General features: G+C 71.7%; 53 protein-coding genes and 1 pseudogene (2 of these 54 running past the window's edge). 29 read left to right on the forward strand and 25 right to left on the reverse strand.

The annotated features are described in order from the left end of the window. Positions 1-316 carry the 5' end (the start) of an acetylxylan esterase gene (locus AB0O07_RS15450; protein ID WP_365632396.1) on the reverse strand. Its footprint begins 698 nt before the window's first position, so the window shows 316 of its 1014 coding nt (coding positions 1-316); it begins with the start codon at positions 314-316; its stop codon lies off the left edge, out of view. A 127-nt stretch (positions 317-443) separates the two neighbouring features. Here AB0O07_RS15450 and AB0O07_RS15455 point away from each other — a divergent pair, with 127 nt between their 5' ends. Beyond that, complete coding sequence (locus tag AB0O07_RS15455; RefSeq protein WP_365632399.1) at positions 444-2411, forward strand: TPM domain-containing protein; 1968 nt, start codon at positions 444-446, stop codon at positions 2409-2411. A gap of 175 nt (positions 2412-2586) precedes the next feature. On the opposite strand, the gene AB0O07_RS15460 is transcribed toward AB0O07_RS15455, so the two are convergent. The 7 genes from AB0O07_RS15460 to AB0O07_RS15490 all read right to left on the reverse strand — a co-directional run bounded on the left by AB0O07_RS15460 (position 2587) and on the right by AB0O07_RS15490 (position 9292). Next, complete coding sequence (locus AB0O07_RS15460; RefSeq protein WP_365632402.1) at positions 2587-5154, reverse strand: SpoIIE family protein phosphatase; 2568 nt, start codon at positions 5152-5154, stop codon at positions 2587-2589. Positions 5155-5300: 146 nt separating this feature from the next. Continuing rightward, positions 5301-5810, reverse strand: a complete 510-nt coding sequence (locus tag AB0O07_RS15465; protein ID WP_365632405.1) for an ATP-binding protein — start codon at positions 5808-5810, stop codon at positions 5301-5303. Between the two features lie 99 nt (positions 5811-5909). After that, positions 5910-6371 (reverse strand): (deoxy)nucleoside triphosphate pyrophosphohydrolase, encoded by a 462-nt coding sequence (locus AB0O07_RS15470; RefSeq protein ID WP_365632408.1) that lies wholly within the window; start codon positions 6369-6371, stop codon positions 5910-5912. Positions 6372-6513: 142 nt separating this feature from the next. Next, positions 6514-6696 carry an SPOR domain-containing protein gene (locus tag AB0O07_RS15475; protein ID WP_365632411.1) on the reverse strand — a complete coding sequence of 61 codons (183 nt, stop codon included), beginning with the start codon at positions 6694-6696 and terminating at the stop codon, positions 6514-6516. Between the two features lie 404 nt (positions 6697-7100). Further along, positions 7101-7853 (reverse strand): GntR family transcriptional regulator, encoded by a 753-nt coding sequence (locus AB0O07_RS15480; protein ID WP_365632415.1) that lies wholly within the window; start codon positions 7851-7853, stop codon positions 7101-7103. 145 nt (positions 7854-7998) lie between these two features. After that, a complete protein-coding gene (locus tag AB0O07_RS15485) occupies positions 7999-8364 on the reverse strand; it encodes a hypothetical protein (protein WP_365632418.1) in 366 nt (121 codons plus the stop codon). A 67-nt stretch (positions 8365-8431) separates the two neighbouring features. Continuing rightward, complete coding sequence (locus AB0O07_RS15490) at positions 8432-9292, reverse strand: LysR substrate-binding domain-containing protein (RefSeq protein ID WP_365632421.1); 861 nt, start codon at positions 9290-9292, stop codon at positions 8432-8434. 136 nt (positions 9293-9428) lie between these two features. Here AB0O07_RS15490 and AB0O07_RS15495 point away from each other — a divergent pair, with 136 nt between their 5' ends. Further along, positions 9429-9830 carry a DUF5997 family protein gene (locus AB0O07_RS15495; RefSeq protein WP_365632424.1) on the forward strand — a complete coding sequence of 134 codons (402 nt, stop codon included), beginning with the start codon at positions 9429-9431 and terminating at the stop codon, positions 9828-9830. 75 nt (positions 9831-9905) lie between these two features. Here the strand turns inward: AB0O07_RS15495 and AB0O07_RS15500 are convergent, their stop codons facing one another. Then, on the reverse strand, positions 9906-11480 hold the full coding sequence (locus tag AB0O07_RS15500) for a protein kinase (protein WP_365632426.1): 1575 nt from the start codon (positions 11478-11480) through the stop codon (positions 9906-9908). A 244-nt stretch (positions 11481-11724) separates the two neighbouring features. Between AB0O07_RS15500 and AB0O07_RS15505 the strand changes: the two are divergent. Both AB0O07_RS15505 and AB0O07_RS15510 read left to right on the forward strand, forming a co-directional pair. Further along, positions 11725-12386 (forward strand): annotated as a pseudogene (locus AB0O07_RS15505) (response regulator transcription factor). Continuing rightward, a complete protein-coding gene (locus tag AB0O07_RS15510) occupies positions 12383-13801 on the forward strand; it encodes a HAMP domain-containing sensor histidine kinase (RefSeq protein WP_365632429.1) in 1419 nt (472 codons plus the stop codon). The pseudogene AB0O07_RS15505 and the gene AB0O07_RS15510 overlap by 4 nt, the downstream one beginning before the upstream one ends. Positions 13802-13827: 26 nt before the next feature. Here AB0O07_RS15510 and AB0O07_RS15515 read toward each other — a convergent pair whose 3' ends face one another. Further along, positions 13828-14652, reverse strand: coding sequence for a hypothetical protein (locus tag AB0O07_RS15515; RefSeq protein WP_365632432.1), 825 nt, complete (start codon positions 14650-14652; stop codon positions 13828-13830). Between the two features lie 360 nt (positions 14653-15012). Between AB0O07_RS15515 and AB0O07_RS15520 the strand changes: the two genes are divergently transcribed. Genes AB0O07_RS15520 through AB0O07_RS15530 form a run of 3 tightly spaced genes read left to right on the forward strand, consistent with a single transcriptional unit; the run spans position 15013 to position 16763 of the window. After that, positions 15013-15399 (forward strand): CPCC family cysteine-rich protein, encoded by a 387-nt coding sequence (locus AB0O07_RS15520; protein WP_365632435.1) that lies wholly within the window; start codon positions 15013-15015, stop codon positions 15397-15399. Further along, a complete protein-coding gene (locus AB0O07_RS15525) occupies positions 15396-16127 on the forward strand; it encodes a HEAT repeat domain-containing protein (RefSeq protein WP_365632438.1) in 732 nt (243 codons plus the stop codon). The genes AB0O07_RS15520 and AB0O07_RS15525 overlap by 4 nt, the downstream gene beginning before the upstream one ends. 3 nt (positions 16128-16130) lie before the next feature. Continuing rightward, on the forward strand, positions 16131-16763 hold the full coding sequence (locus AB0O07_RS15530) for a DUF6000 family protein (RefSeq protein ID WP_199571002.1): 633 nt from the start codon (positions 16131-16133) through the stop codon (positions 16761-16763). A 107-nt stretch (positions 16764-16870) separates the two neighbouring features. Here AB0O07_RS15530 and AB0O07_RS15535 read toward each other — a convergent pair whose 3' ends face one another. After that, positions 16871-18601 carry a hypothetical protein gene (locus AB0O07_RS15535; RefSeq protein WP_365632441.1) on the reverse strand — a complete coding sequence of 577 codons (1731 nt, stop codon included), beginning with the start codon at positions 18599-18601 and terminating at the stop codon, positions 16871-16873. A gap of 96 nt (positions 18602-18697) precedes the next feature. On the opposite strand from AB0O07_RS15535, the gene AB0O07_RS15540 reads away from it, so the two are divergent. Further along, entirely contained in the window at positions 18698-19240 is a 543-nt protein-coding gene (locus AB0O07_RS15540) for a hypothetical protein (RefSeq protein WP_365632444.1), read from the forward strand. 17 nt (positions 19241-19257) lie between these two features. Here the strand turns inward: AB0O07_RS15540 and AB0O07_RS15545 are convergent, their stop codons facing one another. From AB0O07_RS15545 to AB0O07_RS15555, 3 genes are read right to left on the reverse strand one after another with little or no spacing between them, the layout of a single operon-like run. Further along, positions 19258-19719, reverse strand: coding sequence for a hypothetical protein (locus tag AB0O07_RS15545; RefSeq protein ID WP_365632447.1), 462 nt, complete (start codon positions 19717-19719; stop codon positions 19258-19260). Continuing rightward, positions 19716-20252 carry an NUDIX domain-containing protein gene (locus AB0O07_RS15550; RefSeq protein WP_365632450.1) on the reverse strand — a complete coding sequence of 179 codons (537 nt, stop codon included), beginning with the start codon at positions 20250-20252 and terminating at the stop codon, positions 19716-19718. Before AB0O07_RS15550 ends, AB0O07_RS15545 begins: the two co-directional genes overlap by 4 nt. Position 20253: 1 nt before the next feature. After that, positions 20254-21609, reverse strand: a complete 1356-nt coding sequence (locus AB0O07_RS15555; RefSeq protein WP_365632453.1) for a tetratricopeptide repeat protein — start codon at positions 21607-21609, stop codon at positions 20254-20256. Positions 21610-21832: 223 nt separating this feature from the next. On the opposite strand from AB0O07_RS15555, the gene AB0O07_RS15560 reads away from it, so the two are divergent. The 5 genes from AB0O07_RS15560 to AB0O07_RS15580 all read left to right on the forward strand — a co-directional run bounded on the left by AB0O07_RS15560 (position 21833) and on the right by AB0O07_RS15580 (position 26398). Then, positions 21833-22582 (forward strand): hypothetical protein, encoded by a 750-nt coding sequence (locus AB0O07_RS15560; protein ID WP_365632456.1) that lies wholly within the window; start codon positions 21833-21835, stop codon positions 22580-22582. Positions 22583-22658: 76 nt separating this feature from the next. Continuing rightward, entirely contained in the window at positions 22659-23570 is a 912-nt protein-coding gene (locus tag AB0O07_RS15565; RefSeq protein WP_365632458.1) for an aminoglycoside phosphotransferase family protein, read from the forward strand. A 1-nt stretch (position 23571) separates the two neighbouring features. Further along, the gene (locus AB0O07_RS15570; RefSeq protein WP_365632461.1) at positions 23572-24264 is read left to right on the forward strand and encodes a class I SAM-dependent methyltransferase; all 693 of its coding nucleotides are present in this window, start codon (positions 23572-23574) and stop codon (positions 24262-24264) included. A gap of 36 nt (positions 24265-24300) precedes the next feature. Then, positions 24301-24846 carry an HAD domain-containing protein gene (locus tag AB0O07_RS15575; RefSeq protein ID WP_365632464.1) on the forward strand — a complete coding sequence of 182 codons (546 nt, stop codon included), beginning with the start codon at positions 24301-24303 and terminating at the stop codon, positions 24844-24846. Positions 24847-25096: 250 nt separating this feature from the next. After that, complete coding sequence (locus AB0O07_RS15580; protein ID WP_365632467.1) at positions 25097-26398, forward strand: hypothetical protein; 1302 nt, start codon at positions 25097-25099, stop codon at positions 26396-26398. Between the two features lie 134 nt (positions 26399-26532). On the opposite strand, the gene AB0O07_RS15585 is transcribed toward AB0O07_RS15580, so the two are convergent. Then, positions 26533-27921: a mobilization protein gene (locus tag AB0O07_RS15585; RefSeq protein WP_365633087.1), complete on the reverse strand. Its 1389-nt coding sequence runs from the start codon at positions 27919-27921 to the stop codon at positions 26533-26535. On the opposite strand from AB0O07_RS15585, the gene AB0O07_RS15590 reads away from it, so the two are divergent. Continuing rightward, complete coding sequence (locus AB0O07_RS15590; RefSeq protein WP_365632469.1) at positions 27920-28288, forward strand: tyrosine-type recombinase/integrase; 369 nt, start codon at positions 27920-27922, stop codon at positions 28286-28288. The two genes, AB0O07_RS15585 and AB0O07_RS15590, sit on opposite strands and share 2 nt — an antisense overlap. Positions 28289-28396: 108 nt before the next feature. Here AB0O07_RS15590 and ychF read toward each other — a convergent pair whose 3' ends face one another. Further along, a complete protein-coding gene (gene ychF, locus AB0O07_RS15595) occupies positions 28397-29485 on the reverse strand; it encodes a redox-regulated ATPase YchF (RefSeq protein WP_365632472.1) in 1089 nt (362 codons plus the stop codon). Between the two features lie 343 nt (positions 29486-29828). Here ychF and AB0O07_RS15600 point away from each other — a divergent pair, with 343 nt between their 5' ends. Then, positions 29829-30464 (forward strand): DUF6542 domain-containing protein, encoded by a 636-nt coding sequence (locus AB0O07_RS15600; RefSeq protein WP_365633090.1) that lies wholly within the window; start codon positions 29829-29831, stop codon positions 30462-30464. 22 nt (positions 30465-30486) lie between these two features. Here AB0O07_RS15600 and ppgK read toward each other — a convergent pair whose 3' ends face one another. Beyond that, on the reverse strand, positions 30487-31224 hold the full coding sequence (gene ppgK, locus AB0O07_RS15605; RefSeq protein WP_365632476.1) for a polyphosphate--glucose phosphotransferase: 738 nt from the start codon (positions 31222-31224) through the stop codon (positions 30487-30489). A gap of 89 nt (positions 31225-31313) precedes the next feature. Then, positions 31314-32342, reverse strand: coding sequence for a 4-hydroxy-3-methylbut-2-enyl diphosphate reductase (locus tag AB0O07_RS15610; RefSeq protein WP_365632479.1), 1029 nt, complete (start codon positions 32340-32342; stop codon positions 31314-31316). A 115-nt stretch (positions 32343-32457) separates the two neighbouring features. On the opposite strand from AB0O07_RS15610, the gene AB0O07_RS15615 reads away from it, so the two are divergent. The 4 genes from AB0O07_RS15615 (at position 32458) to AB0O07_RS15630 (ending at position 36506) form a co-directional block, all read left to right on the forward strand. Then, on the forward strand, positions 32458-33909 hold the full coding sequence (locus tag AB0O07_RS15615; RefSeq protein ID WP_365632481.1) for an APC family permease: 1452 nt from the start codon (positions 32458-32460) through the stop codon (positions 33907-33909). A 208-nt stretch (positions 33910-34117) separates the two neighbouring features. Then, complete coding sequence (gene xseA / locus AB0O07_RS15620; RefSeq protein WP_365632483.1) at positions 34118-35329, forward strand: exodeoxyribonuclease VII large subunit; 1212 nt, start codon at positions 34118-34120, stop codon at positions 35327-35329. 158 nt (positions 35330-35487) lie between these two features. Further along, the gene (locus AB0O07_RS15625) at positions 35488-35745 is read left to right on the forward strand and encodes an exodeoxyribonuclease VII small subunit (protein ID WP_365632486.1); all 258 of its coding nucleotides are present in this window, start codon (positions 35488-35490) and stop codon (positions 35743-35745) included. A 173-nt stretch (positions 35746-35918) separates the two neighbouring features. Further along, the gene (locus AB0O07_RS15630; RefSeq protein ID WP_365632490.1) at positions 35919-36506 is read left to right on the forward strand and encodes a malonic semialdehyde reductase; all 588 of its coding nucleotides are present in this window, start codon (positions 35919-35921) and stop codon (positions 36504-36506) included. A 107-nt stretch (positions 36507-36613) separates the two neighbouring features. Here the strand turns inward: AB0O07_RS15630 and AB0O07_RS15635 are convergent, their stop codons facing one another. Beyond that, positions 36614-37180, reverse strand: a complete 567-nt coding sequence (locus AB0O07_RS15635) for a DUF4245 domain-containing protein (RefSeq protein ID WP_365632492.1) — start codon at positions 37178-37180, stop codon at positions 36614-36616. 125 nt (positions 37181-37305) lie between these two features. On the opposite strand from AB0O07_RS15635, the gene glpX reads away from it, so the two are divergent. Then, the gene (gene glpX / locus AB0O07_RS15640; protein WP_365632495.1) at positions 37306-38337 is read left to right on the forward strand and encodes a class II fructose-bisphosphatase; all 1032 of its coding nucleotides are present in this window, start codon (positions 37306-37308) and stop codon (positions 38335-38337) included. A gap of 148 nt (positions 38338-38485) precedes the next feature. Here glpX and AB0O07_RS15645 read toward each other — a convergent pair whose 3' ends face one another. Next, on the reverse strand, positions 38486-38857 hold the full coding sequence (locus AB0O07_RS15645) for a WhiB family transcriptional regulator (protein ID WP_365632498.1): 372 nt from the start codon (positions 38855-38857) through the stop codon (positions 38486-38488). A 159-nt stretch (positions 38858-39016) separates the two neighbouring features. After that, entirely contained in the window at positions 39017-39730 is a 714-nt protein-coding gene (locus tag AB0O07_RS15650; RefSeq protein ID WP_365632501.1) for a DUF1707 domain-containing protein, read from the reverse strand. 192 nt (positions 39731-39922) lie between these two features. Here AB0O07_RS15650 and AB0O07_RS15655 point away from each other — a divergent pair, with 192 nt between their 5' ends. From AB0O07_RS15655 to AB0O07_RS15675, 5 genes are all read left to right on the forward strand, one after another. Then, positions 39923-41608, forward strand: a complete 1686-nt coding sequence (locus AB0O07_RS15655; RefSeq protein ID WP_365632504.1) for a fumarate hydratase — start codon at positions 39923-39925, stop codon at positions 41606-41608. A gap of 156 nt (positions 41609-41764) precedes the next feature. Beyond that, complete coding sequence (locus AB0O07_RS15660) at positions 41765-43162, forward strand: class II fumarate hydratase (protein ID WP_365632508.1); 1398 nt, start codon at positions 41765-41767, stop codon at positions 43160-43162. Positions 43163-43236: 74 nt separating this feature from the next. Then, positions 43237-43902 carry a DUF402 domain-containing protein gene (locus AB0O07_RS15665; RefSeq protein ID WP_365632511.1) on the forward strand — a complete coding sequence of 222 codons (666 nt, stop codon included), beginning with the start codon at positions 43237-43239 and terminating at the stop codon, positions 43900-43902. A gap of 852 nt (positions 43903-44754) precedes the next feature. Beyond that, complete coding sequence (locus AB0O07_RS15670; protein WP_365632514.1) at positions 44755-46665, forward strand: ATP-binding SpoIIE family protein phosphatase; 1911 nt, start codon at positions 44755-44757, stop codon at positions 46663-46665. 215 nt (positions 46666-46880) lie between these two features. Beyond that, entirely contained in the window at positions 46881-48344 is a 1464-nt protein-coding gene (locus AB0O07_RS15675; RefSeq protein ID WP_365632517.1) for a catalase, read from the forward strand. 134 nt (positions 48345-48478) lie between these two features. Here AB0O07_RS15675 and AB0O07_RS15680 read toward each other — a convergent pair whose 3' ends face one another. After that, entirely contained in the window at positions 48479-50722 is a 2244-nt protein-coding gene (locus AB0O07_RS15680; RefSeq protein ID WP_365632520.1) for a transglycosylase domain-containing protein, read from the reverse strand. A 285-nt stretch (positions 50723-51007) separates the two neighbouring features. On the opposite strand from AB0O07_RS15680, the gene AB0O07_RS15685 reads away from it, so the two are divergent. Further along, positions 51008-51982, forward strand: a complete 975-nt coding sequence (locus AB0O07_RS15685) for an SPFH domain-containing protein (RefSeq protein ID WP_365632523.1) — start codon at positions 51008-51010, stop codon at positions 51980-51982. Beyond that, positions 51979-52350, forward strand: a complete 372-nt coding sequence (locus AB0O07_RS15690; RefSeq protein ID WP_365632526.1) for a hypothetical protein — start codon at positions 51979-51981, stop codon at positions 52348-52350. Before AB0O07_RS15685 ends, AB0O07_RS15690 begins: the two co-directional genes overlap by 4 nt. On the opposite strand, the gene AB0O07_RS15695 is transcribed toward AB0O07_RS15690, so the two are convergent. After that, the gene (locus AB0O07_RS15695; protein ID WP_365632529.1) at positions 52290-53453 is read right to left on the reverse strand and encodes a hydrogen peroxide-inducible genes activator; all 1164 of its coding nucleotides are present in this window, start codon (positions 53451-53453) and stop codon (positions 52290-52292) included. The genes AB0O07_RS15690 and AB0O07_RS15695 overlap by 61 nt on opposite strands. A gap of 134 nt (positions 53454-53587) precedes the next feature. On the opposite strand from AB0O07_RS15695, the gene AB0O07_RS15700 reads away from it, so the two are divergent. Further along, a complete protein-coding gene (locus AB0O07_RS15700) occupies positions 53588-54142 on the forward strand; it encodes a peroxiredoxin (protein ID WP_365632532.1) in 555 nt (184 codons plus the stop codon). A 6-nt stretch (positions 54143-54148) separates the two neighbouring features. After that, on the forward strand, positions 54149-54697 hold the full coding sequence (locus tag AB0O07_RS15705) for an alkyl hydroperoxide reductase (protein ID WP_365632535.1): 549 nt from the start codon (positions 54149-54151) through the stop codon (positions 54695-54697). A gap of 75 nt (positions 54698-54772) precedes the next feature. On the opposite strand, the gene AB0O07_RS15710 is transcribed toward AB0O07_RS15705, so the two are convergent. Together AB0O07_RS15710 and AB0O07_RS15715 are read right to left on the reverse strand one after the other, a co-directional pair. After that, on the reverse strand, positions 54773-55654 hold the full coding sequence (locus AB0O07_RS15710; protein ID WP_365632538.1) for a hypothetical protein: 882 nt from the start codon (positions 55652-55654) through the stop codon (positions 54773-54775). Then, positions 55651-56842, reverse strand: the 3' portion of a protein-coding gene (locus AB0O07_RS15715; protein ID WP_365632541.1) for an AI-2E family transporter. Its footprint extends 275 nt past the window's final position; only the last 1192 of its 1467 coding nucleotides appear in the window; its start codon lies off the right edge, out of view — the gene reads right to left on this strand; it ends in the stop codon at positions 55651-55653. Before AB0O07_RS15715 ends, AB0O07_RS15710 begins: the two co-directional genes overlap by 4 nt.

A 56842-nucleotide genomic window follows, 5' to 3' on the forward strand; every position in this document is an offset into this window, starting at 1 on the left:
GGTCCTGGCGGCCCCCGTAGCCGTGCCCGACGACGAAGCCGTGCTCGGCGGGGCCGTCGGCGGGCAGCACCAGCCAGCCGCCGAGCCGCAGCCCGCCGACGGAGGTGAAGGAGACGCCGAAGATCCGCGCGCCGTCGCGCTCCTCCTCCAGCGGCCCCACGGCGGGGGCGGTCACCACCCGGCGCGCCGCCTCGTACCGCTCCGTCCAGAACGCGTCGAAGTCCGCGGGCGCGGTGGGCGCGGGGAGGGCGAGGAGCTGATCGAGGCTCCGGCCGTGGGCCGGATCGAAGGGGAAGCCATGCGAGAACACGGGCATGATCGCGACATTAGCGGACGCCCCGGCCACCGGACAGGAGCTCGGGCAGGGCGCCGACGAGCGCCCCCGGGACCCGCCCGCCCAGGTCCGGTCGCGGCCGGTACGGCACGGACATAACCTCCGAAACGTGACCCCCACCACGCCCTCCGCCCGCTCCCGCGCCCGCGCCCGCACGGCTCTCGCGGCTTGCACGGCTTGCACGGCTCTCGCGGCTCCGGCGGCACCGCTGCTGCTCCTGGCGTGCTGGGCGGCGGCGCCGGGAGCTGCCTGGGCCGCCGGGGCCGCCCTCCGGAGCGAGACCGGCCCGGGCGGGGCGGCGCGGGGCGGCGGGGCGGGCGATGCCTGGATCCTGCCGCTGCTGGTGGTGCTCGCGGCGGTCGCGGTGGCCGCGTACACCTTCGTACGACGCTCCTGCCGCGCCCGGTTCCGTACGACGCCGGGCGGCCGGCCGGCCGGTCCAAGGCGGGGAACGGCACGGACCCTCCACCTGACGGGCCCGGCCTCGCAGCCGCTCCCCGAGCTGACCGCCACGGCCGGCCGGCGGCTGACCGCGACGGACGACGCGCTCCGGACCAGCCAGGAGGAACTGGCCGTCGCCACGGCGCGGTTCGGGGCGGCGGCGACGGCGCCGTTCGCCGACGCGGTGGCGTTCGCGCGCGGGGAGCTGACGGTGGCGTTCCGGTCGCACCAGGAGCTGGACGAGGCGGAGACCCGGGACGACGCGGCGCGGCGCGGGCCGCTCGACGAGATCGTGGCCCGCTGCGCGGCGGCGGACCGGCGGCTGGACGCGGAGGCCGAGGCGTTCGACCGGCTGCGGGCGCCGGAGCGCGAGGCGCCGGAGGCGCTGGCCGCCGCCCGGGCGGCGTACCGGGCGCTGAGCGGCCGGACCGACGCGGCGCGCGCCACGCTGGCCGCGCTCCGCGAGCGGTACGCGGGGTCGGCGTCCGCACCGGTCGCCGACGGACCGGAGCAGGCGGCGGACCGGCTGCTGTTCGCCTCCGACGCCCTCGACACGGCGGCCGGTTTCGTGGAGTCGGGCGACAACGCGCGGGCCGCCGTCCATGTCCGGGCCGCCGAGGGCGCGGTGGGGCAGGCGGCGGCGCTGATCGAGTCCGTGGAGCGGCGCGCCCGGGAAGTGGACGAGGCGGCCGGCCTCCTCCCCGCCGCGCTCACCGAGGCGGAGGCGGCCCTCAAGAACGCCCACGCCCTGCTGCGCGACCCTCCGGCCGACGCACCGACGACCGCCGCCCTCCGGGACCGCGTCGGCCGGGCGGAGGCGGCGACGGCTGAGGTACGGCGCGCGGTGAACGCGGGCCCGCACGACCCGCTCGACGCCCTGCGCCGGATCGAGGAGGCGGAAGCGGCGCTGGACGGCCTGCCGGCGGGCGGGCCACGGGCCGTCGCGGATACGGAGCGGGCGGAGCGGGAAGGGGCCGGCCGGCACCAGACGGGACCGCACCAGGCCGACCCGGAGCGTACGGAACCGGAACGGACAGGCCCGGAGCGGACCGAACCGGAACAGGCAGGCCCGACGCGGACCGAACCGGAACAGGCAGGCCCGGAGCGGACGCAACCGGAACAGGCAGGCCCGACGCGGACCGAACCGGGCCGGACGCGCCCGGACGACGCAGGACCGGACCGGACACGCCCGGACCACGCAGGACCGGGCCACACCCGGCCCCGCCGGGCGCGGCTGGACCGGGCGTTGCTGACGGCGCGTTCGGCGCACGCCGCCGCCGGCACCTACGTCACCACGCACCGGGGCGCGGCGGGCAGCCAGGCCCGCACCCGGCTTTCGGAGGCGGGACGGCACCTGGAGTGGGCCCAGGGGCAGGCGGCCGGAGGTGACCCCCGGACGGCTCTGGCGGAGGCGGTACGGGCGGGCGCCCTGGCCCGGGAGGCGCAGGCTCTGGCGGAGCGGGACGTGCGCGCGTACGACAGTCATTACGGCGCGCCCGGTGCTCGCGCCATGGGGGGCGGCGTGGGCGGGGCGCTCCTGGGCGGCATCCTCGTCGACGGCGCCCCCGCCGCCTTCGGCGGCACCGGCACCCGAGCCCGGCTGAACGGAGAAACCCGGCTCCGGCGCTCCCCCTGAACCGGAAGTCCCAGGGCGCGTGGCCCCAGCGGCGGCCCTGGGCACCGTATCCGCGTACCGGTACGAGCCTCGTCGGCCCCGGTACCGGGTACGAGCCCCGCCGGCCCCGGGACCAAGCGCGCCCGGCGCGCCCGCTCCCGCGCCCCGGCCCCCGCCCCCGGCCCCCGCCCCCGTCTCAGAACATGCTCAGCAACTGCTCCACGCTCGGTTCCGGGGCCGGGCTGCCGTCCGGGAGGGGGAGTTCGAACCAGACCGTCTTGCCCCGGGGGGTGCGGCGGGAGCCCCAGGCCGCGCTCAGGAGGCCGACCAGCTGGAGGCCGCGCCCGCCCTCGTCCGTGTCGCGGGCCCTGCGGCGGCGGGGCTGGACGAGGCCGCCGTCCCAGACCTCGCAGACGAGCGTACGGTCGCGCAGGAGCCGCAGCCTGATCTCGCCCTCGCCGTACCGGAGCGCGTTGGTGACCAGCTCGCTGACGAGGAGTTCGACCGTGTCGACCAGTGGTTCGAGGTCCCAGGCGGTGAGCTGCGCGCGGGCCAGCTCGCGGGCGCGGCCCACCGAGCGGGGCTCGCGGGGCAGGTTCCAGTCGCCGACGGCCTCCGCGGGCAGCCCCTGGATCCGGGCCATCAGCAGAGCGATGTCGTCCTCGCCGTGCCGGGTGTCGAGCGTGGTGAGGACGTGGTCGCAGACGTCCTCCAGCGGGCGCGCCGCGTGCGCGAGGGCCGCGCGGAACGCGGAGAGCCCCTCGTCCAGCGGCTGGTCACGGGATTCGACCAGGCCGTCCGTGTAGAGGGCGAGCAGCGCGCCCTCCGCCACATCGACCTCGACCTGTTCGAAGGGTTCGCCGCCGACGCCGAGCGGCATGCCGGGCGGCACGTCGAGCATCAGGACCTCCTCGTCGGGCTCCACGAGGACCGGCGGCAGATGGCCGGCGTTGGCGAAGACACACCGCCGGGTGACCGGGTCGTAGACCGCGTACACGCAGGTGGCGAGGTACACCTCGGAGAGCTCCGCGTCCCGGGACTTGTGCGCGACCCGCGACGCCTGCTGCGCGCCGCTGGGCGTGCCGAGCCCCCGGGCGATCTCGTCCAGCGCGGAGAGCACCTCGGCGGGCTCCAGGTCGAGCAGGGCCAGGGTCCGTACGGCCGTGCGGAGTTCGCCCATCGCGACGGCGGCCCGCAGCCCGCGCCCCATGACATCGCCGACGACCAGCGCGGTGCGGTGGCCCGGCAGCTCGATGACGTCGAACCAGTCGCCGCCGACCTCCGTCGCCGTGTTGCCCGGCAGATAGCGGCAGGCGATGTCGAGCCCGGCGGCCTCCGGGTCGCCGGGGGGCAGCAGGCTGCGCTGGAGGATCAGCGCCCGCTCGTGCTCCCGGCGGTAGAGGCGCGCGTTGTCGATACAGACGGCGGCCCGCGCGGCGAGTTCGACGGCGAGCGCCCGGTCCTGGTCGCCGAAGGGCTCGCTGCCCTTCGTACGGGAGAACTGGGCGAGCCCGATCACCGTGTCGTGCGCGACCATCGGAACGGCGAGGGTGGAGCGTACGAGGCTGCCCGGCTCGCCCGGGATGGCCTGCACCCGGGCGGTGCGCAGCGCGCTCGCGCTCACGGAGCTGAACGGGAAGCGGTGGACCGCCCCGACGTCCGGCGCGGCATAGCCGTCGGTGCCGTCGGCGCCGTCGCCCCCCGGGACGGAGAGCGGCCCGTCGGAGACGGCGCTGGCGAAGGCGACGCGGCGGAGCCGGGCGCTGCCGCCGCCGGACTCCGCGCCGGAGGAGCCGCCGCGCCCCGGCGGGGTCTCGTCGCCGGTCAGCAGCGACTGGTAGAGGTCGACGGAGGCGAGGTCGCAGAAGCCGGGCACGGCGACCCCGAGCAGCTCGCGGGCGGTGGTCTCCAGGTCGAGGGAGTTGCCGATGCGCGCGCTCGCCTCGTTGAGCAGCGCGAGGTCGCGGCGGGCGCTGGCGGCCTCCCGGGCCGCGTTGTGGCGGCGCGTGACATCCGTACCGACCCCGGCGACGCCGATGGTGCGCCCGGAGCCGCTGTGCACCCGGTACAGGTTGACGGACCAGTGCCTGCGCTCCTGGTCCTCGGGTGCGGTGCCGACGATCTGGAGGCCGCTGACGGAGTCTCCGGTCGCCAGGACGCGCTTGAGGGCGCCGGTGAGCCGGTCGGCCTCGGGGCGCGAGAGGTAGTCGTACACCGTACGGCCCCGGTGGTCCCCGACCTCGCCGCCGAAGACCCGGGCGAACCGCTGATTGGCGCGTCGTACCCGGAGGTCGTCCCCGAACAGCAGAAACCCGAAGGGAGATTGGCCGAAAATCGCCTGCGCCGAGGCGAGGTCGGTCTCGATCCGCTGGAGCGCCCGGACGTCCACGACGAGACAGAGCGCCCCGCGTTCGCCACGCTCCGTCTCGCTCGGCATGACATAGATCTCGGCCAGCCCCTGCTGCCCGGGGCCCTCGCCGGCCTGGAACGGGACCAGCCCGGTCCACTCCTTGCCGTCGAGGATCTCCTTGACCCGGCGGTGGTAGCGCGGACGCAGCTCCGGCGGGATCAGGACCTCGACCGGATCCCGCCCCCTGACCTGGTGCGCGCCGATGCCGAAGAGTTCGGCGGCGCGCTCGCTCCACTGGTCGACCAGCCCGTCGGGGCCGATCGAGAAGGACGCCATTTTGATGTAGTCATAGATGGAGCCGGGTGGATTGCTCTGCCATACGACGTCACCCGCCGTCTCAGCTGTCTCGCTCACGCGACCGTCCCCTCCAGCTCACGCACCGGACCGGCCATGCCCGCAGTATTCAGCACTACGGCCCCGACCGGCACGCCGTTCACGATCACAGCACAATCTCGTTCTTTTTGAGCCGAGCGTGACGTGATCGTTCTCCCCTCAGACTTCTAACCAGGGAGGGACAGCTCGAACCACACGGTCTTACCTGTCTTCCCGCGCCGCGTGCCCCAGCGTCGCGCGGAACAGGCCACGAGCCGGAGCCCGCGCCCGCCTTCGTCCTCGGGGCCCGCGGTGCGCTCGGTGGGGGGATCGGGCAGCGGGTCGGAGACCTCGACGAGGAGGGTCGCGGCGGGGGGCGGCGCTTCGGGGCGTACGGCTCCGGAAGGCGCGTCTCCGGGACGTACGGCTCCGGAAGTCTCGTCTCCGGAGGGCACTGCTCCGGGGAGGGCCGTCGGGGGCAGGACGAGGCGCAGGCCGACCGGTCCGACCGTATAGCGCAGGGAGTTGGTCACCAACTCGCTGACCAGCAGGACCGCCAGGTCCCGCAGGGGCGGCGGCAGCCCCCAGGCGGCCAGGGTGTCGTACGCCGCGTGACGTGCGGTGCGTACGGTGCCGGGTGCGGCAGGGAAGGTCCACTCGGCGCGGGCGCCGTCCGCGGTGTCGATCAAGCCGACCACATCCCCATCCGAACAGGACCGACGGCACCCCCCGTCCTCCCTCACCCCGCCGTCGCGAGAGAGAGCGGCAAGAGGGGGCAGTTCGTCATATACCCGGAATTAAGGACAACTACCCTCATCGAGGGACGCGGACCTGACTGCGGACGCGGACGCGGAGGGGGAGGCGGAGGCGAGCCGCCGGGCCGCTTCCGCGACGGCGGGCCGGTCCTGGTCGAGCCAGTCGACCGTGTGGATCTCGTCGGGGCGGAGCCAGCGCAGCTCGTCGTGGTCCTCCAGCGGGAGCGGCGCGGGCCCCCCGGCGAGCAACCGGGCCGTCCACACCTGAAGCACACGGCCCGGCTTGAGCGGCCACTCGCCGGGAAGCCTCTCCACCAGGCGCGTCTCCACGCCCAGTTCTTCCCGCAGCTCACGGACGAGCGCCTGCTCCGGGGACTCCCCCGGCTCCACCTTGCCGCCGGGCAGCTCCCAGCGGCCGGCCAGCTCGGGCGGCGCGCTGCGCCGGGCCGCGAGGAGCCTGCCGCCGTCGCACACGGCGCCCGCCACCACCACACGATCACTCATGCGCCGGAGCGTAACGCGCCAACACCACCCGGGGACGGCCGACGGGGAGGGCAGGTCCGACGAGCCGGGGCCGGGCGGGAGCCGGAGCGGGCCGGCCACGGGGCGGTCCGGCCGGCGGACGGTTCCGCTACGGGGGGTACGGCTACGGGGTGGTCGTCTGGCTCGCGCGCTCGACCCAGTACACCTGGCGGTGTCCGCGCTCACCGAGGCCGTCGGCCATCTTCCGGGCCTCGTCCTCCGTGGCGTACCTGCCGACGCGGTAGCGATTGCCGTTGTCGTCCTCCCGTATCACCAGCCATGGGAGCAGGGCTCCGCTGTCGTTCATCGAGCCCCTTCCGCCGACGCCCCGCGTCTCTCCGAAGACCTACAGGAAACCGCATTCCGCATATGCCCGAGCGTACGCCTGACATTTACTCAGCGAATATCTGTTTGGCCGAAGAGGAACTCATCCGGCCAACAAAGCGCCGAAAACCGGGGGCAGGGGGCGCACTCAACCGAATGCGCCCTCTGCCCCCGATGGGCTCGCGCCACCCCCGCAGGCGGCCGGTGCCGCCCCCAACAGGGGGCTCCCGTACGGGCGTCGGGCGGATGCGTGACCGCGTATCGTCAGCGGTCAGACCTGTGGAAGCGGACCCAGGGGGCGTGGACGCCCCGCGCGAACGCCCGCGCGCGAGCGACTGTCACGCGCTCCCCGGCGCCACCGGAAGGGCGACACGGGGCGCCCGTCCGTCATTTGACCGAAAGATGGTAGGCGATCCGGTACCGGTCTGCGGGGATCACCACATCCGCCGTCTCCACCGCGCGCCCCGACGCGTAGTACGTACGTTCCAGCACCATCACCACATGGCCCGGCACCCCGCCGAGCGTGATCAGCTCGTCCGCCAGCCCCGGGCGCGCGCCGACCTCCTCCGCGACGTTGTCCACGACGATGTCGATGGCCGCCATCCGCTCCACCACCCCGCAGCCGCCGAGCGGCCCCTCCTCGGGGAGCATGACCGGCGTACGCCCCGTCACGGACAGGGGCTCCCAGGAGGTGGAGAGCATCATCGGGTCGCCGGACTCCCGGAAGACGTACCGCGTGCGCATCACCCGGTCACCGGGCTCGATGCCGAGCCGGGCGGCGATCTCCGGGGACGCCTCGCACTGCTCGCTGCGCGACTCCCACGTCCCCCGCGCGCCCGCCTCGGCCTGCTCCTGCCGGAACGGGCTCGACCCCAGCGGCGGCCGGTACCCGGAGCGCGCGATCCGGCGTGGCACGGGCCGCTCCCGTACATACGTCCCCGACCCGGAGCGGCCCTCCACCAGACCCTCGGCCATCAGCACCTTGCGGGCCTCCAGGGCGACGGTGTCGGAGACGCCGTACTCCTGGCGGATCCGGGCCTGCGAGGGGAGCCGGGTATGCGGGGGCAGCGCGCCGTTGACGATCTTCTCGCGCAGATCACTCGCCACGCGCAGATAAGCGGGCTGCTCACCGAAGGCCACGGGCCACTCCCATCAGGTTGACAGACAGCAACAGACTGGCAACCGTCGGTTGTTGGCCGCAAGCGTGGGCCAGGGTTTCACTCGATGTGATGATTTCCGTTTACGCTGCGGCTTCGCTGAGCAGGGGCAGCAGGGCCGGCGCCGCTCACCAGCGCTCCGTGAACGGGGCGGTCCGCATGTCGAGCCAGGCCAGCGCACCCCACGCGGCGAGGGCGAGCGCCCCGAGCAGAAGCGGCGCCGCCACCCACGCGCGGAGCCGGAGCGCGCCGGTGAGCTGCCCCCATCCGGCTCGGGCGAGGGCGGGCATCCCGAAGAGCAGCAGGGGCAGTTCGAGGTAGACGAGGCTGAGGTCGCGCTCCCCCTCGAACGCGCCGATCACCCCCGGCCGCGCCCCCTTCGCCCACACCATGGCCCCGAGCAGGAACCCGCCCACGACGGCCAGCCGGCCGACCCACCCCCGGGTGGCCGGCGGCGCGCCACCGTCTTCGTCACCCGTGCTCAGTCGCGTCATATGTATCGGCATCAGGGGGACAGACGTACGGAGGCCGTACGGGGGTTCCCGCCGCCTCCCGCGGAGTTCAGGAGCGCCGCCGGGGCTTCCCCCGCCGGGCACCGGCCCCGCCCTTGCCGCCGTGGCCGCCCTTGCCCCCGGCGGGCTTGCCGCCGCCTTGGCCGCCGGCCGGCTTGCGCCCCGTACCGGCGCCACCGGCGCGGGCCTTCCCGGCTGCCTTGGCGGACCCGGACTTGGCGGACCCTGACGTGGCGGACCCGGCGCTGGAGTTCGCGCCCTTGGCGTTCGCGGCCCGGGAGTTCGCGGGAGCGGGGGCCGGCCTCCCTCGCGTGCTGTTGACGGTACGGCCCCGCACGATCCCGATGAACTGCTCCACCAGATCCGTCGTCCCGTCCTCCGGCCAGGAGAGCGCCACCCGGGACGTGGGGGCGTCCAGGAGCGGCCGGTAGGTGAGGTCCCTGCGGTGGTGCAGCCGGGCCAGCGACTGGGGCACCACGAGGACGCCCACGCCCGCGGCGACCAGTTCGACGGCGTCCCCCGTCGTGGCGGGCCGCTCGATCGCGGGGCGGCCGGGGAGCCGCTCCCACTCCAGGGTGTCGTCGAGCGGGTGCAGCACCACTTCGCCGGCCAGCTCCTCGACGGAGACCTCCTCGACGGCGCTCACGACATGGTCCTTGGGCACGACCACCACGGTCGTCTCGGTGTAGAGCGGGATCGCGCTGAGCCCGGTCCGGTCCATCGGCAGCCGTACGAGCCCGGCGTCGGCGCCCCGCTCCCGCAGCATCCCGGGCGCCTCGGCGGCCGGGACCCCGGCGAGGACCAGCGGAACGCCGGGCAGCCGCTCCTGCCAGATCCGCACCCACTTGGCGGGCGTCACGCCCGGCACATACGCGAGCCTGAAGGAGGGAGAGGTGTCCGAGCCTGTCACCGGACCCAGGGTACCGGCGCCGCCGTCACCCCGTGGGCCACGGTCACCCCGGTCCGCAGGTCACACCGGTCCCCAGGTCGCCCCGGTCCGCAGGCCATGGTCACCGCGCCCTTCACCGCTCGTTACGCTTGCTGTCATGACCTCGCACAAGACCACCGTCCAGACGATGAAGCCCGCGACAGCGGCGAAGAAGCTGGGCGTGTACCTGGAGGCCACCCCCGCGGAGTTCCAGGAGGGTGCCGTCTCCCGTACCGAGCTGAACGCGCTCCAGTCCGACCCGCCCGAGTGGCTCACGGCCCTGCGCCGCACCGGCCCGCACCCCCGTCCGGTGGTCGCGGCGAAGCTGGGCGTCTCCATCGCGGGGCTCGCGCGCGGCGGCGTGACGGACCCGCTCACCACGGAGCAGATCGACGCCCTGAAGGCGGAGAACCCGGAGTGGCTGGTACGGGAGCGCGCCACGCAGGCCGAGGTCCGCAAGGAGGCCGCCCGCGTCAAGGAGAAGCACGCCGCGGCCCGTACCGCCCACGAGGAAGCCTGACCCCCCGTAGGACAGGAGCCCCCGTAAGCCCCTGCCTCTTTCTCCTGCCTCTTTCTCTTGCCTCCTGCTCCTCCCTCAGCCTTCGCTTCCCGCCGCCCAGACCTTGGCGTCGCCGGCCTTGACGACCATGTTCCCGTCGGCCTGGAGGACAAGGACCGCGCCGGGGTTGCCGTTGGTGCGTGAGGCCCAGACGGGCTTGCCCTCGCCGTTGTAGACGACCAGGTTGCCGTCCGGCTGGAAACGGGCGGTGTTCCCCTCGCCCGAGGTCTTCGTGGCCCAACGGGCCTTGCCGGTCCGGTCGTAGATCACCAGGTTGCCGTCGACCTGCATGCGCAGGCTCCGGTTCTCCGTCTCCACGGAATCCCCGGTGACCAGCTCGAACGTGGCCTCGATGACCTTGAGCGGAGCGCCCGGATCCACCACCCCCTCAGATTCCTGGGGCTCCTGCGGCTCCTGCGCCGGGCCGGACGGCTGTTCCGACGGCGACGCCGACTGCGGGGGCAGGGCCTCCCCGGAGGCGGAGGGCCCCGCGGCGGCGGCCGAGTCGCCCCCCGAGGAGCGCCAGGGCCCGTCGACGGTGGTGAACACGACGGCGCCCGCGACGGCCAGAGCCGCGACCACCGCACCGACGACAACGGCCGTCCGCCCCTGCCGGGAACGCGGCTCCGCCGGAACGGGCAGGGCGGCCTCGGACACCATGGTCGCCTGGACGGTCCCCGGCCCCGGCGCGGGGGCGGGAAGGCCGACGACGGTGAGCGCCGCCGCGTGCTCGGCCTCGGTCAGCTGCCCGACGAGCCCCGTGGGGCACTCCTCGGGCCAGCGCCCGAGCCGCCCGCCCCGCTCGGCCACCCACTCCGCCAGCCGCGCCGCCGTCGGACGCGCGGCCGGGTCCTTGGCCAGACAGGCGGCGAGCAGCGGCACCAGCTCCGCGGGTACGCCGTCGAGGTCGGGCTCCTCGTGCACCACCCGGTAGAGCAGGGCGGCGGCCGGTATCTGCTGCCCCCGGGGCGAGAAGGGCCCCTGCCCGGTCGCCGCGTACACCAGGACGGCGGCGAGCGAGAAGACATCGGCGGGCTCGGCGGCGACCCCGCCGGTGGCCTGGTCCGGCGCGAGATACCCGGGGGAGCCGACGGAGACCCCGAGGCGGGTGTGCCGGCTGTCGTCGGCGGCCCGCGCGACCCCGAAGTCGATCAGCCGCGGCCGGTCCCGCGCCAGCAGGATGTTCCCCGGCTTGATGTCCCGGTGCGCGAGACCGGCCTGGTGCACCGCCTGTACGGCGCCGGCCAGCTCGGCGGCGAGCGAGAGCAGCGCGCTCGCCGGCAGCGGCCCGTGGGCCGAGACCCAGTCGGAGAGCGAGGGCGCCGGCACATACTCGGTGGCCAGCCACTGCGGACTCTGCCCCGGGGCGCTGTAGTCCACGACGGTCACGGTCCACGGCGAACGGACCCGGTCGCTGCTCCGGATCTCGCGCGCGAACCGCTCCTCGAACCCCGGCTCGGAGCTGAGATCGTCACGGATGGTCTTCAGCGCGAGCAGCCGCCCCGACGCCGTACGGGACAGGAACACCTGCCCCATACCCCCCGCGCCGAGTCTGCCGAGTAACGGATAGCCGCCTATGGACGTCGGGTCCGAAGGCTGAAGCTTGTTCATGAAACTTTTCCCCAGGAATGTGGATCATCGCTCGTGCCAGGCACCGGCCGGGTGGCCGCGCACCGGCGAACAGGATGGTACGCGCGCGCAAGCGGCCCGGAAGCGGTCGCGGGTCGCACGGAGTGACGACCACCGCACGTCAAGGGAGTGATGTGCGCATGTTGCGACCATCACACCTTCACCGTCTACGTCGTAGTAGACAATGGGTGACGCGACCAGAGCGCCCGTGCGGAGGGAGTCGCCCGTGTCCCACAGGATTCTGCTGGTGGAAGACGACCACGCGTTGCGTGACGTGCTGCGCCGGGGGTTCGCGGAGGAGGGCTTCGTCCCGGTGCTGGCGGCGGACGGCGCGACGGCGCTGAGGCTGGCCGCCACCGGGATCGCGGCCGTGGTGCTGGACGTGGGGCTGCCCGACGCGGACGGCCGCGACGTGTGCCAGGCCATGCGCGCCCACGGGCTCGACGCGCCGGTCATCTTCCTCACGGCCCGCGGACATCTGACGACCGGCTCTCGGGCTTCGCCGCGGGCGGGGACGACTACCTGTGCAAACCCTTCCACCTGCGCGAACTCATCGCCCGCACAAACGCCCTGCTGAAGCGGGCCACGCCGGCGCGGGAGCACCACGTGGGCGACGTAGAGGTCGATCCGCTGTCGCTGAGCGCCCGCGTGCGCGGCCGGCAGGTGCCGCTCTCGCCCACCGAGTTCCGGCTGCTCGCGGTTCTGGTCGCGGCCGGCGGCACGATGGTCCGCCGCCGTGAACTCCTCCGGGCCGGCTGGCCGGACGGCGCCTGGGTCAGTGACAACACCCTCGACCAGTACATCAGCAGACTGCGGCGCAAGCTGCGCGGAGCCGGGAGCGGGCTGACCGTCCACACCCAGCGCGGTGTCGGGCACCGGCTCGCATGACCCCGGTCCGGAAGCCCGTTCCCCGGACGCTGCGAGGCCGGCTCGCGCTGGTGGCCGTCGCCACGGCCGCCCTGCTCCTGACGACCCTCACCATCGTCTTCAACGCCGCCGCGGCACAGCACGCGCGGTCCCAGGCGGACGACCGGCTGCACGCCAGACTCGCCGCCGTCGCCTCGACCGTGGAGGTCTCCGGCGACCGGGTACGCGTACGGGAGGCCCCCCACGACGACATCCTCGACGCGAATGTGTGGATCTACGACGGGCCCCGGACCGTGGAGCAGCCGGTGCTCACCCGGCACCACCGCCCGCTGGCCCGGGCGGCCCGGCGGATCGCGGACGCGAGCGCGGGCGCGGACGCGGGCACGAGCGCGGGCGCACCGGCGTGTACGACGGCCGCCGCCGCGTCGGGCGAGGACGCGGGGTGGCGGCTCTGCGCCCAGGACATCTCGCCGCCGTACCAGAAGGTCGTGGCCGTCCAGAAGGTCGTGGCCGTGGCCGCCGTCGACCTGGCGCCCTATTCGAGCTCGGCGGACACCTTGCTGGCCGGGTCCGTGGGGATCGGGGTGGTGATGCTGGGCTGCACCTATCTGCTGACCCGGCTGTCGGTCGCCCGGGCGCTGCGCCCGGTGGCCGTCATGACCGGCCGGGCGGCCGAGTGGGGCGCCGTCTCCTCCGCCACCCGTCTCGCATCGGCCGATGCCCCGCAGGAGCTGCATCACCTGGGCGTGTCCCTGGACACACTGCTGGACCGGATCCGCGGCATGGTCCGTCACGAACAGCAGCTCACCGCGGAGCTCTCGCACGAACTGCGTACGCCGCTGGCGCGCATCATGGGCGAGGTGGAGCTGTGGCGGGCCCGGCCGCGCAGCGCGGCCGAGACCCGCCGGGCCCATGCGGTGATCGCCGAGGCGGCATCGTCGATGCAGGCCATCTGCGATACCCTGCTGGACCACTCGCGGGCCACCGCGGCGGACCCGCCCGACGCACCCGGAACGTGCCGGGTCGCCGTCGTGCTGGACCGCCTGGCCGGGCGGGAGGCCCGCGCCGGGGTCCGCACCGTGGTGGACGTGGATCCCCGGTTGCGGGCCGGCGTGGCGTCGGCGGTGTTCGAACGTATCGTCAGCCCGCTGTACGTCAACGCGCTGCGCTACGCCCGCTCGACGGTGACGCTCTCCGCGCTGGCGACACCCGAGGGCGTACGGATCGCGGTGAGCGACGACGGCCCCGGCGTCCCGGAGGCATTCGTACCCCACCTGTTCCAGCCGGGCCGACGGGCCGCTCCCGGGGACGGACACGACGGGGCCGGACTGGGACTGGCACTGGTGACGCGGCTGGCCAGGTCGGTGGGCGGACGGGTCCGGCACGAGACGGCCCGCGACGGCGGCGCACGTTTCGTGGTCGAGGTGCCCGGCTGACCGCACGGTGGCGGGGCACCGGCGGATCAGACCGATGTGGCGGACGCCGCGGAGTCCTTGCGGGTCAGGGTGAGATACCCGACCAGGCCCAGGATCACGGCGAGGAAGAGCACACTGGTGACGACGGTGCCCAGCCCCAGGCCGCCGTCTCCGGTGGGCTGGGAGAGCCAGTCGCCCGCCGAGGCACCCAGCGGCCGGGTGAGGATATAGGCGATCCAGAAGCTCCACACCGCGTCGAGTCCAAGAGTGAGGTGACCGACGGCGACGGCCGCGATGACCGCGGCGAAGACCAGGATCGAGGTCAGGTACCCCAGGGCCATACGTTCGGCGACGAGGTCACCGGCGGCGGTGCCCAGGGCGAAGGTGAACAGGACCGCGAGCCAGTAGAAGGCTTCACGGCCGGTGGTGTCGACACTGTGGATGGACAGCGTCTTCTCACGTCCGTACCAGACGAGGAACACCGCCACGAGAAGCACGGCGAACACGGCCGTGCTCAACTCCAGGGGTACGCCCAGGTTGTCGGTCAGATTGTCACTGATCAAGGTACCGACGACGCTGATCAGCGCGACGGCGAGCCAGTACACACCCGGACGGTAGGCGCGGGTACGGAACTGCACGACCAGCACCAGCACCAGCAAGCCGCTCATCAGCACCGAAACACCGGTCAGCCCGAGCCCCGCCTTCCCGGCGAGCAGATCCGCCGCCGTCTCCCCCACCGTCGTACAGAGAACCTTGATGACCCAGAAGTAGACGGTGATCTCGGGGACCTTGTTCCAGCGGACCCGGTGGCCACGGCCGGAGACATGCTGAGGCACGGCGAAGGACGCCGTTCGCGAGGAATCGTGTGTCATGCCGCGACCGTGCCAGGCTCCACCTGAACACATCCTGACCGCCGGGCCAGACCCCGTTGCGCCACAGGAAACGACCAAGGGCCCACTCCCGGAGGAGTGGACCCCTTATGGCCAGCACAATGGCCCGCACATCCAAACGATCACCAACACACGGCAATGAAGCGGCTACACATTGAAGCGGAATGTCTGGACCCAGATCCTGACCTGCGGCGGATCCCCGCGCAGGGCCCTGACCTGGGATTCCTCGTTGGCATGCGTTGGTTCCCGACGACCGTTTACGGGTGTCCTGCGGACTGGCCGGGGGGCCCGAGGTTGAGAAATCCATGGCACACGGACGGGACCTGCAACGAAACTGCGCAGGTGAGCGACTCCTACCCCTGCCCGTGCTGCGGACACCGCGTGCTGAGCGCGATGCCCGGCTCGTACGAGATCTGCCCCGTCTGCTTCTGGGCGGACGACGGGGTCCAGTTCCGCTGGCCGACCATGGCCGGAGGGGCGAACAAGGTCTCGCTGATCGAGGCCCAGCGCAACTACCAGGACTTCGGCGCCTGCGACGAGCACGGCCGCCGGTTCGTCCGCCCGCCGGCCGAGGACGAGCCGCTCGACCCCGCCTGGCGCCCCATCGACCTGACACGGGACTCCTTCGAGGACTGGGCGGCCCAGGACCGTGCGCCGTGGCCCGACGACCACTCGGTGCTCTGCTGGTGGCTCCCCGCCTTCTGGCGCCGGGACCACTCCGCGTCATGACCTCCCACATCGAGACACTCGTCCAGCAGCTCGACGGCAAGGCCGACGAGTCCTACGACGCCCGCGCGGAGCTGATCTGGATCGGCGCCGACGCCATACCCGCCGTCATCAACGGTCTTCCTTCCCTCGGCGGCTGCGGTCAGCTGACCGCCATCGAGGTCTTCGAGGAGGTAGGCGATCCCCGTTGCGGCCCCGCTCTCATCGGCCTGCTGGACAGCGACAACCCGACCGTCCGCGAATGGGCGGCCATGGCCCTGGCGAGCCTGGAGATCGACAGCGCCGTCGAGCCCCTGCGCCGCGCCTACCGCGACTGCCTGGAACGGGCGACCCCGCCGGACTGGAGCGAGCCGGAAGGCATCCGCTGGGCCCTGACCGAACTCGGCGCCCGCACCCCCGTCGTCCCACCGCTCACCGCGCGCCTACGAGCCACCACTGCGGACAACGCCCCCGGCTGGCCCTCGGCCCACTTCACCGAGATCATCAACGACCTGACCGACCAAGCCCAGGTGATCCTCTACTCCCAGTTCTGGCGGGTGGACGCCGGCCGCACATACGGCGTCTCCGGCCCCGGCCTGGACTGGGAACTCGACTGGACCGCGCCCTGGGAGCACCTGGTCGAGGAGTCCCGCATGTGGTCCTTGCTGGAAGCCTCCGAAGCCCCCGCCGGCGACAACATCTTCGTCGCCCCCACCTGGATCGACCGTACCGACCTATACCCGGAGAGGTGACCGATGCCGTCCCAGCACCCCGAGAAGACCGGCCACGGCTACGTGATCGAGCGCTACGTGACGTGGAAGGACTCTGACCACCCGCGCTACCTCGAACTAAACAGCGCGCGCGTACTGCGGCCGGGGTGGCCCCACGCCAAACGCTTCGCCCGCCACCTGATCGACGACGCCGCCACCATCACCGACGCCGAACTGGAAGCCCTCCTCGCCTACGAATGGCGCTCGCGCCTCACCGCCGCCTGGCTGATCGGCGTCGACCGCCGCGAACCGTTCCGCGAACGCATCGGCAACCTGCTCCTGGCCAGCGAGGTCTGCTACTCCGGCGGCGCCTACTGCTTCGCCCTGGCTCGCTTCGGCACCCACGCAGACGCCGAAATACTCACCGCCTACCTCGACCACTACCTCCCCCGCACCGACCTCCGCTACGACCAGCCGGCTGCCCTCGGCGCCCTCCTCCGCCTCGACGCCCAACTCGGCACCCACCACGCCACCCGCTTCACCCAGCCCGACGGCCTCTGGGATCAGTGGGTCAACGCCCTGCCCCACCTCCACGACCACCCCGCTTACACCCCCGCCGAGCTTCGCCGCTGGACGGACCTCCAATGCGACTTCGCCAACGGCTGGACATGTCTTTGATTTTGAGGAGCGCTACGAGACGTGTCGAGGATTGTTGCTCTGTTGCGCCCGTTGTCCGACCTGCCTACTACCCACCTCATGCCAAGCGCGCCAGAGCGGGCCTCGCATCATGCCCAGGGCACACGCTCGGTCTCGCCAACCCACCCACCCCTCTTGGCCAGGTTGCGGTACAACCCTCGGTACCCCAAAGACTCCAGGATCAGCAGAGAAAGATAATGGCGCGTGAGTAGCCAGGTCTCCATCACAACTCCCGATACCCGGTAAACGACGTCTTGAGAACCCGTAGGGTGCACCAACCTGTTCCGAACCCACGTCACGACATCAGGCCCATCCATGTCTGCCCCGGACTCTTGCCTCCTCATGCTGACCAATCTTGTGAGAGCAGTCAGCTGTTTCGGATCGATTGACGTCGGAATCCCCGCGTCTTGCAGGACCTCGCGTAGCAGTGAATGCGCTGGGCGCACCTTGTACTGGTTCCGAGTGAGACGACCACTGAGGACGAGTCGCTCCCACATCACATGCTCAAGACCAGCGGCCCCAATCATGACCCTCTGCTCGACGAACCCCGTGTCGTTTGTGGCGGTGACCGCATAGTTGATCTGCAAACGGAGCGGCTCCGCTCTGCCAGGGTCAGCGAATGCAGGGATCAGCACGTCGAGCAGACTGGCGAGAGCCTCGGAATCGAACGGCACCCACCATCCCGAGCTGATCTTGCGAGCAGGGTCACAGAGGAGGGATCGCCACTCCTCCCACGCAACCTCGCCATGTGTATCTATTCCAACCGGGAGGAGCGGTGCCACCCATCGGCCGAGACCAAACGACAGCCCGACATGGAGGGCCCTGAGAACGTGCTCTGCCTCAGCAGCAGTGAACGTACTCCCGTCAACCCGGCTTAGCTCCATGACGTGCGTCATTACGTACGTATGAACCTTATGGAGATCCACCCAGACATCTTTATGATCGGGCCTCACATCGATGACGATCTTCCAGTCACCGATCTCGCGCAGCCAGCGCCCACCTGACCAAAGCCGCTTCCCTTCACCTGTCCTCTCAGTCAGGTGATACTGCCCTTGGAATTTCGGCAAGTTAAACCAGTGCGCAACGACTCGCTTCAACGGTACGGCAGGGTCGCCAAGTTCTGCCCCATTAGTCCATCCGTCGCGTTGCCCACGGAAGCTGACGCGTAGGGCAGCCACACCGTAGGGCCGCAGCAACTGCAGCGACACCTCGTCGCGAAGCTCCAAGGAGAAATCCGACTCACCTGTCAGGCTCCAGTCGAGGCTCAGCTTGGGCGAGCAAGTCAGCTCTACGCGACCAGCAGCGTCTTCCTCCTCAACACCACCTATTGGGCCGTCGTACAGTACGACTGATTCTCCTGGCATGTTGAAGGGGTATACCCCCGGATCGGCGACGAGGCTCCCTCCCACAGGGAATCTCTCATCTCTCCCCCCCCTTACGCATGCTTGAGCTTCTTGAGACGGATAAGGCCTCAATCCCCCTGCCTGCGGGTCGAAGCAGACAAGCCCCATCGATGCCGCAAGCTCCGCAGCGTAGGCCGAAGCCTCCTCGGCCATGCTGTAGCGCATCGGGAAGTAGATCAACGGGCCCGCCGCCTCATCGATCAATGGCCCGGTCGACCAGGGAGACGTGTCTTCCTCGTCCTCCGTGAGATCCACCCATCGCGCCAGGAGCGCGGCTACGTACTCGGCGATACGCGGTGACGGTGGAGACTCTTCGTCCGTATCGATGTAGCGGTCGTACAACTGGGTGAAGACCTCTCCCGCTATCGCATTGTCAGCGGGTTTATCGCCGTCCCAGACTGCCAGGTCGTAGCTCATGGCCGCACTGTGCCACACGCCAACGACAGCGCGCCTTCGGCGTCACGCAGCATGGCAACCAGACCCGCTGTCCGAGGGCGCTGCTACCTTCTGCCCATGACCCCATCAGACGCTCTGCTGCGCCGCCTCGAGCAAGACTCGCCGCTGGCCGCCGCGCTGGCCTGGCCAGGCGACTTCGACATAGTTCGCCGGGATCCCATCGAGGACCTTGTACTCCCATCTGGCAGGCCGCTGCTCCCGGTAGCCGGATGCGGCGCCGGCGGCACGTACTTCCTGTGCGGGGAAGCCGGGGCCGAGGAGAGGCCCGTCCTGTACGCCGACTCGGAGGGCCAGGCCACACTGATCGGCGCCGACCTCGTCGAGGCGATCACGCTCATCGCCGTACTGCCCTTCTGGCGCGACCTGGCGAAGGGCTTCGCGATCAGCGAGCTCGGTTCGGACCTTCGGGCAGACCACCCGGACTTCGACGCCGAGCGCGACCGCCTCCTGCACGCCCTCGGGCTTACCCCCATCTCCCAGGAGGAGGCTGCCGCTCGCCTGCTGGCTGTGGCTGCACGTACGGCCCCGGACTACGTGCCGCGCGTGCCGGACGACGATCACCTGCCGTACGAGCTTCTGTTCCCCAGTGGTCCTGCGTAGCGAAGCCGACGCTTACGTCAGTACCGGGCGATGACCTGTCGGAGCTCCGCGCCAAGGAGGTCTCCCAGTGCTTTGACGGGAGCTGGCGGTAGCGGTAGCTCGCATTCTGGATCCGTGATCACGAGGCTGTACCTGGCGAAACCCGCAGCCTCGACATAGTCGAGGGCGTTCAAGTCCGTCTGGGCAGAGCAACAGGGCACCGTCACGGCTAGTGAGTCGAAATAGCCGTCCGGAAGGGCCGCCGTATCCATCGCGTTGCCCCACCAGTCTTCGATGTCGGAGCCGCACACGGGGCACCGAACACCGCACCAGTTCTCCCCGGGGTCGATGAAGGCTGTGCCGGGGATGTCCCAGACGTCATAACCGCCCAACGCTTCAGGAACCAGTTGCTGTAGCTGGGCCTGTGCAGCCTCGCTCGCGGCCGACGCAGGCGAAAAGTGCGGATCCTTGGGTATGAGGTGAAGCAGCGTGATGCTCACGCTGCCGACCAGCCGTCCAGCGAGACATCCGATCCGTCATTCAGGTAGTGGTGAAGGGCGCTGGCAGTGGTATCCACAAACGCCTCGGGGATGGCGTTGGCGTCGACCCAGCGGACCTGAGAGTGCTTGCGGGGTTCGCGGTTTTCGGGTTCACCCGTCCAGTCGTGGGCGGCGAAGACGACCGTGAGGAAGCCGTTGGGGGCTTCGACGCCCCAGGCGCCGTGGATGATGTGGGCGACCTTGAGGGACTCGGGCTTCACCACGAGGCCCGTCTCCTCGTAGAGCTCGCGGACCGCGGTTTCGGTGATGGGCTCGCCCGGCTCGCTCTTGCCGACGGGGAGGTCCCACATTCCCTGGGCGAACTTGGCGTTCTCGCTGCGCTGAAGGAGGACGATGCGGTTGGTGGCCTTGTCGTGGACGATGACGGCGGCGACCAGCAGGGTCATGGATTCGAGCGCCGGCTTCAGGGCCTTCGGCTGATCGTCGGTCTGCTGGGCCACGGTGTTCCCTTCGTAGGACGGGTTGTTGGGCATGTTAGGCGAGGGCCTCGCGGGCGCGGCGGGCGAGATCGGCGGCGCCGGGGACACGGCGGCGCTGGTAGACCGCGAGGGTGGAACGGATCGAGGTGATCGCCTTGCGGGTTCGGTCGGAAGTCATGCCCTCCATGAGGACCAGGGCTTGGGTCCAGGCGGCGACGGCTTCGTCGGCGCGGGCCTGGGCGGCGAGGCTGTCGCCAAGGTCGGCGTGGGTGAGGGCGTGGACGCGCTTGTACTTCTCGGGGTCCCAGCGGGTGAGGGCGTCGCGGTGCTGTTGTTCGGTGCCGATGTGGTCGGCGAGGTCGGTCAGGGTGCGGGCGGTGTGGCTTGCCACAGTGCCGGCGGCGGGTCCGCTGACGCGGGAGTAGCTGGGCTGGGGGCCGTCGTCCCGTAGGAGTGCGTCCTCGGCGGCGAGCAGGGCGCGTGCGGCCGACGGGTTCTCGTCGGTGGCGGCGTAGGCGCGGGCATGGGTGATGTGGAGGAGGGCCTCGGTCTGGCCGTCGACGTGGCCGAGATCCGTGCGTAGGGCGCCTTCGACGAGGTCGACGCAGTGGTGGGGCTGTTTGAGGCTCAGGGCTTGGTGGGCGAGGGCGCGCATCATCCAGGCGGCGTGGCCGTGGGGGTCGGCTTCGCAGGCGAGCTTGTAGCCGACCTGGTAGTAACGCTGGGCGGCGCCTTCCTGGCCGAGGTCGTGGTGCTTCCACCCTGCGAGGTAGGCGAGTTCGGCGACGGCGCCGAAGGAGGCCCGGCGTAAGGCTTCGTTGGGGAAGCGTCCGCGCAGCATGGGGGCGGCTGTGTCGGCGAGGTACGCGGTGACGGTGGTCAGGCCGTGCCCGCCGCCGAGGCGCTCGTCAGCGGCGCTGAAGGCCGCGGTGATCTGGCGTACGACGTCCACGTCCTCCGCGCCGACCAGGGATGTGTCGGTGCGGGCGCGGAGCATGCGGGCGGTGGCTTCGTGGTCGTATCCGAGCGGCATGGCGACGCCGGCGGTGGTGAAGGCCGCGATGGCGAGGAAGCGGCGACGCTCGACGTCGGCCCGGCCCAGGTCGGTGACGGCGAGGACGGGGTCGGATTCCGCTGGCGCATCGGCATCACCTGCCTGGAGGCCAATCTCGGTCCGGGTGACCGTGCGCCCTGCTCTGCGGGACAGAGCTTCGGCCAGGTACTGACCTACCCGGCCCGACGGAGCGCGGGTGCCGTTAACCCAGTGCGAGATGGCCGACTTGTTGGTCTGGAGGATGTCACCGTTCTCAGCGGCGATGCGCCGCACGTCTCTGGCAAGGCCCTCGTAGGTGCAGCCGGCCGCGTCGATGGCATCGCGCAGACGGGAGTTGGGTTCTCTCTGCGCCGCCACGATCGCCTCCGCCCTGGAGCTGTAAACCGCGTATACCGCTTCAACTGCCTTCCACCGTACCCACTGAGCGTGACCGTGGGTTCACTTATCAGCAGCCGCCCGGAACGGTGCGCCCGTGATCCAGGCTCCCCCTTGGTCCGGGCGGCACCCCGAAGTTCCGTACGCCCACACCAGGCTCGGGCATTCCTGTGCCCGAACCCGGCCAATCAGAGACGGAGATACGGTGACCACCATCGACACCACGGCCATCACGGTCGAGCTGCCCGAGGCGTTCGACCCGCGCTGGAGCCGCCTGCCCGGCATCCAGGTCGACGGCCGCCGCATCACCATCGACCCGGCCGAGTACTTCTTCCGCTTCGAGTCGAACACCTGGCTCGTCGCCGACTGGGAGCTGGTCAAGTCCCAGCTCCTGGACGTGGACGAGACGACCGAGAGCGCGGTCGAGCAGCTCACGCTCGACTTCATCAAGCAGCACAGCGAGTCCACGTCCGACGCGTCCCGCGTCCTGGCCATCGCGTACGAGGTGTACGCGTACCTCTTCCGCGAGGAGCACCTGGCCGGCCTCGGCCTGCCGCAGATCACCGCCGACCACCTGCGAATGCTCCGCGAGGCGGCCACGCTCATGGCGCTCAACAAGGTCGAGCTGGACGGGCACATCTCCAACGTCGGCCCGTGCTGGTTCTTCCCCGCCGCCACCTCCGTCGTCTTCGACCTGGACGACGACATGGGCGGGATGCTCGACGAGGTCTACCACGGCGGCTGGTTCAACGAGCACCGACGGATCGAGTCCATCACGGCCCACGCGGCGCTCGGCGGCCGGCTCGTGCACGGCTGCCAGTCCGTGCCGGACCAGTCCGGCGGCGTGGTCGCGCCCTACGGTGCCTCGATGGCGAACTTCCGCGACGACCTCGCGGCCTTCAAGGCGGGCTGGATCGAGCAGGTCTACGCCCACCGCGTGAACCCCGCCGCGTAACCCCACCCGATCAGGCTCCGGGGCGGGCCGGTATCTCTCGCCCGCCCCGGACGCCACCATCTCCCCGGAGCCCCACGTGACCACGAACCCCAGCACCGAACTCCTCGACAACCTGCTCACAGCGACCGGCCAGACCACCGCTGTACGGGAGGAGGTACGCGTGTGGTCCATGTCCGGCGTCGAGCGCGTGACCTTCCCCGACGGCTCCACGGCTGTCTTCAAGTACGCCAAGAAGCCCTTTGACAGCGAGGACCAGGCCCTCCGCCTGGCCCACACCCTTGGCGTTCCCGTCCCCCAGGTCCACGCCTCCGCCGTCCTGGACGGCTGGCTCGGCATGCTCATGGAGGACCTCGGACCGTCCGTCCGCGAGGCCGACAATCTCGACGGCGTCGCCGCGGCCGTGATCCTGCACGGAACCCGTACGGCTCCGCCCTTGCCCGTCCTCGACCAGGCCCGGCTGCGCACGCTGCCCGCCCGGGCACTGGAGCACCTCGAACGGCTGCGCAAGGCCAACCGGTGGCAGGACGCCGACGACGTCGAGGACGCGCTCGACCAGATCGCCAAGGCCGCCGAGGCCCGCTCGGCCGGAGCGACGCTGGAACCGTTCGGCTGGGTGCACTCCGAGTTCCACCCCACCAGCCTCCACATCGGCGAGCGCGGCTGGCGGCTGCTCGACTTCGCCCGCGCCTACACCGGCCCCGGCCTGCTCGACCTCGCCAGCTGGCACGGCACCATCGAGCCCCCGCACCCCGTGCGCCTGCGCGTCTTCCTGGAGCAGTACGTCACCGCCGGCGGCACCCCCGACGCCCTCGCTCCGCGCGGCGGGCTCACCGCCGAACACTGGGCCCTGGGCTGGCACCGCATGTGGGCCGTCGAGTGGTTCATGGAGCAATCCGTCCGCTGGATCGACGACCCGGCTACCGACCCCGCCTACATCAAGGCCGTCCGCCGCCACCTCACCGACGTCCTCCACCTCCTGGAGATCTGACGTGCTCACCCAGGCATCCCCCTGGCACGCCCACGCGCTCCAGCGCACCGCCGCTGGACTCGCCGAACCCCTCTCCGTGCCTGCCCGGATGGAATGGACCACGAGACCCGGCCAAGGTCCCGGCGCCGAGATCCTCGGCCCCGACCTGCACGGCAAGCGACTCCTGGAACTCGGCTGCGGCCCCGGCCACAACGCCGCCCACCTCGCCACCCGCCATAGCGCCCGTGTCACCGGCGTCGACCTGGTCGGCCTCCAGGTCCGCCGTGCCCGCTCCCACTACGGACGGCTGAACAACCTCGCCTTCGTCACCGGCCACGCCCTGCACTACCTGCACGCCTCCGACGAGCAGTTCGACGCGGTCTACTCCGTCTTCGGCGCCGTCGGCCTCGTCGCCCCCGAGCTCCTGTTGCCGGCCATCGCGCAGCGCCTCATGCCCGGACGAGTGCTCGCCTTCTCCGTCCCCCACCCGCAGCGTGGCGGCCGAAGCCCTTCGGGCGACGACCGGCCCCGCCGCGACTTCGTCACCCTCCCCGACCGCTCCCGGCTCCCCATCGCCCGCTGGGAATTCGACACCGACCGCTGGGAGAAGCGCCTCAGCCAGGCCGGCTTCTGGCTCACCTCGGCCCAGGAGTTCCACGACCCTCGCATGGGCCACTGGCCCACCACCCTGCTGATCCGCGCCCGCAAGCTCTGACAGCCCCCGTCCGGCTTTTCCCCCCCGGAGGAACCGATGCGCCCGCCCTACCTGCTTCTCGACATCGACGGCGTCCTCATACCCTTCCCCGACGAGCACGGCTCGACCCCGTCCACGCACGCCCGCCACGACGTCGTCCCCGCCGGCCGCAGCGCCGACAACCCGGTCACCGTCTGGCTCAACCCCGACCACGGCCGCCTGCTCATGGATGTCATCCGCACCAGCCTGGTCACCCCGGTCTGGTGCACCAGCTGGCGCCAGGACGCCACCACCCTCATCGGCCCGCTCCTCGGCCTTCAAACCCTGCCGTACGTCGATCTCCCGCGTCCGGAGATCATCACCAGCCACCCCAACGGCTACCTGTGGAAGCGTGACCACGTCGACGCCTGGCTGGGCGACGCCCCCGCCGTCTGGATCGACGACGACTTCACCGGCCTCGACCATGCATGGGCGGCGGAGCGCACTGCGAAGGGAACGTCGACCCTCCTCATTCAGCCCGACCCGCACCACGGGCTGCAGCCCGCGCACCTGACCGGGCTCACGACGTGGGTCTCGCAGTTACCCATAGCCCGCGCCGCCTGACGCCCTGATGCCCTCGCTGCCACGAGCAGCGAGGGCATCAGAGTGTGGCTCGAGCGTGATCCATCTTCGGTCTGTGGCACGTATCGGCGGCGCTGGTGTCGGAGTCGGGTGGAACACTGCGGTCGTGATCAACGAGATGACTCCGGACCTTTCTGGTGCTGCCGTCGGCTCCCTGCCACCCAGAGCACAGGCAGAGCTCGCCTGCACCGCTTGGCAGGAGCTGCCGCACGTCTGTACGGGCCGGCATGGTGTGCCTGACACACCGGACGTCCTCGGCGCTGTGCTCGCCGCCGACCCGGCCCGCCGGGTACGGGCGGTAGGCGATCTGTATCGGCTGCTCCTCCATCAGGAGCAGGTGTTTCCGGCGACCGCTCCGGCAGCCTTGGTCCTGGCCTGTCTTCTCGACGATCCGCGAACCCTCTCCGAAGACCGGTGGGAGTGCAGGGCCGGTCGGCGGTCGCTTCGCGCCGAACTGCTGAACTGGCTGGCTTCGTTCGCCGACATCGCCCGCCTGGACGTCGAGGACGGCGTCGGCACGGCGCAGGAGCTGGCCGCCGCCCGTGCGGCAAGGCCAATACTCCACGACCGCATCGCGGACTTCTGCGACGACGACGATCCACTGGTTAGGGAAGCCGCGCTCGCGGCCACCGCCCTGCTCCTGGCCGACCCCGCCCTCGCCTCGTCCGTACCCCGGTACGCGCCCGCCGTTCGCGAGGTCCTGGCCTTGAGCACGGACTCGTACTACCAGTGGATCGCCCGGGAACGGCTGGCTGCCTGGGGTGAGGACGTCACCGGTCTCATCACCGCGGAGGAGGAGCGCCGCGCGGCCCTGGACCGGGCAGGCGAGTTGGCGGAGGACCCGTTCGGCGGCCAGGAGCAGGAGCAGGCGATCCGCTGGTTGGAAGGGCAACCCGAGGACACCGCGGCTCCGGAACGACTCGGCCGCCGGCGTGAGGACCGGACCGTGCCCATACCGGCCGCCCTGCACGAGCCAGCACCCGAGCCGCCCGTGGCCGCCGCTGGAAGCGAGGCGGGGTACCGCGGCCCGTGGCGGATCGCCCGGGAGGAGGAGCGCGCCGAGTGGACCTTCACGCCGCACGTAGGAGTCGGCCCCCTGCACTTCGGGATGACCTTGGAGGAGATCACCCGCGTCCTCGGCGAAGGACCGGCCGTCTCGTCCTACTCCCACCACGGCGAAGACCAGCAGCTCAACTACGCCGACTTCACTGAGAGCGGGATCAGGACCCTCTTTCACGACGGCCGCCTGGGGTGCGTCGCCGCAGACGCCCTCACCGGCCCCCAGGTAAGACTGGACGCAGCCCCGCTGACCGGCTGCGTACCTTCCCACGTGGAGGACTGGCTCATCCACCGCACAACACAGCCTGGCAGCCTGGCGTACAGCGTCGCCGGCGATCCGGTCTTCGCCGACCTCGGCCTGGCGATCCGCTCCCAGCGGGCCGGCGACGTCGTCCTGACCCGCCCCCTCTTCCTGCTCCACGACTGGCTCGACCTGTGGCACGCACTGCCCAGCGAGGAGTGGAACTGCTCGTGAAGCGTTGTTCGCCAGTCGGCCTCACCTGAGCGCGAGGCCGACCGGAGCGACATCTCGTCCACTCGAGCGATAACGGGGACGTAGACCACCGGCCGAGTGGGGAATCAACGTGAGCAGCTCAGCGCTGGCCGGGGTCAGCGGTGCTGGCTGCGTTCTTCGGGCCTCATGGCCACTGGTGTGGCCGGAGGGTGTGGCGTGGCGGACATGACCGAGGTGCCGCTGGTGGCGCTTCGTATGCGAGCCGCTTGCGTCCTCCGGTTCGGCTGAGCCGTGATGCGCCAGTTGAGGACCTCGGCGGGGTGCTCGGCGCTGTCGAGCTCCCGCTGGGTGCCCACTTCGGCCAGGAGGCGTCGGGGGTTGTGGCCGGCGGTCTCGGCGTGGGCGAGGGTGGTGGTCAGGGCGGTCCAAGTGGGGTCGGCGAGGATTCGGTCGGCGTGGGCGGGGAGGGCCGCGCGCACGTCCTGTTCGAAGCGGCGGGCGGTTGCGGCTCGTGGTGCGCGGCGGGCCAGGTCCGCCAAGACGGGGGCGGCGGTCTGCCGGTAGCCCGCCTGGAGGTGGCGGAGGGCTTCTTCGGCCGCGGCGGCCTGCTGTTCGTGGCCGCGCTGTTCGTGCCACTTGGCGGCGGCGCGGGCCAGGTGCACGGTGGCGAAGAGCAGGGCGATGGCGAATCCGCCCGGCTCGTTGGAGGCGTAGGCGAGTTCCTTGGCGGCCTTGCGCAGGGCGGTGGCGGCCTGGTGGTCGGCGCGGGTGGCGGAGCGGCGGGCGCGGTTGAATGTCACTGCCGCCGCTCGTAGTTCTGCCCGGTGTGGGCCGGTCGTGGCGCTGGCGATGTTGTACAGGGCGTCGCCGAAGGCGGCCAGGTGGCCCTGGGCGGCGGCATCGTCATCGCAGTCGAGGACGGCGCGTGCCACCTGTATGGCGGTGGTGGTGTGGCGCCATGGGGCGGCGGTGTCCGTCGCGTATCGGGGGCGGTCTGCCATCTCCTGGTCGGGGAGGCGTTCGCGTAGGCGGTTGATGGAGAGGTCGGGAGCGAGTTTCGAGCCGCCGTACCAGACGGGTTCGCCGGCCGCGTTGGTGTCGCCGGGGGCGGCGAGGCTGTAGCCGATGACGTCGCCGGTCTTGGGGCCGATGCGGGTCTTGACCTTGATGCCGAGAGACTGGAGCACGGTGAAGTAGTCGGCTTCGTTGTGTACTGCTGCGGCGACCGCGTACGCCTGTTCGCGGAGCCAGTGCCGTGCCGTGAGCGTCTGGCCCTGGCGCTCGGCCTTAGCGTGTTCGGCGCCGGTGGGGGTGCGGGGCGCGGTGAGGTCGCCGGACTTCAGGCGGCGCAGGTCGAACTCGGCTTCGATCTTGCGGCACTCTGCTTGGGCCCGCTGTCCGTCGCGGTGGGTGCGGGGACGGCGCCCGTCGGCGCGGACTGTGGTGGCCATGATGTGGATGTGGTCGTCGGCGTGGCGCACTGCGATCCACCGGCATGCCTTCTCGTCGCCTTCGGGGGCGACCCGCATGGCGGTGGATGCGATGAAGGCCCACCTGCGGGACTTCCCCGCTGATGGGCCCGAGGGCTGGATCTTCACGGCGCCGCAAGGTGGACCCGTGGTCTACACGCACTTCATGGATGGGTCCTGGCGGCCCGCCTGCGCGAAGGCCGACATAGCGAAGGGCACCGGACCCCATGCCCTCCGGCACCACTACGCCAGCCTGCTGATCAAGCACGGCGAGTCCGTGAAGACGGTCTCCGAGCGCCTCGGCCACACCAACGCGGCCATGACGCTGAACATCTACACCCACCTGTGGCCCGACTCCGAGGAGCGGACCCGGGCCGCCGTCGACAAGGCGTACGCGGACCGCCCCGCGGACGGCGAGACGGCGGACGATGAAGCGGCGTAGCCGCTCCCCCGCGCGCTGACCGAAATCAGCACGCTGCGGACTCTGTGCGGACAGCAAAGGCCGCCCGACCCGCTCCGTCGCAGGTCAGACGGCCTTTCGCCGGACATATCACACGTTGAAGCGGAACTCCACCACGTCGCCGTCCTGCATCACGTACTCCTTGCCCTCCATACGGGCCTTGCCCGCGGCGCGGGCTTCGGCCACCGAGCCGGTGTCGACCAGGTCGGTGAAGGAGATGACCTCGGCCTTGATGAAGCCCTTCTGGAAGTCGGTGTGGATCACGCCAGCCGCCTCGGGGGCCGTGGCGCCCTGTTTGATGGTCCAGGCGCGGGATTCCTTCGGGCCTGCGGTCAGGTAGGTCTGGAGGCCCAGGGTGCGGAAGCCGACGTGGGCGAGGGTGGCGAGGCCGGGTTCTTGCTGGCCTACCGACTGGAGGAGTTCGAGGGCCTCCTCGTCGTCGAGTTCCGCGAGGTCGGACTCCAGCTTGGCGTTGAGGAAGATGGCCTCGGCGGGGGCGACCAGGGCGCGCTGTTCGGCCTTGAAGGCGTCGTCCGTCAGCTCCTCCTCGTCCACGTTGAAGACGTAGAGGAAGGGCTTGGTCGTCAGCAGGTGGAGTTCACGCAGGGGCTCGGCCTTCTCCGTGCCCTGGACGATGCCGGCGGAGAAGAGCGTCTCGCCCGTCTCCAGGATGGCCTGGGCCTCCTCGATCGCCTTGACCTGGCCCAGCACCTCCTTCTTGATGCGGGACTCGCGCTGGAGGCGCGGCAGGACCTTCTCGATGGTCTGGAGGTCCGCGAGGATCAGCTCGGTGTTGATCGTCTCGATGTCGTTCTTGGGCGAGACCTTGCCGTCGACATGGACGACGTTCTCGTCCTTGAAGGCCCGGATGACCTGGCAGATCGCGTCCGACTCGCGGATGTTCGCCAGGAACTTGTTGCCCAGGCCCTCCCCCTCGGAGGCGCCGCGCACGATGCCGGCGATGTCGACGAAGTCGACCGTGGCCGGGAGGACCTTCTGCGAGCCGAAGATCTCCGCGAGCTGGTTCAGGCGCGGGTCCGGTACGCCGACCACACCGACGTTGGGCTCGATGGTGGCGAACGGGTAGTTGGCCGCCAGCACGTCGTTCTTGGTCAGGGCGTTGAACAGGGTCGACTTGCCGACATTCGGCAGGCCGACGATTCCGATCGTGAGCGACACGTTGGCGACTTCCTGGAGTGAGGACCGGCTGGTGGCCGAGGACGGGCGGTGGCGCCTTCCTGGCCCGGGCGGCGGGCCGCGCTGGCCCGATCCCCCAGTTTACGGGCGGGCCGCGGCGGCCGACGACGGGTGCGGGAGGAGCGGGGAGTGGAGTGGAGGGAGGAGTGTAGGGCGGGGAGGCGGGCCGTACGGGGGTGAACGCGTTCTCGGTGTCACCCGTGAGGGCGTGTCCGGCCCCGGGTTACCCGGTTCGTCCCCCTTCGCCGCCTACGTTGGTCCGGTGGAGCAGCAGCAGAGGACACGTCAGCAGCCCGAGCGGCGGCAGCGGCCGCGCCACCCCGCGGTGCGCCGACGGCGGGTGCCGCCGGTCCCGCCGGTCGTGCGGCGGCTGCGCAGAGTGCCCAACCCACGGCTGACGGGGCTGGGCGCCGGGCTCTTCGCGACGGCCTCGATGCTCTTCTTCGCGTTCCTGGACACGCTGCTCTTCGACGCCGAGCCGGTGGTGTACGGCGTGCTGTTCCTGCCGGTCAGCGCCGTGACCGCGCTCTGGGTGCGCCCCGCCGACCTGGTCACGGCGCCGATCACGGCGCCGATCGCCTTCGCGGTCGGGGCGCTGCCGATCTCCGGGGGGACCGGCGGTTTCGGTGCCCAGGTCATGGGTCTGGTGACCACGCTGGCGGTGCACGCGGGGTGGCTGTACGGCGGCACGCTCGTCGCCGGGCTCATCGCGACCGTACGGAAGGTACGGGAGATGGGGCGCCGGCAGCTCGCCAGGGACGCCGCCGCCACCCGGGCCGGCGCGGCGCCCCGTACCCGGGGCGCCGGGAGCGCCGGGGGTGCCGGGAGCGGCCGGGCCGCCAGGAGCCTCCGGGGTACCGCGAACGACCGTACCGAGCGGGCAGACCGGGCCGGCCGGACCGGCCTCACCCCGGCTCCCCGGCGGGGGGCCTCCCCCACCCGGGCCGTACGGCGGGGATAGCGCGGGCCCCCGGGGGCCTCTCTCAGCGGCCCGCCGCTGTCATGGCCGCGCCGACGATCCCCGCGTTGTTCTGGAGCTCCGCGGGGACGATCTCGGCTCTGATGCCCTCGATCAGGTGGAGGAACTTGTCGGCCTTCCTGCTCACCCCGCCGCCGATGATGAACAGCTCCGGCGAGAAGAGCATCTCCACATGGGCCAGATACTTCCGGACCCGGTGCGCCCAGTGCTCCCAGCTCAGCTCCTCGTCGTCCTTGGCCTTCGTGGAGGCGCGGGTCTCCGCGTCGTGGCCGTGGAGTTCGAGATGGCCCAGCTCCGTGTTGGGGACCAGGCGGCCGTCGATGAAGAGGGCGCTGCCGATGCCCGTACCGAAGGTCAGCAGGAAGACGGTGCCCTTGCGGCCCCGGCCGGCGCCGAAGGCCATCTCGGCCACGCCCGCCGCGTCGGCGTCGTTCAGGACGGTCGTCCGCAGGGAGAGCCGGTCGCCGAGGAGTCGGCCCGCGTCGACGCCGATCCACCCCTTGTCGACATTGGCGGCCGTACGGATGACGGAGCCCGTCACCACCCCGGGGAAGGTGATGCCTACCTGCCCCGACCAGCCGAAGTGCCGTACGACCTCCACCACACCGTCGGCGACGCTCTCGGGCGTCGCCGGGTGTGGCGTGAGCACCTTGTAGCGCGGCTCCAGCAGATCGCCGCGGTCCAGATCGACCGGCGCGCCCTTGATTCCCGTACCGCCGATGTCCACTCCGAAGACGTTCATGGACATAACGTTACGGGCAGACGCTGACAGTGACCCGGGCAACGGCCGAACGGGCCCCGGGCCCGGGCCCGCCCCCTCCTGCCCCGGTCTCAGCTCTGCGAGAGCGCCGCGGCCTCCGCGCGCAGGTCCCTGCGGAGTTCCTTGGGAAGCGAGAAGGTGATGGACTCCTCCGCCGCCTTGACGATCTCGACGTCCTCGAAGCCGCGCTCCGAGAGCCAGCCGAGGACACCGTCGACCAGGACCTCCGGTACGGAGGCGCCGGAGGTGACGCCGACCGTGGAGACTCCGTCGAGCCATGCCTCGTCGATCTCCCCGGCCTCGTCCACCAGGTGCGAGGCGCCCGCGCCGGCGCCGAGGGCGACCTCGACCAGCCGGACCGAGTTGGAGGAGTTCTTGGAGCCCACGACGATGACCAGGTCCGCGTCGGCGCCCATCTGCTTGACGGCGATCTGGCGGTTCTGGGTGGCGTAGCAGATGTCGTCGCTCGGCGGCGCGATCATCAGCGGGAACTTCTCCTTGAGGGCGTCGACCGTCTCCATGGTCTCGTCCACGGAGAGGGTGGTCTGGGAGAGCCAGACGACCTTCGACTCGTCGCGGACCTCGACGTTGGCGACGTCCTCGGGGCCGTCGACCAGCGTGATGTGGTCGGGGGCCTCGCCCGAGGTGCCGATGACCTCTTCGTGGCCCTCGTGGCCGATGAGGAGGATGTCGTAGTCCTCCTTGGCGTACCGGACGGCTTCCTTGTGGACCTTGGTCACCAGGGGGCAGGTCGCGTCGATGGTGGCGAGCTTGCGCTCGGCCGCCTCCTCGTGGACGACCGGGGCGACACCATGGGCCGAGAACATGACGATGGATCCCTCGGGGACCTCCGCCGTCCGGTCGACGAAGATGGCGCCCTTGTTCTCCAGGGTTTTGACGACGTATTTGTTGTGCACGATCTCGTGGCGGACATAGATGGGGGCCCCGTACTGCTCCAGGGCCTTCTCCACGGCGATCACGGCGCGGTCGACCCCCGCGCAGTAGCCGCGGGGGGCGGCGAGGAGGACGCGCTTGCCGGCGCGGCGCGCGGCGTCTCCACTGGGGGCGGCGGCGGGCGACGGGCGGGACGTTCCAGTCATGCCCCCATCGTAAGGCCGTGCAGAAGAGGCGGGACGTCCCGCCTCCGCGCGAGACTGGGGCACCGAGTACGGAGTCGCGGGGCGCTGGGGCGTACGTGATCGAGGGAGGGATCTGATGGCCGACAGCGGTACGGGGGCGGACGCGGGCTCCGGTCGTACGAACCCGGAGGCGGGCCGGGCGGGCGCCTCGCGCGGGGACGGGCTGCGGCGTTCGCTGGGGTTCCGGGATCTCGTCGTCTATGGGCTGCTCTTCATCGCCCCCATGGCCCCGGTCGGCGTCTACGGCACGCTCGACGCCAAGTCGCACGGCGCCGTCGCCCTGGTCTATGTGGTGGCGACGGTCGCGATGGCCTTCACGGCGTTCAGTTACGCGCAGATGGTGCGGGTCGCCCCGCTGGCCGGGTCGGTCTTCGCGTACGCGCGCAAGGGGCTCGGCGAGGGGCCCGGGTTCGTCGCCGGGTGGATGGCGATGCTCGACTATCTGCTGATCCCCGCCGTGGCGTATCTCTTCACGGGGATCGCGATGGAGGCGCTGGTGCCCTCCGTGGACCGGTGGGTGTGGACGGCGGTCGCCGTCGTCGTCACGACGCTGCTCAACCTCTGGGGGGTACGGGCGGCGGCCCGGGTCGGCTTCGCGGTGCTGGCGATGGAGCTCGTCGTGCTGCTGGTCTTCGTGGTCTCCGCGGTGGTGGTCCTGGCGCGGGACGGCGCGACGCGGGGGTGGGCCTCGCCGTTCACCGGCGACACCGGGTTCTCCGCGGCGGCGGTGGTGGGCGCGGTGTCGGTCGCGGTCCTCTCGTACCTGGGCTTCGACGCGATCGCCTCGTTCGCCGAGGAGGTGACCGGGGGGTCCCGGCAGGTGGCGCGGGCGGTGCTGTTCTGCCTGGTGCTGGCAGGGGTGCTGTTCGTGGCGCAGACCTATCTGGTGGCGCTGCTGGAGCCGTCGACCTCGGCCGAGCTGGCGGCCGATCCGGCGAAGCAGGGGACGGCGTTCTACGACTCGGTGGACACGGCGGTGGGCACCTGGCTGCACGATCTGGTGGCGGTGAGCAAGGCGATCGGCGCGGCGTTCGCGGCGCTGGCCGGGCAGGCGGCGGCCGGGCGGCTGCTCTTCGCGATGGGCCGGGCACGCAGGCTGCCGCACGCGCTCTCCCGGACGAGCGCGGGCGTGCCCCGGGTGGCGCTGCTGCTGGCCGCGCTGGTGACGCTGGTGGCGGCGGTCTGGGCGGCGCGCCGTCCTGACGGGCTCGACCACCTCGTCTCGGTGGTGGACGTGGGGGCGCTGACCGCGTTCGTGCTGCTGCACGCCTCGGTGGTGGGGTGGTTCGCGGTACGGCGCGGGGAGGGCCCGCCGCGCTGGCTGCCGCATGTGGTGGCGCCGGTGGTCGGCGCGGCGATCCTCGTCGCGGTGATCGTGGAGGCGGCGCACACGGCGCAGGTGGTGGGCGCGGTCTGGCTGGCCGTGGGGCTGGTGGTGCTGCTGGTGCAGCGGAGGCGCGGTGGTCCCGTAGCCCCCGCAGAAGACCTGCCCGGCCCCCGAACCGGCGGCCCGGGGCGCGGGGCCTGAGGCGGGAAGCGGGGCCGGGGGCCGGGGGCGGGGCTGAGGCCCGGCCCGGGGACTGAGGCCGGGGTGTGGGCTGCGGGGCCTGGGGGCTTGGGGCGGAAGTGCGCCCCGGGCGCCCCGGGGTGCGGGCGGGGGGTCTCGTGGGGGGCCGGGATGGAGTTCTGGGGCTTGGAACGGGGCGTTGTCAGAGGGGGCCGATACGCTCCTCGGCATGGCTCTCCACACGTCCGCGGACACTCCGCTGCCCGTCGGTGAGGTCTCGCGGCTCATCGGCGGCTGGATCGACCGCCTCGGCGCCATCTGGGTCGAGGGGCAGATCACCCAGCTCTCGCGCCGCCCGGGCGCGGGGGTCGTCTTTCTGACGCTGCGGGACCCGTCGTACGACATCTCGGTGAGCGTCACCTGCTACCGGCAGGTGTTCGACGCGATCGCGGATGTGGTCTCCGAGGGCGCGCGGGTCGTCGTCCAGGCGAAGCCGGAGTGGTACGCGCCGCGCGGGCAGCTCTCGCTGCGGGCTACGGAGATACGGCCGGTCGGGATCGGCGAGCTGCTGGTGCGGCTGGAGCGGCTGAAGCGGTCGCTGGGGGCGGAGGGGCTTTTCGCTGCCGAGCGGAAGCGGCCGCTGCCGTTCCTGCCGCGCCTGGTCGGGCTGGTCTGCGGGCGGGCCTCGGCCGCCGAGCGCGATGTGCTGGAGAACGCGCGGCGGCGGTGGCCCGCGGTCCGCTTCGAGGTGCGCAACACGGCGGTGCAGGGGGTGAACGCGGTGGCGCAGGTGGTCCAGGCGGTGGAGGAGCTGGACGCGCTGCCCGAGGTGGACGTGATCATCGTGGCGCGGGGCGGCGGCAGTGTGGAGGATCTGCTGCCGTTCTCGGACGAGCAGTTGATCCGGACGGTGGCGGCGTGCCGTACCCCGGTCGTCTCGGCGATCGGGCATGAGCCGGACGCGCCGCTGCTGGACCTGGTGGCGGACGTACGGGCGTCGACGCCGACCGACGCGGCGAAGCGGACCGTGCCGGACGTGGGCGAGGAGCTGGAGCGCGTCGCTGCCCTGCGGGACCGGGCGCTGCGTACGGTACGGACGGTGCTGGAGCGGGAGGAGCGCGGTCTGGCCCATACGCTGGCCCGGCCGGTGATGGAGCGGCCCCGGCGGATGGTGGAGGAGCGCCGCGCCGAGGTGGACGCGCTGGCGGACCGGGGCCGGGTGGTGGTGCGCCATCTGCTCGACCGGGCGGACTCGGAGCTGGCGCACACCCTGGCCCGGGTGGTGGCGCTCTCCCCCGCGGCGACGCTGGAGCGGGGGTACGCGGTGCTCCAGCGGCCGGACGGGACGGTGGTACGGACACCGGAAGGACTCGCCCCGGCGGAGGAGCTGCGGGCGAGGGTGGCCGAGGGGGAGTTCTCGGTGCGGGTCGCCACGGAGTGAGTGGAGCGGGGGGAGTGGAACGGAGGGGTGGCGGAGCGGGGGATTTTCAGGGAGTGAGGGGCCGCTTACGGCTCGGGGGTGTGGGTGGTCGGGGTGGGGTCGGTTGTCGGGGTGCGCGGTGAGCGCGAGCAGGTGGCAGTGGACGAGGAGCGGATGACATGACGGGCACGGAGAAGACGGCCAAGGCGGCGAAGGCCGCGGGGCAGGACACGCCGGGGTACGAGCAGGCGCGCGACGAGCTGATCGACGTCGTGCGGCGGCTGGAGGCGGGCGGTACGTCGCTGGAGGACTCGCTGGCGCTCTGGGAGCGCGGCGAGGAGCTGGCGAAGGTGTGCCGCCACAGGCTGGAGGGGGCCCGGGCGCGGCTGGACGCCTCGCTGGCCGAAAACGACTCCGACCAGGGGAAACAGAGCTGAGGAAGGGTGAGGAGGGGAACAGGATCACGAGCCTCCGCGTTACCGCGGGGTGGCACGCGGGTCGTTAGCCTGTGGAGCGGATCACCCGCCCCGATTTTTGTTGAACGTTCACCCATTCTGGGAGTACGGTTGATCCGACAGCACGTGATCAACCGCCCGGAAGGCACCCCCCCATGTCCCTCGTTCTCGACCAGGCAGCCCAGGACCTCCTCTTCCGTGAGGCCCGCACCGCCAACACCTTCTCCGACGAGCCGGTGACCGAGGAGCAGGTCCAGGCGATCTACGACCTGGTCAAGTTCGGCCCCACCTCGATGAACCAGTCGCCGCTGCGCATCGTCCTGGTCCGCTCCGACGAAGCGCGTCAGCGGCTCGTCCCGCTGATGTCCGAGGGCAACCAGAAGAAGACCGGGTCCGCCCCGCTCGTGGCGATCCTGGCCGCCGACAACGAGTTCCACGAGGAGCTGCCGGAGCTCTTCCCGCACTTCCCCCAGGCCAAGGACCTGTTCGGGGATCGCGCGGGCCGGGAGCAGGCCGCCGCGCTGAACGCCGCGCTCCAGGCCGCCTACTTCATCGTCGGCGTGCGCGCCGCCGGCCTCGCCGCCGGGCCGATGACCGGCTTCGACTTCGCCGGCGTCCAGAAGGAGTTCCTGGATGACGACCACACCCCGCTGATGATCGTCAACATCGGCAAGCCGGGCGAGGACGCCTGGTTCCCGCGTTCCCCGCGTCTCGCCTTCGACAAGGCCGTCACCACGGTCTGAACGGCCCGCACGGCCTGAAAGGCCCCGAAGGTCCGAGCCGTACGCACCATGCCCGCAGCCCCGCCCCGGAAGCTCCGGAACGGGGCTGCGGCATGTCCGGGGCCGGCTCAGCCCTTCGGGGCCCCGCCGCCGGCCTGACCCGCACCGGAGTCCGCGTCGCCGCCGTCCAGCGCCGCCGCCATCTCCGCCAGCCGCTCGTACGACGCGGTGCCGGTCACCACCGTCGTGGCGCCGCCCTCGGTGCGCGCCAGGGCGTCGTACTTCGGCCCCTTCCAGCGCTGCCACTCCGCGCCCGCGACCCGCTGGGTCTCCCCGGTGTCCGCGGCCTCCTGGCTCACCTTGGCGACGAACTTCGCGGCGGGCGCCGTCGACTGCTCGACGGCCACGTACTCGCCGTCCGGGTCCAGATAGCCGAGGTGCCAGGCGTCCGCGTCCTGCCGCTTGTACGTGACCGAGGTCGGCTTCCAGCTCTGATCGAGCCCCGCCGGGGCCAGCACCGGGTACGGCGCCGCGCGCCGCGCCGTCAGCAGCTCCACCCGGTAGTCGACCCTCTTGACCGGGGTCGCCGTGTCGTCGTGCGGAATGAACACGTAAATGACCGCGACAACGGCCCCGATGACCGCCATCGACAGGAACATGTCCCGAACCGTCTGCCTGCCTCGCATACCTGCCACAGGACCCATCGTCGCATTGACGTGGTGGCGCTCATACGTGGGCCCCACTGCTCAATATGACGCCGGACGGATAGAGTCCTATCACCCTCTTTTCCGGTCGTCGCCGTACAGAAAGGTGCGTTCCGTTGACCGAACATCATCTTCCGTCTCCCCTTGAGGTGTCTCCCGAGGCCCCCGACCGCAACCTCGCCCTGGAGCTGGTGCGGGTCACCGAGGCCGCCGCGATGGCGGCCGGCCGGTGGGTCGGGCGCGGCGACAAGAACGGCGCGGACGGCGCGGCGGTGAACGCCATGCGCACCCTCGTCTCCACCGTCTCGATGAACGGCGTCGTCGTCATCGGCGAGGGCGAGAAGGACGAGGCGCCGATGCTCTTCAACGGCGAGGAGATCGGCGACGGCACCGGCGCCGAAGTCGACATCGCCGTGGACCCGATCGACGGCACCACCCTGAACGCCAAGGGCATGCCGAACGCGATCGCCGTGCTCGCCGCCGCCGACCGGGGCACGATGTTCGACCCGTCCGCCGTGTTCTACATGGACAAGCTGGTCACCGGGCCCGAGGCGGCCGACTTCGTGGACATCAACGCGCCCGTGGCGGTCAACATCCGCCGGGTCGCCAAGGCGAAGCGCTCCTCACCGGAGGATGTGACCGTCGTCGTCCTCGACCGGCCGCGCCACGAGGGCATCGTCAAGGAGATCCGGGAGACGGGCGCCCGGATCAAGTTCATCTCGGACGGGGATGTCGCCGGTTCGATCATGGCCGCCCGCGAGGGCACCGGCGTCGACCTGCTCATGGGCGTCGGCGGCACGCCGGAGGGGATCATCTCGGCGTGCGCCATAAAGTGTCTCGGCGGCGTCATCCAGGGGAAGCTGTGGCCCAAGGACGACCAGGAGCGTCAGCGCGCCCTTGACGCGGGGCACGACCTGGACCGGGTGCTCTCCACCCACGACCTCGTCAGCGGCGAGAACGTCTTCTTCGTGGCCACCGGCATCACCGACGGCGAGCTGCTCCGGGGCGTGCGGTACCGCTCGGAGACCGCGACCACCCAGTCCCTGGTGATGCGCTCCAAGTCGGGCACGATCCGGCAGATCGACTCGACGCACCGGCTGTCGAAGCTCCGCGCGTACAGCACGATCGACTTCGACCGCGCCAAGTAGCCTCCGGGCACCCGCCGGTCCGGCGGAGAGGGTGGCCCACGTGCGGCGGGCCGCCCCTCCGTCCGTACCCGCGTGTTCCCGGCGGGCCGGACGGCGCGACAGCGGACGTACGCCGGCACCGGGGCCGGGCGCGCCGGGCGCGTACGCCTCAGCCGGCCGCCGCGATACGGTTGCCCGCCGCCGCCTTCCGCACCTCCAGCTCGTGCCTTCTCCGGCGCGCCAGCACCACGCGCCGCTCGGCGGCCGTCAGCCCGCCCCAGACCCCGTAGGGCTCGGGCTGGAGCAGCGCGTGCTCCTGGCATTCGAGCATCACGGGACAGCGGGCACAGAGCCGCTTGGCGGCCTCCTCCCGCGCCAGCCTCGCGGCGGTCGGCTCCTTGGAGGGGGCGAAGAAGAGGCCGGCCTCGTCCCGGCGGCACACAGCCTCCGAATGCCAGGGTCCGGCCTGATCCTCCCGGGCGGGACTCCGCTGGGTCGGAAGGGCGGCCACCTGGAGGGGCTGATGCGGCTGTTGCAGCACGGTCTACTCCTGACGACGGCTTCGCGAGCGAGAGACGATGCAGCTTTCCCTACCCGCTGTACGCGCGCCTATGCACTGAGTGGCACCCAGTTCGGAGTTCGAACGCCGTGCGGAGGCGGCGGCCCCGGCGGTCCTTCCGCCGTCCCGCCGAAAGGGGCACTAGTGCCCCAGGTGCTTACGGCGGATTCGCTCGCTGATGAGATTCGCGATCCACTTGCCGCGCCGGGGCTCCGCCTCGACATTCCCGAAGACCGAGTACCCGTTCACCACCACCGTGGGGGCGTCCGGCTCCGGGGCCTCCAACGTACTGACCTCGAAATTGCCGAATACGCCGGTCCCGTTGCCGCGCAGGGTGATGTTCTCCGGGACGGTGATCTCCACATTGCCGAAAATGGAGGTCGCGTTGATCACCGTGGTGCGCTGTCCGAAGAGCGCCTCCGTGAGATCGATCTCGATATTGCCGAAGAGCGCGAAAGCGTTGACCCGGGGGCCGATACGCCAACGCCCCTTCCGTGTCGTACTGCTGAAGACCGCGATCATGGACTCGGCCGGGGTGGACGGGTCCTCGGCCTGGTATCCGTACCCGCCCGCCGGACCGTGCGCGGGGCGCGCCGGGTGGCCGTCGGTGCCGGGCGCGGGCAGATCCCGTACCAGCGGCTCCAGTTCACCGACCGTCTTGGCGCGGTAGACGGCGTCGATCCGCTCGCCGTGCTCCTCGGCGTCCAGGCGGCCCTCCGCCAGCGCCTCCTTGAGGATGTCGGCGATCCGGTCCCGGTCGGCGTCGGAGGCGCGGAGGCTCGCAGGCTCCGCCGGCGCGACGGGCCTCCTGTCGGCCGGTGTCCGAGGCTGCTGAGGCTGCTTTTCGAGGTCCACGCCCCCAGGGTAGCGAAACGCGATAGATCGCGACTAGTGGCAGGGGCGATGCCACGCCGGAGGAGCGCCGGGGCCGCGCCGGGAGTACTGAGCCTTACCTCACCGGTCCGCTGTCAGTGGCGCGTCCTAGGCTGGTGGATGCGGCGGCCAAAGGGGGCCGCGCCGCGATCCGTCGAGTGAGGAATGGCCGTCATGCCGGAATTTGCGTACTCCGATCTGCTCCCGCTGGGGGCGGACACCACGCCGTACCGCCTGGTGACCGCCGAGGGTGTCACCACCTTCGAGGCGGACGGGCGTACGTTCCTCAAGGTCGCTCCGGAGGCGCTGCGCACCCTCGCCGCCGAGGCCATGCACGACATCTCGCACTACCTGCGCCCGGCCCATCTCGCACAGCTCCGCAGGATCGTGGACGACCCCGAGGCGTCGTCGAACGACAAGTTCGTCGCGCTCGACCTGCTGAAGAACGCGAATATCGCGGCGGCCGGCGTCCTCCCCATGTGCCAGGACACCGGAACGGCGATCGTGATGGGCAAGCGCGGACAGCAGGTGCTGACCGAGGGCGGCGACGAGGAAGCCCTTTCGCGCGGAATCTTCGACGCCTACACGAAGCTGAATCTGCGCTATTCGCAGATGGCCCCGCTCACCATGTGGGAGGAGAAGAACACCGGGTCGAACCTGCCCGCGCAGATCGAGCTGTACGCGACCGACGGCGGTGCCTACAAGTTCCTCTTCATGGCGAAGGGCGGCGGCTCCGCCAACAAGTCGTTCCTCTACCAGGAGACGAAGGCGGTGCTGAACGAGGCCTCCATGATGACGTTCCTGGAGGAGAAGATCCGTTCGCTCGGCACCGCCGCCTGCCCGCCGTACCACCTGGCGATCGTGGTCGGCGGCACCTCCGCGGAGTTCGCGCTCAAGACCGCCAAGTACGCCTCGGCGCACTACCTGGACGAGCTGCCCGCCGAGGGCTCCCCCACCGGGCACGGGTTCCGGGACAAGGAGCTGGAGCAGAAGGTCTTCGAGCTGACGCAGCGGATCGGGATCGGCGCCCAGTTCGGCGGCAAGTACTTCTGCCATGACGTCCGGGTGGTGCGGCTGCCCCGGCACGGCGCCTCGCTGCCGGTCGCGATCGCCGTCTCCTGCTCGGCCGACCGCCAGGCCGTCGCGAAGATCACCGCGGAGGGCGTCTTCCTTGAGGAGCTGGAGAAGGACCCGGCGCGCTTCCTGCCGGAGACCACGGACGAGCACCTGAGCGAGACGGGCGCGGGCGAGGCGGCCGACGATGTCGTACGGGTCGATCTGCGCCGCCCGATGGACGAGATCCTGGCCGAGCTGACGAAGTACCCGGTGAAGACCCGCCTCTCGCTCACCGGGCCGCTGGTGGTGGCCCGGGACATCGCGCACGCCAAGATCAAGGAGCGGCTGGACGCGGGCGAGGAGATGCCGCAGTACCTGAAGGACCACCCGGTCTACTACGCGGGCCCGGCCAAGACGCCCGAGGGGTACGCATCCGGTTCCTTCGGCCCGACGACGGCGGGCCGGATGGACAGCTATGTAGCCCAGTTCCAGGCAGCCGGCGGCTCGAAGGTCATGCTCGCCAAGGGGAACCGCTCGCGGCAGGTGACCGACGCGTGCGCCGCGCACGGCGGCTTCTACCTCGGCTCGATCGGCGGCCCGGCGGCCCGGCTCGCCCAGGACTGCATCAAGAAGGTCGAGGTCGTCGAGTACGAGGAGCTGGGCATGGAGGCGGTCTGGCGGATCGAGGTGGAGGACTTCCCCGCGTTCGTCGTCGTGGACGACAAGGGCAACGACTTCTTCACGGAGCCGGCCCCCGCGCCCACCTTCACCACCATCCCGGTCCGGGGCCCTGGCCTCGCCTGAGCTACGGCTCCTCCCGTACCCCTGGAGCCGTCCCCGCCCGTACGCGTAACCCGCCCGTACGTCCGTCCCGCGCCCCCGCCCGCCGGTAGGGCGCGGGGCGGGGCGGGAACACATCGGTCCGGCCGGACGCTCACCCTCACAGGAGGTACGACGACCATGACGACCGACGAGAGCCCCTACCGGACCGAGCACGACTCGATGGGCGAGGTACGGGTCCCCGCACACGCCAAGTGGCGCGCCCAGACCCAGCGCGCGGTGGAGAACTTCCCGGTCTCCGGGCAGCGTCTGGAGCGCGCCCACATCGAGGCACTGGCCCGGATCAAGGCCGCCGCCGCGAAGGTCAACGCGGAGCTGGGGGTGATCGACGGGGAGGTCGCGCGGGCCGTCCAGGAGGCCGCCGCCGAGGTCGCGGCGGGGCAGTGGGACGACCACTTCCCGGTCGACGTCTTCCAGACCGGCTCCGGCACCTCCTCGAACATGAACATGAACGAGGTGCTCGCCACCCTCGCCACCGAGCGCCTCGGCCGGGACGTCCACCCCAATGACGACGTCAACGCCTCGCAGAGCAGCAACGACGTCTTCCCGTCGAGCATCCACATCGCGGCGACCGCCGCGGTCACCGGCGGGCTGATCCCCGCGCTGGAGCATCTGGCCGGCGCGCTGGAGCGGAAGGCGGCGGAGTTCGCGGACGTGGTGAAGGCGGGCCGTACGCACCTCATGGACGCCACCCCCGTCACCCTCGGCCAGGAGTTCGGCGGCTACGCGGCGCAGGTGCGGTACGCGGTGGAGCGGCTGACCGCCTCGCTGCCGCGCCTGGCCGAACTCCCGCTGGGCGGTACGGCGGTGGGCACCGGCATCAACACCCCGCCCGGGTTCTCCGCCGCCGTCATCGCCGAGGTCGCTCGGGCGACCGGGCTGCCGCTGACGGAGGCCCGGAACCACTTCGAGGCGCAGGGCGCCCGCGACGGGCTCGTGGAGACCTCGGGGCAGCTCCGTACCCTCGCCGTGTCGCTCACCAAGATCTCCAACGACCTGCGGTGGATGGCCTCGGGCCCGCGCACCGGCCTCGCCGAGATCGCGCTGCCGGACCTCCAGCCCGGCTCCTCCATCATGCCCGGCAAGGTCAACCCGGTGATCCCGGAGGCCGTGCTGATGGTCGCGGCGCAGGTGACCGGGGCGGACGCGACGATCGCCGTGGCGGGCGCGGCCGGGAACTTCGAGCTGAACGTGATGCTCCCGGTGATCGCGAAGAACCTCCTGGAGTCCGTACGGCTGCTGACCAACGTCACCCGGCTGCTGGCGGACCGTACCGTCGACGGCATCACCGCCCACCCCGAACGGGCCCGCGCCTACGCCGAGTCGTCGCCGTCGGTGGTGACCCCGCTCAACAAGTACCTCGGGTACGAGGCCGCGGCGAAGGTCGCGAAGAAGTCCCTCGCGGACCACGCGACGATCCGGGAGACGGTGCTGGCGCTGGGGTACGTGGAGCGCGGGGAGCTCACCCTGGAGCAGTTGGACGAGGCGCTCGATGTCCTGCGCATGACGCGTCCGTAAACCTGTGCGGTCGTCGGGGCGGAGGGGGCGCGGGCGGCCCCGCGCGGGCCTGGCGCCGTGCCTAAGATCGGTTCATGACGGAGACGGCGGCGAATGAACACTGGGCGCCAGGCGCCCAGATCCTCTGGCGGTACCGGGAGAACGCCGGGGACCGGGTCCATATCTGCCGCCCCGTCACGGTCGTCCAGGACACCGAGGAGCTGCTCGCGGTCTGGCTGGCGCCGGACACCCCGTGTGTCCGGCCGGCCCGCGCGGACGGCGCCCCGGTCCACCGCGAACCGCTCGCCACCCGCTACACGGCGCCGCGCACGGTGGTACGCGACCGGTGGTACGGGATGGGTGTGCTGAAGCTGGCCCGCCCCGGCGACCCGTGGTCGGTCTGGCTGTGGTGGGAGCCGGGGTGGCGCTTCCAGAGCTGGTACGTGAACCTGGAGGAGCCCCGCACCCGGTGGGCCGGGGGCGTCGACTCCGAGGACCACTTCCTCGACATCGACGTCTACCCGGACCGGAGTTGGCGGTGGCGGGACGAGGACGAGTTCGCCCAGGCCCAGCAGGACGGGCTGGTCACACCGGAGCAGGCGCGACGGATCGAGGCGGCCGGGCAGGCGGCGGTCGAGCTGATCGGCGCGTGGGGCGCCCCGTTCCGGGACGGCTGGGAGCGGTGGCGCCCGGACCCGGCCTGGCCGGTGCCCGCGCTCCCGGACGGCTGGGACCGCACCCCGGCCCCGGCGGCTCCGTAACGGCGGCCCCGTGAGCCCGGCCGCTCCGTAAGCCCGGCGTCACCGTAAGCCCGGCGTCACCGTAACCACGGCACCGTAACGCGGCCCCGTGAGCCCGGCGGCCCCGTAACGCGCCCCCGTGCGGCCCGGTGGCCCCGTAAGCCCTGGCCCGCCCCGGTCGGCGCGGTGTCCCGGCCGGCGTCCCTCGCGGCCTCCACCACCCCCGGCGCGCTCGTCGCGCGCCGTCCATGCCCCCGGTACCTCCATGGCACCCCCCGTGCCGCCCCGCGCCCGCGCCGGCCGGGCGGGGCGAACGGGGATTCGCAGGGATACCCCGCCGGGCGGTTTCGGGAAACATCGCGAAAGATCCGGACAAGGACCGGACAAGGACCGGACAGAGAGCGTTCCCGAGCGCGGAAGAGCGGCCGGAAACGGCGCCGGCGCCGCCGGTCCTGGCGCCAATTCGCTTACGGGGCTTCGCTCTTCACCGGCGCGACGCTCCTCCGGATCATGTCCGGGCCCCCGCCGTCCGGCTCCGGACTCCGCGGAAGACGTGACAGATGGGGTGAAAGATTGGGGTACAAGTATCCACCCCGACGCATAGGACCTCGTGAGATCCTTGATGTGCCCCCAGGGTGCAAACGTAGGATCGTCCTCCGGAACACCGCATCCGGTCGCCTCCAGCCAACGGAGCTGTTCCAGCAGGCAGTCTGACTCCCTGTCACCGCAGGACACACGCAACACTGTTGACCGCTACGACCGCACGTCACAACGACAGTGACTCAACGAGGGGAGTGGAGCCGTGCGCCAGGGCTGTCACCCAGTCGGTAAGCGCGCATCGCACCCCCGGCCCGGACGGACGGAATCCCAGGCGTGACGGAGCATCCCCCCTCCCACGAAGGCCGGCAGCCCCTCGTTGCCCGCCAGCAGGAACGCACGCGCCCGCGGCAGGAGTCCGCGGCGCCGGGCTCCGCCGGCTCCGTGCCACCGCCCCCGGGCTCCGTACCGCCACCGGCGGGACCCGCGGGCGACCCCGCGGGGACCGCGCGGCGCGAGGGCGACCGGCTCCGTTTCGTGGGCGCCGCCACCCGGCGGATCGCCCGCGGCATCGACCTGGACGAGATCGTGCTGGGGCTCTGCCGGGCGAGCGTCCCCACCTTCTCGGACGCCATACTCGTCTATCTGCGGGACCCGCTGCCCGTCGGCGACGAGCGTCCGGTGGCCCCGTTCGTGCTGCGGCTGCGCCGCACCGACCGGCTGCGGCTGACCGACGAGGACCCGGAGAACCCAGCGCCGGTCGGGCTGCCGCCGCAGCTCACCGAGGGCGGCAGGCTGCCGATCCTCGACCCGCACTCCGACGCGATGCCGGCCGCCGAGCTCTGCGAGGTGCTCTCCGGCGGCGCGCTCTCCGAGGTGCTGCGCGGGGTGCGCCCGGTCTTCGGGGACGCCGCCGCCGCCCGCGCCGCCCTCCCCGAACTGCTGGGCGCCGACCGCACCGTACCGACCGGGCACCGGGCGATCCTCGCGCCGCTGCGCGGGCGGCGGCGGGTGATCGGGGCGGCGGTCTTCCTGCGCCGCCCGGACCGCTCCGCCTTCGAGCCGAACGATCTGCTGGTCGCGGCGCAGCTCGCCACGCACACCGCGCTCGGCATCGACAAGGCGGTGCTGTACGGGCGCGAGGCGTACATCGCGGACGAGCTCCAGCGCACGATGCTGCCGGAGAACCTGCCGCAGCCCACCGGGGTACGGCTGGCCTCGCGGTATCTGCCGGCCGCCGAGACCGCGCGGGTCGGCGGCGACTGGTACGACGCGATCCCGCTCCCCGGCAGCCGGGTGGCGCTGGTCGTGGGCGATGTCATGGGCCACTCCATGACCTCGGCGGCGATCATGGGCCAGCTCAGGACGACGGCGCAGACCCTGGCCGGGCTCGATCTGCCGCCCCAGGAGGTGCTGCACCACCTCGACGAGCAGGCGCAGCGGCTCGGCACCGACCGGATGGCGACCTGCCTGTACGCGGTGTACGACCCGGTCGCGCACCGCATCACCATCGCCAACGCCGGTCATCCGCCGCCGATACTGCTCCACCTGGGCGGCCGGGCCGAGGTGCTGCGGGTGCCGCCGGGGGCGCCGATCGGGGTCGGCGGGGTGGACTTCGAGGCGGTCGAGCTGGACGCGCCCGCCGGGGCGACGCTGCTGCTCTACACCGACGGTCTGGTCGAGTCCCGGCTGCGCGACGTATGGACCGGGATCGAGCAGCTCAGGGAGAGGCTGGCGGCGACCGCGCAGCTCACCGGGCCGGATCACGCGCCGCCGCTGGAGGCGCTCTGCGACGACGTGCTCGATGTACTGGGGCCCGGCGACCGGGACGACGACATCGCGCTGCTGGCCGCCCGCTTCGACGGGATCGCGCCGAGCGATGTGGCGTACTGGTTCCTGGATCCGGAGGACGCCGCTCCGGGGCGGGCCAGGCGGCTCGCCCGGCGCGCGCTGGAGCGCTGGGACCTGCCGGATCTCAGTGACGCCGTCGAGCTGCTGATCAGCGAGGTGGTGACGAACGCGGTGCGGTACGCGGAGCGCCCGGTGACGCTGCGGCTGCTCCGTACGGACGTGCTCCGCTGCGAGGTGGGCGACGATTCGCCGCAGCTCCCGCGCCAGCGGCGGGCCCGGGACACCGACGAGGGCGGCCGGGGGCTCTTCCTGGTCAACCGGCTGGCCCGGCGGTGGGGCGCGACCCGGCTCTCCTCCGGCAAGGTGGTCTGGTTCGAGATCCCGACCCGGGCGTAGGCGGTACGGGGCCGGGGTCCGGGGCGGGCGTAGGCGGTACGAGGCCGGGCCCGACCTGGGCGTAGGCGGTACGGGGCCGGGCCCGGGGCGGGCGCGCTTATGTTGCCGCCCCCTTATGTCCGGGTTTAGCTGGGGCAGGCGGTCCTGGGCCCAGCCAGGGCCCGCTGCCCCCGCGATCCCGTACACCCCACCCCCGCCCGACGGGAGGACTCCCCGTGGCCGCCTCATCCCCCCAGACGCCGTACACGACCACCAACGCCGGCATCCCGGTCGAGAGCGACGAGCACTCGCTCACCATCAGTCCCGACGGCCCCATCCTGCTCCAGGACCACTACCTCATCGAGAAGATGGCCCAGTTCAACCGCGAGCGGGTGCCCGAGCGGGTGGTGCACGCCAAGGGAGCGGGGGCGTACGGCTTCTTCGAAGTGACGAACGACGTCAGCCAGTTCACCAAGGCCGATCTCTTCCAGCCGGGCCGGCGCACCGAGATGCTGGCCCGTTTCTCCACCGTCGCCGGTGAGCAGGGCTCCCCCGACACCTGGCGGGACCCGCGCGGCTTCGCGCTGAAGTTCTACACGGAGCACGGCAATTACGACATGGTCGGCAACAACACGCCGGTCTTCTTCGTGCGGGACCCGATCAAGTTCCAGGACTTCATCCGCTCCCAGAAGCGCCGTCCGGACAACGGGCTGCGCGACAACGACATGCAGTGGGACTTCTGGACGCTCTCCCCGGAGTCCGCGCACCAGGTCACCTGGCTGATGGGCGACCGGGGCATCCCCGCCTCGTTCCGTCATATGAACGGCTACAGCTCGCACACCTATATGTGGGTGAACGGCGGCGGCGAGCGGTTCTGGGTGAAGTACCACTTCAAGACCGACCAGGGCATCGAGTTCCTCACCCAGGCCGACGCGGACGAGATGGCCGGCTCGGACGGCGACCACCACCGCAGGGACCTGTACGAGGCGATCGCCGCCGGGAACGCGCCGACCTGGAGCCTGAAGGTCCAGGTCATGCCGTTCGAGGACGCGGCGGGGTACCGGTTCAACCCGTTCGACCTCACCAAGGTGTGGCCGCACGGGGACTATCCGCTGATCGACGTCGGCCGGATGACGCTGGACCGGAACCCGGACGACTTCTTCGTCCATGTCGAGCAGGCCGCGTTCGAGCCGTCCAACCTGGTGCCCGGCATCGGCCCCTCCCCGGACAAGATGCTGCTCGGGCGGCTCTTCTCGTACCCGGACACGCACCGCTACCGGATCGGCCCGAACTACGCCCAGCTCCCGCCGAACCGGCCGCACGCGCGGGTCGACTCGTACGCCAAGGACGGTCCGATGCGGTACGAGCCGTCCCGCGCGGCCCGTCCCTACGCGCCCAACTCGTACGGCGGCCCGGCGGCCGACACGGCCCGGTTCGGGGACCCGGCGGGGTGGGCTTCGGCCGGGGAGATGGTGCGCGAGGCGTACCAGCTCCACTCCGAGGACGACGACTGGGGGCAGCCGGGCACCCTGGTGCGGGAGGTGCTGGACGACGCGCAGCGCGACCGGCTGGTGGGGAATGTCAGCGGGCATCTGGCGCAGGGCGTCTCGCGGCCGGTGCTGGAGCGGGCGTTCCAGTACTGGCGGAACATCGACAAGAAGCTGGGCGACCGGATCGCGCGGCAGACCAACGGCGGCTGAGGAAAGACGGCCGAGGAAAGGCGGCCGGGGAAAGGCGGCCGAGCGCGGCGGAGGGCCGTCGGCGACCGTGCCGAGGGCCGCACCCGGGGCGCCGGGGTCTCCCCCGCTCTCGGGGAGTCTCCGGCGCCCCGGTGTCACCCGCCCAGCAGCGGCCGTCTCGTATGGTTGCCGCCCTCGCCGGGCCCGGTGCCGTCCCCGGCCTCTCCCCCGTCGGTCGGGGTCGCCGGTTCGCTCGGGACCGGCAGCGTCGAGAACGACGGGGTGGGCGTGGGCGTTTCGGCCGGTTCGCTCACCGTGTCGGAGGGCTCGGGCGCCGGAGTGGTGGACGCCGTCTCCGAGGGCTCGGCGCTCGGCGTCGGGGTGGGGGTCGGCGTCGGGGTGGGCGTGGTGGCGGTCGGGGTGGGCGTGGCCGGCTCCGGGTACTCCAGGTCGAACTTCGCGTCGGAGCCGCCGTTCAGCGCGCCGAGCGTATAGTCCGCCCAGATCCGGGCGGGGAAGCCGCCGCCGTTGGCGCGGCCGGAGTTGGCGGTTCCGGTGAGGCTGACCTGCCGGCCGCCGTCCTTGGCCTCGCCGAAGAGCGCGACGACGGTGGTGAGCTGCGGGGTGTATCCGGCGAACCAGGCGGCCTTGTTGTTCTCCGAGGTGCCGGTCTTCCCCGCGGCGTCGTACTTGGTGGTGTCGGCGGCCTTGCCGGAGCCCGAGTCGACCACGCTCTGGAGGACGTGGGTGACGGTGTCGGCGGTCTCCCGGTCCACCACCTGGTCGCCGACCGGGTCGGCGAGTTCGGCCGTACGGTCCCGGTGTTCGGCGGATTTCACGATGGCCGGGGTGATCTTCCTGCCGTGGTGGTCGAAGGTCGCGTACACACCGGCCATGTCCCAGGTGGAGGCGTTCATCGTGCCGAGGGTGATCGCGGGGCGCTCCGGGAAGGACTTGTCCCGCATGCCCAGGGAGAGCGCGGTCTTCTTGACGGTGGCGGGGCCCACGTCGACGACCATCTGCGCGAAGACGGAGTTGACGGACTGGTCCATCGCGGTCTGGACGTCGATCTTGCCGTAGTCCTGGTCGTCCTCGTTCTCCGGCGCGAAGGGGGTGTCGCTGCCGACCACGGGGCGCTTGCTGGTGCCGTCGTACACCGTGGCGGTGTCGATCTTCCGGCCGTCCTGCGTCTGCGCGCCGTTCTGGAGGGCCGAGGTGAGGACGACCGGCTTGAAGGTCGAGGCCGGCTGGTAGTCGGAGCGGGTGGCGTTGGATATCCAGTGCTCGGTGGCGCCGACGCCGCCGTAGAGCGCGACGACATGGCCGGTCTCCGGGTCGACGGAGGTGGCGCCGGCCTGGACGGTCGCGTCGGTCTTGTTCCCCTTCCGGTCGAGCTTGGACTCCAGCTCCCGGTCGACCGCCTTGGTCAGGGCCTGCTGCCGCTTCCTGTCGATGTTGAGGGTGATCGTCCAGCCGCCCTGGGCGATGGCCGCCTTGTCGACGCCCTGGCGGGCCAGTTCGTCCTGCGCGGCCTCGACGAGATAGCCGGTCTGGCCCTCCATGCCGGGGGCGGCCTTCGGCGCCTTCGGTACGGGGAACTTCAGCCCGGCCCGCTCGGAGGCGTCCAGCCAGTGCTGTTCGACCATGTTGTCGAGGACGTAGTTCCACCGCTGGGTGACCAGCTTCTTGCCGGTGGGGGTGGCCTCGGACCAGTTGTACTGGCTGGGGGCCTGGAGCAGCGCGGCGAGGTAGGCGCCCTGCGCCACCGTCAGCCGGGACGCGTCGACGCCGTAGTACGCCTGGGCCGCGGCCTGGATCCCGTAGGCGTCGCGCCCGTAGAAGCTGGTGTTGATGTACCCGGCGAGGATCTCGTCCTTGGACTTCTGCCGGTCGACCTTGAGGGCGATCACCAGTTCCCTGAGCTTGCGGCTGACCGTCTGGTCCTGGTTGAGGTAGTAGTTCTTGACGTACTGCTGGGTGATGGTCGAGCCGCCCTGTTTGCCCTTGCCGGAGAGGGTGTTGACGAGGCCGCGGGCGGTGCCCTTGAGGTCGATGCCGTTGTCGCTGTAGAAGGACTTGTTCTCGGCGGCGACGAAGGTGTGCTGGACCTGCTTGGGGATCTTCTCCAGGCCGACGATCTCGCGGTTGACCTGCCCGGTGCGGGCCAGGATCGTGCCGTCGCTGTACTTGTAGACGTTGCTCTGCATCTCGGCCTGCGCGTTGGCGCTCGGCACCGGCACCGTGAGATAGAGCACGAAGAGTCCGCCCATGCCGAGCAGGCAGACGACGAAGAAGGTGCCGAGGAGTTTCCTCGGGGTGAAGAACCGGCGCATGCCACCCTTCCGGTCCGCCCGGCGCGCGTCGCGCTGCCGGGCTCGTCTCTCGTCCGCTCGGCCCATCGCCGTCCCGCTCCGCTCTCTCGGCTCTCTCGTCCGCAGTCCTTCGGTACTTCTCGCGCGGTACTTCTCGTGCTTCCGGGTACTTCCCGCCCGAATCAGCTCAGAAAGCTAACACCGGCTCCTGTGACAAAGACCGACCGATCCGGCCTTTTGGGGCGTGACAATCAGCACCCGCCCTTACTGGAACCGACTCCTCAGCCCCCCAAAGGGTTGCCGCATGCGTTAATGTGTAATCACATTGCTAGCTACCGCCGTCGGCGGAGCGCAACGGAACGGGGTATCGACATGACGTCCACCACCACGGACACCGGCAGGGACAAGGCCCGGGACACCGGCCCGGACGCGGGCGCGGCCGGGGGCGCGCCACACCTTCCCGAGCCGCAGGTACGGGAGTTCGCGGCGCGCAGCATCAGCGGGGGGCTCGCGCTCCTCCTCGGGCTCCTCGGGCTCGTCGTCGGCGCGCTCCTCGTCCTCGCGGGCACGGGGGCCTCGGGAGGCGGCCAGGCGGCGCTGATCGTGGGCGGTGTCCTGGTGGCCGCAGCGGCGGCGCTCGCGATGAGCGGACTGAACATGGTCGCGCCGGGCGAGGCCCGGGTCGTCCAGCTCTTCGGGCGCTACCGGGGCACCATCCGTACCGACGGACTCCGCTGGGTCAACCCGCTGACGACGCGGACGCAGATCTCGACGCGGGTACGGAACCACGAGACGGCCATCCTCAAGGTGAACGACGCCTACGGCAACCCGATCGAACTGGCGGCGGTCGTGGTCTGGAAGGTCCAGGACACCGCGCGGGCCACCTTCGAGGTCGACAACTTCCTGGAGTTCGTCTCCACCCAGACCGAGGCGGCCGTCCGGCACATCGCCATCGAGTACCCGTACGACGCCCACGACGACAACGGGCTCTCGCTGCGCGGCGACGCGGAGGAGATCACCGAGAAGCTCGCCCTCGAACTCCACGCCCGGGTGGAGGCGGCCGGGGTCCAGATCGTCGAGTCCCGCTTCACCCACCTCGCGTACGCGCCCGAGATCGCCTCGGCGATGCTCCAGCGCCAGCAGGCGGGCGCCGTGGTCGCGGCGCGCCGGCAGATCGTGGACGGCGCGGTCGGGATGGTCGAGGCCGCGCTGAACCGGCTCACCGAACAGGACATCGTGGAGCTGGACTCGGAGCGCAAGGCGGCGATGGTCTCCAACCTGCTCGTCGTGCTCTGCGGGGACCGCGCCGCGCAGCCGGTCGTGAACACGGGCACGCTCTACCAGTGACCGACGCGGAAGAGGCCCCGGAGCGGGGGGCGGGGCCCGGCGCGCCGGGGGGTGCGCCGGGCCCCGGCGAGGGCCCGGCCCGGCCCGGCCGGCCGGCCAGGAAGGCGGGCGGGCGGGCCGAGCGCAAGCAGATGCTGCTCCGGCTCGACCCGACGGTGTACGACGCGCTCGCGCGCTGGGCCTCCGACGAACTCCGCAGCGCCAACGCCCAGATCGAGTTCCTGCTCCGGCGCGCCCTGGGCGAGGCGGGCCGCCTCCCCGGCGACGCGGCCCCGATCCCCCGCAGGGGCCGCCCCCCGAAGGCCCGTCAGGAGCTTCCGGAGCCGCCGGAGCCGCCGGAAGGCCCCGCACCGCCGCCGGTCCCCTGACGGGCGGCGGGGACGGCGGGCGCGCCTCCCGGCCCCGCCCCGGGTGCCCCCGCGACCCGTACCGGCAACTCCCGGAGCGCCGTACGGAGGGCGCCCGCCAGCTCCGTGAACTCCTCGGCCCTGGCCGCGCCCGTGCGCATCGCCAGCGCGATCCGGCGGGCCGGGGCCGGGGCGGTGAAGTCGGCCGTGGCGAGGCGGGCGTTACGGCCCGTCTCGACCTGGACGGCGGTACGGGGCAGCAGCGTCACCCCGAGGCCGCCCGCCACGAGCTGGACCAGGGTGGAGAGGCCGGCGGCGGTCGTCGTCCCCGGGACGCCGTCCGTGCGCCCCGCCTCCCGGCAGATGTCGAGGGCCTGGTCGCGCAGGCAGTGCCCCTCGTCCAGGAGGAGCAGCGGCAGCCCGCGCAGCTCCTCGCGGGGCAGGTCCCGGCGGCCGGCGAGCGGATGGGCCCCCGGGGTGACCAGGACGAAGTCCTCGTCGAAGAGGGGCAGTTCGGTGACGGCCGGCTGGCCGAGCGGCACCGCGAGCAGCAGCAGGTCGAGCCGGCCGGCCGCCAGCCCGTCCAGCAGCGAAGCGGTCTGCTCCTCGTGCACCTGGAGGTCGAGCTCCGGGTAGCTCTCCCCGGCCAGCCGCAGCACGGCGGGGAGGAGATACGGCGCCACCGTGGGGATCACCCCGAGCCGCAGTGTCCCGGTGAACGGGGCCCGTACCGCCTCCGCCTCGTCCAGCAGCGCGCCCACCGCGCCGAGCACGGCCGCCGCCCGCCCGGCGAGCCGTTCCCCGGCCGGGGAGAGCAGCACCTTGCGGGTCGTACGCTCCACGAGCTGGACGCCGAGCACCTCCTCCAGCGCGGAGACCGCCCCGGAGAGCGCGGGCTGGCTCATCCCGATGGCCGCCGCCGCGTCCCGGAAGTGGAGATGCTCGGCGACGGCCGCGAAGGCGCGGAGCTGGGCGAGGCTGGGCTGTTTGGCGCGCGCCGCGGGGGCGGCGGGCGCGTACCCGGCGCCATACGACGGCGCGTTCGCGGCCCCGTACGAAGACCCGTACGAAGACCCGTTCGCGGCCCCGTGCGAGGGCCCGTACGAGGGGCTGCGTTCCGACACTGATAGGTACCTCCGATCACGGCGACCGACTCTGGCTATTTCCGCGATCAATACTGTATGTGACACCATCAGTGACACGACCAACCCCCTGGAAAGCCCCAAAAGGACCTTTCCATCCCCCGCAAGGAGAGCGCGTGCTCACTGTTGGTGACAAGTTCCCCTCGTACGAACTGACCGCCTGCGTCTCGCTGGAGAGCGGCAAGGAGTTCGCGACGATCGACCACAAGACGTACGAGGGCAAGTGGCGCGTCGTCTTCGCGTGGCCCAAGGACTTCACCTTCGTCTGCCCGACGGAGATCGCGGCCTTCGGCCGGCTGAACGACGAGTTCGCCGACCGCGACGCCCAGATCCTCGGCTTCTCCGGCGACTCCGAGTTCGTGCACCACGCCTGGCGCAAGGACCACCCGGACCTGACCGACCTGCCCTTCCCGATGCTCGCCGACTCCAAGCACGAGCTCATGCGCGACCTGGGCATCGAGGGCGAGGACGGCTTCGCGCAGCGCGCGGTCTTCATCGTGGACCCGGACAACGAGATCCAGTTCACGATGGTGACCGCCGGTTCCGTGGGCCGTAACCCCAAGGAGGTCCTGCGGGTGCTGGACGCGCTCCAGACCGACGAGCTCTGCCCGTGCAACTGGAACAAGGGCGAGAACACCCTCGACCCCGTCAAGCTCCTGTCGGGCGAGTGATCCGGCATGTCCCTCGACACCCTGAAGTCGGCGCTGCCCGACTACGCCAAGGACCTCAAGCTGAACCTCGGTTCGGTCATCGGCAACAGCGAGCTCTCCGAGCAGCGGCTCTGGGGCACGGTGCTGGCCTGCGCGATCGCCTCGCGCTCGGCGACCGTCCTGCGTGAGCTGGCGCCGGAGGCCCGGGAGCACCTGAGCCCCGAGGCGTACACCGCCGCCAAGTCCGCCGCCGCGATCATGGCGATGAACAATGTCTTCTACCGGACCCGGCACCTGCTGTCGGACCCGGAGTACGGCACGCTCCGCGCCGGGCTGCGGATGAACGTCATCGGCAGGCCGGGCGTGGAGAAGGACGACTTCGAGCTCTGGTCGCTCGCCGTCTCCGCGCTCAACGGCTGCGGCCAGTGCCTCGACTCGCACGAGCAGGTGCTGCGCTCGGCGGGCATCGACCGCGAGACCGTGCAGGAGGCCTTCAAGATCGCCGCGGTGATCCAGGCGGTCGGCACGACGCTGGACGCCGAGGCGGTCCTCGCGGAGGCCGTCGTCACCGCGTAAGGGCGGCTCTTACCCCGTCACGACGGCCGTCACCCCTCGGTGGCGGCCGTCGTCGCGTCACCGGCCGTCGTCGCGTCACCGGCCGTCGTCGCTCTTGAGGGCCACCATCAAGTCCCGCATGTCGTCGACCAGATCGCCCTTGATGTCGCTGAGGTCGAGCGGTTCCGTCCGCTGGTACTCGCCGGTCAGCGGGTCGATCATGTTCGAGCTCCCCTCGTACACCCCGATGGAGAGCACCACGCCGCCGTCCAGGACGGAGAGCGACGGCGAGACATACGAGGGGGACGTCACCATCAGCGCCCGGTCGCCGAGACCGGGGACGGGCGTCGATGTCACCGGCTCGTACCCCTCGGGCTGGAGGTCGGCCGACATCTGGTCGAACTCCGGCGCCGGGTCGGTCTTCTTGTGCAGGGTGTAGAGGATCTCCACGATGGCGGGCGAGGAGACCTTGCCGCCGGTGGGGCTGGAGGGCCGCACCAACTGGACGCGGCAGAGCGACCGGTCGGCGGCGTCGCTCTCGTCCGCGCCCCCGTGCGGCAGCACCTTCGGGCCCAGGGTCCTGGTGAGCGCGGAGAGCCGGGCGGAGTCGCAGAGGTTCGAGGTGGCCCGGTAGCCGCGCAGGTCGGGGCCGGAGAGGTAGTGGTACGCGCCGACCCCGCCGGCCCAGAGCACGGAGGCGGCGAGCGCCCCCGCGAGCGCCCACTGCCACGGCGGGCGCGGGCGCGCGAGCACACCGGGCACGGGCTCCTCACCGGCCAGCGTCTCGGCCTCGGGGCCGTCGGCACCGGGGCCGTCGGCGTCGCGGTCGCCCTCCCCCGCGTACGGTACGGAGCCGGGCCGCTCAGGACCCTCGTACGGTACGGAGCCGGGCCGACCCCCGTACCGTATGCGCCCCTTGGTGCCGTCCTCCCGGGGCCCCTCGGTGGGCTCCCCCTCCAGTTCCGGCTCGGAGATCATCCGGTGCCGTCCCCCGCCTCGGCGGTCGCCGGGGTGGCCGAGGGCGCCGGGGTCCCCGGGGCGGCCTGTGCCGGGGCCGGGGCGGTGGCGGCCTGGGGAGCGCCCGCGGTGGCCGGGGCGGGGGTCGGGGCGATGGCGTGGGCCGTCGCGCCGTGCGGCGGGGGCTGGTTCCGCACCGCCTGCTCCTGGCTGTACGCGCGGAGGTAGCCGACGACCGTGTTGGTGACCGCGACCAGCGGCACCGCCACCACCGCGCCCCCGATGCCCGCCACCAGACCGCCGACGGCGACCGAGAGCACCACGGCCAGCGCGTGCACCCGTACCGCGCGGCCCAGGATCAGCGGCTGGAGGACATGGCCCTCGATCTGCTGCACCCCGAGCACCACCAGCAGCACCATCAGCGCGGTGAACACGTCCTGGGTGACGAGCGCCACCACCACGGCGAGCGCGCCCGAGATGACCGCGCCGACCAGCGGGACGAACGCGCCCAGGAAGATGATGACGGCGAGCGGCACGGCGAGCGGCACGCTGAGGAAGTAGAGCCCGAGGCCGATGAAGATCGCGTCGATCAGGGCGACCAGGACGGTGCCCCGGACATACGCGGTGAGGGTGTTCCAGGCGCGCGGTCCCGCGCCCGCCACGCCCTCCCGGGCCTGGGCGGGGACCAGCTTGAGCGACCAGTTCCAGATCTGCCGGCCGTCGTAGAGCAGGAAGAGCGTGGCGAAGATCGCGAGGAACGTGCCGGTCAGCAGCTCCACGATCACGGTCACGCCCTGGAGCCCGGCGGAGGTGATCGCCTCGGTGTTGGCGCCGACCGCGTCGCTCAGCGTCTTCGCGATGTTGTTGATCTGATCCTCGGTCACATGGAACGGGCTGGAGAGAAGCCACTTCTTCAGCTCGTTGATGCCGTCCGTGACCCGGTTGGAGAGGTCGTCGATGTTCTCCATGACCTGCCAGACCACGAACCAGCCGACCAGGCCCATCAGCACGAACCCGGAGATCGCGGTGAGCGCGGTGGCGAGCCCCCGGGGCACGTTGTAGCCGCGGAGCCAGGCGACGGTCGGCTGGAGGAGCGCGGTGATCAGCAGGGCGATGACGAGGGCCATCACGACGAGCTGGAGCGAGCTGATGACCCGCATCAGCACCCAGAGCAGCCCGCCGAGGACCAGCAGCCGCCAGGCCGCCTCG

Source organism: Streptomyces sp. NPDC093085, from assembly GCF_040683935.1.
Classification (GTDB): Bacteria; Actinomycetota; Actinomycetes; order Streptomycetales; family Streptomycetaceae; genus Streptomyces.

Coding starts and splice junctions, on each gene's coding strand:
- AB0O07_RS15540 (WP_365632444.1), top strand. CDS start 18,698: ATGACCCCATCAGACGCTCTGCTGCGCCGCCTCGAGCAAGACTCGCCG.
- AB0O07_RS15525 (WP_365632438.1), top strand. CDS start 15,396: ATGACCTCCCACATCGAGACACTCGTCCAGCAGCTCGACGGCAAGGCC.
- AB0O07_RS15530 (WP_199571002.1), top strand. CDS start 16,131: ATGCCGTCCCAGCACCCCGAGAAGACCGGCCACGGCTACGTGATCGAG.
- AB0O07_RS15680 (WP_365632520.1), bottom strand. CDS start 50,722: ATGGGCCGAGCGGACGAGAGACGAGCCCGGCAGCGCGACGCGCGCCGG.
- ppgK (WP_365632476.1), bottom strand. CDS start 31,224: ATGAACGTCTTCGGAGTGGACATCGGCGGTACGGGAATCAAGGGCGCG.
- AB0O07_RS15550 (WP_365632450.1), bottom strand. CDS start 20,252: ATGCCCAACAACCCGTCCTACGAAGGGAACACCGTGGCCCAGCAGACC.
- AB0O07_RS15510 (WP_365632429.1), top strand. CDS start 12,383: ATGACCCCGGTCCGGAAGCCCGTTCCCCGGACGCTGCGAGGCCGGCTC.
- AB0O07_RS15625 (WP_365632486.1), top strand. CDS start 35,488: ATGACGGGCACGGAGAAGACGGCCAAGGCGGCGAAGGCCGCGGGGCAG.
- AB0O07_RS15665 (WP_365632511.1), top strand. CDS start 43,237: ATGACGGAGACGGCGGCGAATGAACACTGGGCGCCAGGCGCCCAGATC.
- AB0O07_RS15610 (WP_365632479.1), bottom strand. CDS start 32,342: ATGACTGGAACGTCCCGCCCGTCGCCCGCCGCCGCCCCCAGTGGAGAC.
- AB0O07_RS15630 (WP_365632490.1), top strand. CDS start 35,919: ATGTCCCTCGTTCTCGACCAGGCAGCCCAGGACCTCCTCTTCCGTGAG.
- AB0O07_RS15710 (WP_365632538.1), bottom strand. CDS start 55,654: ATGATCTCCGAGCCGGAACTGGAGGGGGAGCCCACCGAGGGGCCCCGG.
- AB0O07_RS15615 (WP_365632481.1), top strand. CDS start 32,458: ATGGCCGACAGCGGTACGGGGGCGGACGCGGGCTCCGGTCGTACGAAC.
- AB0O07_RS15590 (WP_365632469.1), top strand. CDS start 27,920: ATGAAGGCCCACCTGCGGGACTTCCCCGCTGATGGGCCCGAGGGCTGG.
- AB0O07_RS15535 (WP_365632441.1), bottom strand. CDS start 18,601: ATGAGCTACGACCTGGCAGTCTGGGACGGCGATAAACCCGCTGACAAT.
- xseA (WP_365632483.1), top strand. CDS start 34,118: ATGGCTCTCCACACGTCCGCGGACACTCCGCTGCCCGTCGGTGAGGTC.
- AB0O07_RS15500 (WP_365632426.1), bottom strand. CDS start 11,480: ATGAACAAGCTTCAGCCTTCGGACCCGACGTCCATAGGCGGCTATCCG.
- AB0O07_RS15475 (WP_365632411.1), bottom strand. CDS start 6,696: ATGAACGACAGCGGAGCCCTGCTCCCATGGCTGGTGATACGGGAGGAC.
- AB0O07_RS15495 (WP_365632424.1), top strand. CDS start 9,429: ATGACCTCGCACAAGACCACCGTCCAGACGATGAAGCCCGCGACAGCG.
- AB0O07_RS15655 (WP_365632504.1), top strand. CDS start 39,923: ATGCCGGAATTTGCGTACTCCGATCTGCTCCCGCTGGGGGCGGACACC.
- AB0O07_RS15660 (WP_365632508.1), top strand. CDS start 41,765: ATGACGACCGACGAGAGCCCCTACCGGACCGAGCACGACTCGATGGGC.
- AB0O07_RS15470 (WP_365632408.1), bottom strand. CDS start 6,371: ATGAGTGATCGTGTGGTGGTGGCGGGCGCCGTGTGCGACGGCGGCAGG.
- AB0O07_RS15485 (WP_365632418.1), bottom strand. CDS start 8,364: ATGACGCGACTGAGCACGGGTGACGAAGACGGTGGCGCGCCGCCGGCC.
- AB0O07_RS15575 (WP_365632464.1), top strand. CDS start 24,301: ATGCGCCCGCCCTACCTGCTTCTCGACATCGACGGCGTCCTCATACCC.
- AB0O07_RS15685 (WP_365632523.1), top strand. CDS start 51,008: ATGACGTCCACCACCACGGACACCGGCAGGGACAAGGCCCGGGACACC.
- AB0O07_RS15705 (WP_365632535.1), top strand. CDS start 54,149: ATGTCCCTCGACACCCTGAAGTCGGCGCTGCCCGACTACGCCAAGGAC.
- AB0O07_RS15515 (WP_365632432.1), bottom strand. CDS start 14,652: ATGACACACGATTCCTCGCGAACGGCGTCCTTCGCCGTGCCTCAGCAT.